47 protein-coding genes and 1 other annotated feature (1 of these 48 running past the window's edge) are annotated in these 57,671 nt (G+C 30.3%); of the genes, 14 read left to right on the top strand and 33 right to left on the bottom strand.

Annotated features, from left to right (window positions below; translation table 11 throughout):
* The 8 genes from PNO30_RS06365 to PNO30_RS06330 form a co-directional block, all read right to left on the bottom strand.
* A protein-coding gene (locus tag PNO30_RS06365; RefSeq protein WP_271965399.1) for an MFS transporter crosses the window boundary here: on the bottom strand, positions 1 to 1,113 show its 5' portion. 213 nt of this gene lie to the left of the window's left edge; the window shows 1,113 of its 1,326 coding nt (coding positions 1–1,113); its start codon is at positions 1,111 to 1,113; its stop codon lies off the left edge, out of view.
* A 493-nt stretch (positions 1,114 to 1,606) separates the two neighbouring features.
* On the bottom strand, positions 1,607 to 2,269 hold the full coding sequence (locus tag PNO30_RS06360; RefSeq protein ID WP_003146643.1) for a methionine ABC transporter permease: 663 nt from the start codon (positions 2,267 to 2,269) through the stop codon (positions 1,607 to 1,609).
* Positions 2,269 to 3,282 (bottom strand): methionine ABC transporter ATP-binding protein, encoded by a 1,014-nt coding sequence (locus PNO30_RS06355; protein ID WP_003146644.1) that lies wholly within the window; start codon positions 3,280 to 3,282, stop codon positions 2,269 to 2,271. The genes PNO30_RS06360 and PNO30_RS06355 overlap by 1 nt, the downstream gene beginning before the upstream one ends.
* A 354-nt stretch (positions 3,283 to 3,636) precedes the next feature.
* The gene (locus tag PNO30_RS06350; protein ID WP_271965398.1) at positions 3,637 to 4,629 is read right to left on the bottom strand and encodes a DHH family phosphoesterase; all 993 of its coding nucleotides are present in this window, start codon (positions 4,627 to 4,629) and stop codon (positions 3,637 to 3,639) included.
* Positions 4,630 to 4,645: 16 nt separating this feature from the next.
* The gene (locus tag PNO30_RS06345) at positions 4,646 to 5,953 is read right to left on the bottom strand and encodes a DRTGG domain-containing protein (RefSeq protein ID WP_271965397.1); all 1,308 of its coding nucleotides are present in this window, start codon (positions 5,951 to 5,953) and stop codon (positions 4,646 to 4,648) included.
* 270 nt (positions 5,954 to 6,223) lie between these two features.
* Positions 6,224 to 7,606, bottom strand: a complete 1,383-nt coding sequence (gene glmU, locus PNO30_RS06340; RefSeq protein WP_003146649.1) for a bifunctional UDP-N-acetylglucosamine diphosphorylase/glucosamine-1-phosphate N-acetyltransferase GlmU — start codon at positions 7,604 to 7,606, stop codon at positions 6,224 to 6,226.
* A complete protein-coding gene (purR, locus tag PNO30_RS06335) occupies positions 7,599 to 8,453 on the bottom strand; it encodes a pur operon repressor (protein WP_271987578.1) in 855 nt (284 codons plus the stop codon). Before purR ends, glmU begins: the two co-directional genes overlap by 8 nt.
* 215 nt (positions 8,454 to 8,668) lie before the next feature.
* The gene (locus tag PNO30_RS06330; protein ID WP_271965394.1) at positions 8,669 to 9,970 is read right to left on the bottom strand and encodes a hemolysin family protein; all 1,302 of its coding nucleotides are present in this window, start codon (positions 9,968 to 9,970) and stop codon (positions 8,669 to 8,671) included.
* Positions 9,971 to 10,170: 200 nt separating this feature from the next.
* On the opposite strand from PNO30_RS06330, the gene PNO30_RS06325 reads away from it, so the two are divergent.
* On the top strand, positions 10,171 to 11,094 hold the full coding sequence (locus PNO30_RS06325) for an alpha/beta fold hydrolase (protein ID WP_271987577.1): 924 nt from the start codon (positions 10,171 to 10,173) through the stop codon (positions 11,092 to 11,094).
* 12 nt (positions 11,095 to 11,106) lie between these two features.
* Complete coding sequence (locus PNO30_RS06320; protein ID WP_271987576.1) at positions 11,107 to 11,934, top strand: acetylxylan esterase; 828 nt, start codon at positions 11,107 to 11,109, stop codon at positions 11,932 to 11,934.
* Between the two features lie 52 nt (positions 11,935 to 11,986).
* Here the strand turns inward: PNO30_RS06320 and PNO30_RS06315 are convergent, their stop codons facing one another.
* The 4 genes from PNO30_RS06315 to PNO30_RS06300 form a co-directional block, all read right to left on the bottom strand.
* Complete coding sequence (locus PNO30_RS06315) at positions 11,987 to 13,246, bottom strand: Glu/Leu/Phe/Val family dehydrogenase (protein WP_271987575.1); 1,260 nt, start codon at positions 13,244 to 13,246, stop codon at positions 11,987 to 11,989.
* A 262-nt stretch (positions 13,247 to 13,508) separates the two neighbouring features.
* Entirely contained in the window at positions 13,509 to 16,148 is a 2,640-nt protein-coding gene (gene polA / locus PNO30_RS06310; RefSeq protein WP_271987574.1) for a DNA polymerase I, read from the bottom strand.
* Between the two features lie 163 nt (positions 16,149 to 16,311).
* Positions 16,312 to 17,514 carry a glycosyltransferase family 4 protein gene (locus PNO30_RS06305; protein WP_271987573.1) on the bottom strand — a complete coding sequence of 401 codons (1,203 nt, stop codon included), beginning with the start codon at positions 17,512 to 17,514 and terminating at the stop codon, positions 16,312 to 16,314.
* A 213-nt stretch (positions 17,515 to 17,727) separates the two neighbouring features.
* Positions 17,728 to 18,456: a rhodanese-like domain-containing protein gene (locus tag PNO30_RS06300; RefSeq protein WP_271987572.1), complete on the bottom strand. Its 729-nt coding sequence runs from the start codon at positions 18,454 to 18,456 to the stop codon at positions 17,728 to 17,730.
* A 148-nt stretch (positions 18,457 to 18,604) separates the two neighbouring features.
* Between PNO30_RS06300 and PNO30_RS06295 the strand changes: the two genes are divergently transcribed.
* On the top strand, positions 18,605 to 20,128 hold the full coding sequence (locus PNO30_RS06295; RefSeq protein WP_271964592.1) for a ClC family H(+)/Cl(-) exchange transporter: 1,524 nt from the start codon (positions 18,605 to 18,607) through the stop codon (positions 20,126 to 20,128).
* Positions 20,129 to 20,270: 142 nt separating this feature from the next.
* Here PNO30_RS06295 and PNO30_RS06290 read toward each other — a convergent pair whose 3' ends face one another.
* Together PNO30_RS06290 and PNO30_RS06285 are read right to left on the bottom strand one after the other, a co-directional pair.
* Complete coding sequence (locus PNO30_RS06290; protein WP_271987571.1) at positions 20,271 to 21,068, bottom strand: Cof-type HAD-IIB family hydrolase; 798 nt, start codon at positions 21,066 to 21,068, stop codon at positions 20,271 to 20,273.
* Positions 21,069 to 21,070: 2 nt separating this feature from the next.
* Positions 21,071 to 22,075: a LacI family DNA-binding transcriptional regulator gene (locus PNO30_RS06285; protein ID WP_271987570.1), complete on the bottom strand. Its 1,005-nt coding sequence runs from the start codon at positions 22,073 to 22,075 to the stop codon at positions 21,071 to 21,073.
* Positions 22,076 to 22,505: 430 nt separating this feature from the next.
* Between PNO30_RS06285 and PNO30_RS06280 the strand changes: the two genes are divergently transcribed.
* From PNO30_RS06280 to PNO30_RS06265, 4 genes are all read left to right on the top strand, one after another.
* Positions 22,506 to 23,240 carry an ATP-binding cassette domain-containing protein gene (locus PNO30_RS06280; RefSeq protein ID WP_271987569.1) on the top strand — a complete coding sequence of 245 codons (735 nt, stop codon included), beginning with the start codon at positions 22,506 to 22,508 and terminating at the stop codon, positions 23,238 to 23,240.
* Positions 23,233 to 23,904: a methionine ABC transporter permease gene (locus PNO30_RS06275; protein ID WP_271964588.1), complete on the top strand. Its 672-nt coding sequence runs from the start codon at positions 23,233 to 23,235 to the stop codon at positions 23,902 to 23,904. The genes PNO30_RS06280 and PNO30_RS06275 overlap by 8 nt, the downstream gene beginning before the upstream one ends.
* Positions 23,905 to 23,908: 4 nt before the next feature.
* Positions 23,909 to 24,733, top strand: coding sequence for a MetQ/NlpA family ABC transporter substrate-binding protein (locus PNO30_RS06270; RefSeq protein WP_271964587.1), 825 nt, complete (start codon positions 23,909 to 23,911; stop codon positions 24,731 to 24,733).
* A gap of 90 nt (positions 24,734 to 24,823) precedes the next feature.
* Positions 24,824 to 25,654, top strand: coding sequence for a MetQ/NlpA family ABC transporter substrate-binding protein (locus PNO30_RS06265; protein WP_271987568.1), 831 nt, complete (start codon positions 24,824 to 24,826; stop codon positions 25,652 to 25,654).
* A gap of 450 nt (positions 25,655 to 26,104) precedes the next feature.
* Here PNO30_RS06265 and PNO30_RS06260 read toward each other — a convergent pair whose 3' ends face one another.
* Genes PNO30_RS06260 through malQ form a run of 4 tightly spaced genes read right to left on the bottom strand, consistent with a single transcriptional unit; the run spans position 26,105 to position 32,280 of the window.
* On the bottom strand, positions 26,105 to 27,691 hold the full coding sequence (locus tag PNO30_RS06260; RefSeq protein ID WP_271987567.1) for an alpha-glucoside-specific PTS transporter subunit IIBC: 1,587 nt from the start codon (positions 27,689 to 27,691) through the stop codon (positions 26,105 to 26,107).
* An 18-nt stretch (positions 27,692 to 27,709) separates the two neighbouring features.
* On the bottom strand, positions 27,710 to 28,504 hold the full coding sequence (locus PNO30_RS06255; protein WP_271964584.1) for an endonuclease/exonuclease/phosphatase family protein: 795 nt from the start codon (positions 28,502 to 28,504) through the stop codon (positions 27,710 to 27,712).
* Positions 28,505 to 28,529: 25 nt separating this feature from the next.
* On the bottom strand, positions 28,530 to 30,788 hold the full coding sequence (gene glgP / locus PNO30_RS06250) for a glycogen/starch/alpha-glucan family phosphorylase (RefSeq protein ID WP_271987566.1): 2,259 nt from the start codon (positions 30,786 to 30,788) through the stop codon (positions 28,530 to 28,532).
* 1 nt (position 30,789) lies between these two features.
* Positions 30,790 to 32,280 carry a 4-alpha-glucanotransferase gene (gene malQ / locus PNO30_RS06245; RefSeq protein ID WP_271964582.1) on the bottom strand — a complete coding sequence of 497 codons (1,491 nt, stop codon included), beginning with the start codon at positions 32,278 to 32,280 and terminating at the stop codon, positions 30,790 to 30,792.
* A gap of 251 nt (positions 32,281 to 32,531) precedes the next feature.
* Between malQ and PNO30_RS06240 the strand changes: the two genes are divergently transcribed.
* Positions 32,532 to 33,239, top strand: coding sequence for a UTRA domain-containing protein (locus PNO30_RS06240; RefSeq protein WP_271964581.1), 708 nt, complete (start codon positions 32,532 to 32,534; stop codon positions 33,237 to 33,239).
* A 204-nt stretch (positions 33,240 to 33,443) separates the two neighbouring features.
* On the opposite strand, the gene PNO30_RS06235 is transcribed toward PNO30_RS06240, so the two are convergent.
* From PNO30_RS06235 to PNO30_RS06205, 7 genes are all read right to left on the bottom strand, one after another.
* Positions 33,444 to 34,793 (bottom strand): glucose-6-phosphate isomerase, encoded by a 1,350-nt coding sequence (locus tag PNO30_RS06235; RefSeq protein ID WP_271964580.1) that lies wholly within the window; start codon positions 34,791 to 34,793, stop codon positions 33,444 to 33,446.
* 22 nt (positions 34,794 to 34,815) lie between these two features.
* Positions 34,816 to 35,799 (bottom strand): gluconeogenesis factor YvcK family protein, encoded by a 984-nt coding sequence (locus PNO30_RS06230; protein WP_271987565.1) that lies wholly within the window; start codon positions 35,797 to 35,799, stop codon positions 34,816 to 34,818.
* Between the two features lie 4 nt (positions 35,800 to 35,803).
* Entirely contained in the window at positions 35,804 to 36,664 is an 861-nt protein-coding gene (gene rapZ, locus PNO30_RS06225; protein ID WP_271987563.1) for an RNase adapter RapZ, read from the bottom strand.
* A 183-nt stretch (positions 36,665 to 36,847) separates the two neighbouring features.
* Positions 36,848 to 39,406: a transglycosylase domain-containing protein gene (locus PNO30_RS06220; RefSeq protein WP_271987562.1), complete on the bottom strand. Its 2,559-nt coding sequence runs from the start codon at positions 39,404 to 39,406 to the stop codon at positions 36,848 to 36,850.
* A gap of 367 nt (positions 39,407 to 39,773) precedes the next feature.
* A complete protein-coding gene (gene ppdK, locus PNO30_RS06215) occupies positions 39,774 to 42,410 on the bottom strand; it encodes a pyruvate, phosphate dikinase (RefSeq protein WP_271987561.1) in 2,637 nt (878 codons plus the stop codon).
* Between the two features lie 53 nt (positions 42,411 to 42,463).
* Positions 42,464 to 43,273: a pyruvate, water dikinase regulatory protein gene (locus PNO30_RS06210; protein WP_003146682.1), complete on the bottom strand. Its 810-nt coding sequence runs from the start codon at positions 43,271 to 43,273 to the stop codon at positions 42,464 to 42,466.
* Between the two features lies 1 nt (position 43,274).
* Positions 43,275 to 43,892, bottom strand: coding sequence for a CBS domain-containing protein (locus tag PNO30_RS06205; protein WP_003146683.1), 618 nt, complete (start codon positions 43,890 to 43,892; stop codon positions 43,275 to 43,277).
* 251 nt (positions 43,893 to 44,143) lie between these two features.
* On the opposite strand from PNO30_RS06205, the gene PNO30_RS06200 reads away from it, so the two are divergent.
* Both PNO30_RS06200 and PNO30_RS06195 read left to right on the top strand, forming a co-directional pair.
* Complete coding sequence (locus PNO30_RS06200) at positions 44,144 to 44,743, top strand: hypothetical protein (RefSeq protein ID WP_271987560.1); 600 nt, start codon at positions 44,144 to 44,146, stop codon at positions 44,741 to 44,743.
* A 17-nt stretch (positions 44,744 to 44,760) separates the two neighbouring features.
* Positions 44,761 to 44,898 carry an LPXTG cell wall anchor domain-containing protein gene (locus PNO30_RS06195; RefSeq protein ID WP_271987558.1) on the top strand — a complete coding sequence of 46 codons (138 nt, stop codon included), beginning with the start codon at positions 44,761 to 44,763 and terminating at the stop codon, positions 44,896 to 44,898.
* Between the two features lie 133 nt (positions 44,899 to 45,031).
* Here the strand turns inward: PNO30_RS06195 and PNO30_RS06190 are convergent, their stop codons facing one another.
* Positions 45,032 to 47,674 (bottom strand): valine--tRNA ligase, encoded by a 2,643-nt coding sequence (locus PNO30_RS06190; RefSeq protein ID WP_271987557.1) that lies wholly within the window; start codon positions 47,672 to 47,674, stop codon positions 45,032 to 45,034.
* Between the two features lie 101 nt (positions 47,675 to 47,775).
* Positions 47,776 to 47,994: a binding site (T-box leader), on the bottom strand.
* A 178-nt stretch (positions 47,995 to 48,172) separates the two neighbouring features.
* Between PNO30_RS06190 and PNO30_RS06185 the strand changes: the two genes are divergently transcribed.
* Positions 48,173 to 48,445, top strand: coding sequence for a type II toxin-antitoxin system Phd/YefM family antitoxin (locus PNO30_RS06185; protein ID WP_271987556.1), 273 nt, complete (start codon positions 48,173 to 48,175; stop codon positions 48,443 to 48,445).
* Positions 48,432 to 48,746: a type II toxin-antitoxin system RelE/ParE family toxin gene (locus PNO30_RS06180; RefSeq protein WP_271987555.1), complete on the top strand. Its 315-nt coding sequence runs from the start codon at positions 48,432 to 48,434 to the stop codon at positions 48,744 to 48,746. Before PNO30_RS06185 ends, PNO30_RS06180 begins: the two co-directional genes overlap by 14 nt.
* 78 nt (positions 48,747 to 48,824) lie before the next feature.
* Here the strand turns inward: PNO30_RS06180 and PNO30_RS06175 are convergent, their stop codons facing one another.
* The 6 genes from PNO30_RS06175 to PNO30_RS06150 all read right to left on the bottom strand — a co-directional run bounded on the left by PNO30_RS06175 (position 48,825) and on the right by PNO30_RS06150 (position 54,547).
* Entirely contained in the window at positions 48,825 to 50,255 is a 1,431-nt protein-coding gene (locus PNO30_RS06175; RefSeq protein ID WP_271987553.1) for an alanine/glycine:cation symporter family protein, read from the bottom strand.
* Between the two features lie 217 nt (positions 50,256 to 50,472).
* A complete protein-coding gene (locus PNO30_RS06170; RefSeq protein ID WP_271987552.1) occupies positions 50,473 to 51,300 on the bottom strand; it encodes a hypothetical protein in 828 nt (275 codons plus the stop codon).
* 13 nt (positions 51,301 to 51,313) lie between these two features.
* Complete coding sequence (locus tag PNO30_RS06165) at positions 51,314 to 52,087, bottom strand: hypothetical protein (protein WP_271964568.1); 774 nt, start codon at positions 52,085 to 52,087, stop codon at positions 51,314 to 51,316.
* A gap of 22 nt (positions 52,088 to 52,109) precedes the next feature.
* A complete protein-coding gene (locus PNO30_RS06160; RefSeq protein WP_271987551.1) occupies positions 52,110 to 52,988 on the bottom strand; it encodes a restriction endonuclease in 879 nt (292 codons plus the stop codon).
* Positions 52,989 to 53,241: 253 nt separating this feature from the next.
* Complete coding sequence (gene rlmH / locus PNO30_RS06155) at positions 53,242 to 53,718, bottom strand: 23S rRNA (pseudouridine(1915)-N(3))-methyltransferase RlmH (protein WP_048803186.1); 477 nt, start codon at positions 53,716 to 53,718, stop codon at positions 53,242 to 53,244.
* A 16-nt stretch (positions 53,719 to 53,734) separates the two neighbouring features.
* A complete protein-coding gene (locus tag PNO30_RS06150) occupies positions 53,735 to 54,547 on the bottom strand; it encodes a Cof-type HAD-IIB family hydrolase (protein WP_271987550.1) in 813 nt (270 codons plus the stop codon).
* 509 nt (positions 54,548 to 55,056) lie between these two features.
* Between PNO30_RS06150 and PNO30_RS06145 the strand changes: the two genes are divergently transcribed.
* Positions 55,057 to 55,200, top strand: a complete 144-nt coding sequence (locus PNO30_RS06145) for a hypothetical protein (protein ID WP_161800971.1) — start codon at positions 55,057 to 55,059, stop codon at positions 55,198 to 55,200.
* 777 nt (positions 55,201 to 55,977) lie between these two features.
* On the opposite strand, the gene PNO30_RS06140 is transcribed toward PNO30_RS06145, so the two are convergent.
* The gene (locus tag PNO30_RS06140) at positions 55,978 to 56,223 is read right to left on the bottom strand and encodes a hypothetical protein (RefSeq protein WP_271987549.1); all 246 of its coding nucleotides are present in this window, start codon (positions 56,221 to 56,223) and stop codon (positions 55,978 to 55,980) included.
* Between the two features lie 455 nt (positions 56,224 to 56,678).
* Between PNO30_RS06140 and yidC the strand changes: the two genes are divergently transcribed.
* Entirely contained in the window at positions 56,679 to 57,554 is an 876-nt protein-coding gene (gene yidC, locus PNO30_RS06135; RefSeq protein ID WP_271987548.1) for a membrane protein insertase YidC, read from the top strand.
* The last annotated feature ends 117 nt before the right edge of the window (positions 57,555 to 57,671 follow it).

Genomic DNA, 57,671 nt, shown 5'->3' with positions numbered 1-57,671 from the left:
CATTATAGTTAATCTTTGCGAATTCATTTTAGGTAATTCGTATGGTATGTTTAAGTATATTGGATATTGAGAATACATGAAGAAACCTGATAATGCAAACATTAAATATGAGATGATAGCACTGCTAGAAACACATAAAAGTCCAATCGCCATAAATCCTATCATTAATACTCCATGAATCATTAAAAATGGTTTTCTTCGAAAATCTAATCGTCTTGTAACTAACAGACTAAATAGTGTTCCAAACAATCCTCCTATTGTAACAGTTAGTATCATTACTTCTGGTTTAAAATGAGTATTGTTCGCATGTTCTGCTATTACTCTAGGTAGAGATACAAGTGGCATAACATATAAGAATAAGAAGCCACCAAATCCTAACGAGAATACATAAATAAATTTATCTTTAAAACCATCAGCATAAGTATATTTTTTCTCTTCAACTTGGTGTATAGCTTCTTTTGATCTCATCAAAGATTCGTAGACAAAATGATTCGGATGCTTCCAAGTAATTGTTGGCTCAAAATCACGAGATATTAATAACCATAACACTAGAAGTATTATACTGAAAATACTAAATCCTATCATCGTGTATCTCCAGTCTACTATAAAATACTTCTTAAATAAAAGAAATAAAATTGCAACTAAAGCAGCTCCGATATTATAAGATGCTGTAATAATTGTACTAGTAATAATTTTTTTATCATTTGGAATAAATTTTGCAACAAATGAGTTTATAAAAACGATTATCATAGAACCACCGAATCCCATTATCATTCTTGATATTGTATATAACCAATAACTATGTGTAAATATTGCAAAAAATGAAAAGCATAGACAAAATAATGCGATTAAAGCAGCCTTTTTAGGATGTAATTTAATCAATATAAATGCAGCTAATAAATTAGCAACAATTCTTGAAATAGTAATAGTATAGTTTACAACCTCAGATATTATAGGAGATACCTTCTCACCATTAAAATAATAATCTGTAATCTGTTTTGATAAAGTAGAACCCGCCACCCAGTTAGTAGCAAATACTACATAAGCTGTAATAAGAATCGAAAACATAATAATTCCTTGTTTTCTAGTAGGGGAGTTAGATATTGTTTGCATAATATTGTACCTCTTTCTTTATTAAAAATATTACAGGTCGACCTTGTTGTATAACTGTTTTTTAATGTAACCTTAGTTTATTACAAAAAGAGAAAAAAATCAAGAAAACCTTTTCTTTTACATAGATTTATCATAGAATATTTTCATATTTTCAATGGTGAAAGCATGAAAATGAACCTTCTTAATTACTGAAAGTTATTGCATTCTAATTAATTAAATTAAAACAATAAAAATACAAACAAATATATAATCGAAAATAAAATTATAATAATTTTTTATAAAAAACACTTTTAAAATCCCCTAAGTGTCTTTAACCTCTAAATATATACTTTTCAAATAACTAATCATTTAGAAACATATCATTAATTAACAATTTCTTAGCTCTTATATTTATAATTTAAATAAACAAAACACCCATTTTACTAGATAATAATTTATCCAATAAAATGGGTATTCATAATTTTTATAAACTTCTATTGTAAACTGTAAACTCTTATCTTTTATCTACTTTCTTAACAATAGTATCACCAAGAATTTGAAGTGCAAATACTATTATTAATATTAACACTGTTGCAACAAATGTTAAAGTACTGTTATTTCGTTGGAAACCATCTAAGTAAGCTAAGTTACCTAGTCCACCAGCACCGATAACTCCTGCCATCGCTGTTGATCCAACTAATGCTATCGCCGTAACAGTTAATCCTGAAATTATTGCAGGTAAACTCTCAGGAATTAAAACTTTCAGAATAATAGTAGTTTTTTTAGCTCCCATTGCACGAGCTGCTTCGATTACTCCTTTATCTACTTCACGTAATCCGATTTCTACTAAACGAGCATAGAATGGTGCAGCTGAAATAATAAGTGCTGGAATTGCAGCTTGAACACCTATAATTGTACCGATTAACGCCTTAGTGAAAGGAATTAATAATACAATTAAGATAATAAACGGAATCGCTCTAAAGATATTAACAATTGCTGTAACAACTGTGTAAAATCCACGTCCAAATGTACTCTTACTATTAGATGTTAAGTATAGCAGTAATCCTAAAAATAAACCAATGATAAACACTGCGATTAATGACTCAAAAGTCATAATTAGTGTTTCAATTGTTTTGTCTTGTACTTTATCCCAATTAACTCTTGAAAAATCAAACATTATAACACCTCCGTTAAAATACCTAGTTCATTTAATCTAGCTATTACTTTATCTGTATTTTCTTTAGAACCAATTAATTGAACGAACAGCGTACCTATATTCGCATTTGCTGTCTTATCAATGTGACCATTAATAATATTAAAATCAAAATCAATTTCTTTTATTAATGTACTAAGAATAGGTTTTTTCGAAGTATTATTGTCAAAAGTAAATTTAATAATAATACCATCTGTGAATACCTTCTTCCACTCTTCGATATTTTCTCTCTCTTCAAATTCCGAAGCAAATGAAGTTTGAGCTAAGAATTTCTTCGTAACTTCTTGTGTTGGGTGATAGAAGACTTCAGACACAAGTCCATTTTCAGCAATTGTACCACCATCTATAACAGCAACTTTTGTACAAATAGTTTTTATTACATTCATTTCATGAGTAATTAAAACAACAGTTATGTTAGTTTTGTTGTGAATTTCTTTAATAAGATTTAATACTTCAGCAGTTGTCTCAGGGTCAAGCGCACTTGTCGCTTCGTCACAAAGTAAAATTGAAGGATTACCTGCTAATGCACGTGCAATACCTACCCTTTGCTTTTGACCACCTGATAATTGAGAAGGATAGGCATTTAATCTGTCTTCTAATCCAACTAACTTAGCCAATTCCTCTACTCTTTCTTTAATTTCAGTTTTTGATTTTCCTAAAATTTCTAATGGAAATGCAATATTTTCAGCAACAGTTCTACTCCATAATAGATTGAAGTGTTGGAAAATCATTCCGATTCTTTGACGTTTTAATCTACGTTGTTCTTCAGTAATTTTATTGAAATCATCCCCATCAATAATTACCTCTCCATCTGTTGCCACTTCAAGTCCGTTTAACAGCCTCACTAACGTACTTTTTCCAGCACCAGAATAACCAATTATACCGTAAATATCACCTTTTTCAACTTTTAAATTAATATCCTTTAGCGCATGAACTTTATTATTATAAATCTTATTTACTTTTTTTAATTCAATCATGTCTAGCTCCTTTCTCTTTTTAAAAAATAAAAAACACCCTTACTCCATCACGGAATAAGGGCGTTATACGCGGTACCACCTTATGTTTTACTTATTACAACTACTAACATAGTCTATCCTATAACGTGGATCGCCGAACAAAGTTTACAATTCTGTTTACCTTATTAACCACTCGAACCATTTTCACATATTTCATATTATACCTTTTCAGCTTACGGTACTCTCTTTAAATATTACATATATTACTTATACGAGTATTGGTTTTTATTAATTTCTATTAAGTATATCATTATACTTTTATAGTGTCAAGTATAATTTTTGAAATTATACTTTGAAAATTCTGAAAATATCACACTAATTTTCCAATTTAATATTATTCTCAACAAGGTAATCTCTAACTACTCTTGCCATATCATCTAATAGATCATCTAATTCTTCCCAGTTTTTGACTGTTGCACCACTTGCTAATGGATGTCCACCACCAGCATATTTTTCTGCTAGACTATTTATAACTGGACCTTTAGAACGAAGACGAACACGTACTTTATTTCCTTCATCTATTGCAAAGCACCATGCATATAAACCTTTCAAGCTTCTAAGTAAGTTTACTCCTGTTGAAACTTCACCTGGATCAACACCGTATTTATCCATATCTTCTTTTGTAATTTTTAAATACGCAACTCCGTCTTGATAAACATCATAATTTTCAAAAATAAATGCTCTAAAGCGCATAATATTTTCACTGATAATTTCCATTTTATCTAATAATGCGCTCATATTGAAATCATACTTTATAAGTTCTGAAGCAACTTTTAGAGTATTATTTGAAGTATTCGGGAATAAAAATCTACCAGTATCTCCCACGATACCAAGATATAATAATTTTGCCGCTTCATCATTCAATTTTACATTATATTTTTCATTTAAATATGTATAAAAATTATATATTAATTCACTACAAGATGATACCTCTGTATCAACTAAATTAATACTTCCATAATTATCTAATGGTGGATGATGGTCAATTTTAATTAAGAAGTTATTTTTAGTAAATAACTTCCCATCAATTCTTGGAAAATTAGCCGTATCTGTTACAATAACTAAAGCATCTTTATAGTCTTCTTCTGTTACTTCTGAGTTTTTGAACAAGAAGTCTAATGAAGGAGAATCCTTACCTACAGTTATTAGAGTTTTTTCTGGAAAGTTTTCTTTAATAATTTGATACATCGCCCCTTGAGAGCCATATGCATCTGGATCTGGTCTCTCATGTCTATGAATTATAATTTTATCATTTTCTTTAATCTTTTGAAAAATTTCCTCATATAAATTTTCGTAGTTTGTAGTCATTTAATTTCTTCTTTCTCTAATTTCTTTGGAATACTTGACAAGTTACCATAGCTTTTGCTACTAATTCTGTCTTATCATAAACTTCAACATCAAATTTAGCTGTTTTACGACCTATATCCAAAATGTTTACTTTTGTTGTTATTGTTCTATCTAATGGCACAGATTTTAAGAAATAAAGTGTAGTATTTTGCATAAGAACTTCACTTCTATTGTAGTTGTAACTTGTAATATGAATAGATTCATCAATAATACTTAGTAAAGCTGAACTAGAGAATGTACCAAATTGATCTAACATTTGTGGAATAACTTTAACCTGTAGTCCATCCGCTCTAGGAACAATTCCTTTACGCATAATTTCATCAAATGTATCATTGTTATGACCTTCTTGGAATCTATTATTTGTTAATAATGAGTTTATAACTATTTTTCTAGTAACCACACCAAGTAGCGTATTTTTCGCATCAATAACAGGCATTAATTCATAACCTTCTGATAACATAGTATTAGCTACAGAAGAAATAGGTGTTTCTAAAGTTGTAGTTGCTACTTTTCTTTCCATTACTTCTTTTATAAGCGAATCTTTTTCTTGTAAGAAAACGTCACGAGCTGTAACAATACCAACTAATTTACCATATTCATTTATTACTGGGTATCTAGTATGACCTACTTTTAATTGTAAATCATACCAATCTTTTACAGTATCATTTAGATTTATTGTATATAGATTTTCTACTTTCATATAAATACTTTCAACAGTAATTATATCTCTCTTAATTATTTGGTCATTAGTTACACGGTTTATTAAATGAGTTACTGAAAAAGTATCATGTGGAGTAATAATTAAAGGTAAATTTTTACTATCAGCAAGTGCTTTAATAGAATCGTTTGGCACATATCCACCTGTTACTAAAATAGCACAACCTTTCTCCAGTGACATTTCAATAATTTTTGGACGATTTCCTATTATTAACAATGTTCCTTTGCGTATGTGTTGTCCTACTTGTTCAGAATCCATTGCCCCAATTGCGAAGTCTTGCACTATTTCATGAACTCCACCACGTCCTGCGATTAATTGTCCACTTACTATATTTACAATCTCTGAATATGATAATTTTTCTACATTATCACGTTCTTTTTTCTGAATTCTCACTGTACCGACACGTTCTATCGATGATACAAAACCACGATTTTCAGATTCTTTTATAGCTCGATATGCTGTTCCTTCACTAACTTTCAGTTCTTTAGCTACTTGACGTACAGAAATCTTGCTACCAATTGGTAAGCTCTTTATATATTCTAATATTTTTTGGTGTTTTGATTTCATAATGATTCCTCCTTATATTTTTATTATAATACAAATATTTTATTTGTAACACATTCTATACATATGTAATTATATACTTTTTATAGAACTATTTCAAGATGAAAGAGGACGAAAAATAACTAATTTTACTTATTTCTCATCCTCTTTTATATTATTTACGTATATTTTCAACTTTGAAAAATATATTGAATATTTTTGAAAAATTTAGTGATACAGTTTATTTTCCATATTTTTACTATAACACCATTTAAATTGTATCATATTAATATTTTACGATTTTCTACCCGCAGGCATTTTTTTAGCATAACCTTCTTTGTTCTCTTGTTTCACTCGAGCAATTACTAAAGCATCCGAAGGTGCATTCTCTGTAACAGTAGTTCCTGCAGCAACCACAGCACCATCACCTATTTCTAAAGGAGCTATTAAGTTTGAGTTACACCCTATAAATGCATCGCTTCCTATTTTTGTTCTATATTTATTTTTACCATCGTAGTTTACAGTAATTGTTCCACAACCAATGTTTGTATTGCTTCCTACTTCAGTATCACCTAAGTAACTTAAATGAGCTGTTTTAGATCCATCACCATAAGTAGTATTTTTTAACTCTACAAAGTTACCAACTCTTACGTGTTGACCTAATTCGCAATTATTTCTAATGTGAGAATATGGACCAACGCTAGTATAATCTCCAATTTTTGAATCACTAATAGTTGAAGATAAAACTTTTACTCCATTTCCTATCTGTGCGTTTTCTAAGTATGAATTAGGTTTGATTTGACAGTCTTCTCCAATTACAGTATTAGATTTAATTGTAACGTTTGGATAAATTGTTGTATCACGACCAATTACAGCATTAGGTGCAATATATGTATTTGTAGGATCTACTAGAGTAACTCCCGCTAACATATGTTTAGTATTAATTCTATTTCTCATAACATTTTCAGCATAAGCTAACGCTACTCTATCGTTTACACCAAATGTTTCATCGAAATCGTCACATAAATATGTTTCAATAATTTCTTTTTGTTCACGGATTAATGCTAGTACATCAGGAAGATAATACTCACCTTGATTATTATCATTCTTAACTTTTTCTAACATTTCAAATAATAATTTATTATCAAAGCAATAAATTCCTGAGTTAATTTCTTTTATTTTTTTCTCTTGTTCTGTTGCATCTTTTTCTTCAACAATTTTCACTAATTTCCCATTCACATCACGAATAATACGACCATAAGCAAATGGATCATCAGCTATTGCTGTTAATACAGTTGCTTTTGCATTTGTATTTTCATGGTGATCTAGCATACTATTAATAGTCTCTGGACGAATTAGAGGAGTATCTCCGTACATTACAATAGTTGTACCCTCTTTATCTTTTAATTCATCTTTGGCTACTTTTACAGCATGAGCAGTTCCTAATTGTTCTGCTTGTAAAACAAATTTTGTTCTATCTCCTAGCACCTCTTTAACTCGTTCCGCACCATGACCAACTACAGTTATCACCTCTTGCATTTCTAAATCATTAAGACTATCCAATACAAGTTCTACCATAGTTCTATCACAAACTTTATGCAATACTTTATATAGTTTTGATTGCATTCTAGTTCCTTTTCCAGCTGCAAGAATTACTGCATATCTATTATTACTCATTTTCAACATCCTCTTTTTCTACTTGTCTTAATTTTTCAATAACATTCCCTAATTTCACATCGAAAGTTCCATTAAATTCGTCAATATTTTCAATTTTTGAAAGGTATAAGTAATCATCTTCATGTTCTCTTGGCGAATCAAAACACTGTGTGATTATTACTTTACCAACAACATTAACATCAAACTCATTCATAAGACTTTCCATACCTGTAAGGACTCCTCCTCCACGCATAAAGTCATCAACTAATAGCACTTTTGATCCAGTATTTAAACTTCGTTTAGATAAAATCATTGTTTCTATTTTCTTGGTAGATCCTGAAACATAATTTATCGCAACAGTAGTTCCTTCTGTAACCTTATTATCTCTTCTTATGATAATTACAGGTTTATTTAATATTGAAGCTATGGCATAAGCTACTGGAATACCTTTTGTCGCAACAGTTACCACTGCGTCCACTTCTTTATTTTTATAGACAGTAGCGACTACTCGTCCTAACTTATTCATCAGACTAGGATCACCTATTATGTCCGACATAAAAATATATCCACCTGCTAATAAACGATTTCCATCATTAATCTTATCAAGAAAACTATTTAGAATTTCTTTAGCATCTTCTTCTACTAAAGTCGGTGTAAAGATAACACCTCCACTTACTCCTGCTAAAGTTTTAACTTCTCCAATATTTTCTTCTTTGAAACCATTTTTTATTATATGTATATCCTCACTTATTGAAGATTTGGCTTGATTAAACTTTGAAACGAAATACGTTAATGGAATTAATTTATTTGGATTATTTAATAAATACTCCGTCATCACTACTATTCTTTCACTTCTCTTTAACTTCATCTTATACTCCTTACATTGTATAAACGGCAACTTTACCATAGATTATACAATCAATATATTTTATTCGTATATTATATGTATATAATACCACTATTGTTCGGAATAGTAAAGGGTATACAAGAATTTTTAAGTTGATTTTAATAAACTAAACTTTTTATCACATCACCAATAATAAAGAGAAGATAGCTTTATTAAACTATCTTCTCTTTTTCTATTTATTTTTCTTTCCAAACTTCTAAAGTTCGTATTTGATTTTCTTCTACTTTTCTTACAACAAAAGTCAATTTATCAATAGAATACACAGCTCCTACTTTTGCTTCATATTTTTCTAAATAAATATACGCACCTATTGTATCAACTTCCTCATGTGGTAGGTGAGCATGGAATAATGCATTGACATCTTGGATTGGTACCCATCCATCAATTAAATAATGTCCATTTTTTAATTTTTTAACTAAACTTTGCTCATCTTCATCGAATTCATCTCGAATTTCACCAGTAATTTCTTCTACTATATCCTCTAGTGTAACTACTCCACTAGTTCCACCATATTCATCAGTAATAACAATCATATGCTCTCTATTTTGCTTAATAGTTGCTAATACTTGAGAAATCGGTGTATGTTCAAATATTTTAATTGCTGGTGTTATATACTCTTCTAAATCTTTAGTGTTCACTAGCGGTTTATCAGCAAATAACAGCTTTTTAACATTTAAAATACCAAGAATTTTGTCTTTATCCCCATCTTCAATTACTGGATATCTAGTGTATTCTTCTTGTTTTAATTGTCTCATGATAATTCCTAGAGAGTCACTCATATCTATTGCTTCAACCTCTGTTCTAGGTGTCATAATTTCCTTAGCAATTTTATTATCAAATTCAAACACTCTTTCTACATAACGATACTCTACATCATTTATCTGTCCATGAGCTCTTGAAGATTTCATTATCGTTCTCAATTCTTGTTCACTGTGAATATCATCGTGTTCAGATGCTGGTTCATATCCAAACATTTTTGCTATAACATTCGCTAATGAATTAAGTAGCCATACTAACGGACGCATTACTTTATCAAACATATACATTGGCCAAGCAACTCGCAGACAAGTTGTTTCTGCAGATTGAATTGCTATAGTTTTAGGAACCAATTCCCCTAAAACTACGTGTAATAACGTCATAAATCCAAATGACACTACTAACGATATTGTATGTGTTAGCGCCTCATTCAAATGTAGCAACTCAAATATAGGATTGAATAATGAGTGGAAAGTCGCTTCCCCTATCCAACCTAGTCCTAAAGAAACGATTGTTATACCTAGTTGTGTGGCAGATAAATAATGATCCAATTGCTCAACCATTACTGCCAAAATTTTTGCTGTTTTATTTCCAGATTCAACTAATTCATTTACCCTTGTAGGTCTAAGCTTAACAAGTGCAAATTCAAACATTACAAATATTGCCGAAGCAATAAGTAATAATATAATTATTAATATTTTAATTAAGATACTGAGATCCATATGGTTTTAATTTAACCTCTTTCCTTATTTTTTAATCATTAATAAATAATTTTACTACATATAAACTTTTTTTTCAATTATTATACTACCCATAAGTTCTATCACTATTTCTAATTTATAAATAATTCTTATTAATGGATATTTCATCTTTCAGGTGATACTATATTAAGTAATTGAGAACGCTAAAACGGGAGATTACTATGAGCAATGAGATAGAATTCAAAAACTTTTGGTCTAAAAAAATAAACTACATAAATAATATTCAAATTTATTATAATATAGAGCAGACCAAGTTTTCGAAATTTGAAAATATAGAATTTTATAACTTAACTTTTAATAGCTACGATAATTCAAAAATCTATGCTAAATACATAAAAAATATTAAATATAGAACTAAATATCCAGATAAACCCATCCCTATTCTATTTTATTTCCACGGATATCCCGCTTCGAGTAGAAACTGGTTAGAAAAATCTGCTTTCTCCTCTTTAGGGTATGATGTGGTTGCTATAGATTTTAGAAATCAAGGTGGTTTAAGTAAAGATAATGGAAGCTCCTCGCCTTCAGTGTTTGGTCACCTTACAGTAGGAATCGATGAGAGTATTGAAAATATGATATTTTATAAAAACATTTTAGATACTTTGTTACTTTCTAGAATTATTACATCTTTCGAAGGAGTTGATTCTAATAGTATTGTTACCTACGGTGCTTCTCAGGGTGGAGCATTTTCTATAATATTTGCTGCTTTAAATAAAAATGTAAAAAAATGTATAAGTCTATATCCTTTCCTTTCGAACTTCAAAGCTATCTATGAACTCGACAATAGAAATAATGCTTATGCAGAATTTACTCATCATGCACGCTGGTTTAACACAAAAGGAAGAAATACTAAAAACTTTTTAAATAATCTTTATTACATCGATACTATAAATTTTGCAAAACTTCTGAAATGTAATATATTATTCGGAATTTCTAATCTCGATGCTGATTGCCCTAGAGAAACTCAACAAAATATTTTTAATAATATAAAAAGTAATAAAAAAGTCTTAGTTTATAAAAAGTACTATCACGAGAATATTCCAAGCTTCAATAATGAAGTAGTTAACTTCTTACTAAATAAATAATGGGAGTATATAATGAAATTAGAAAAATATAGAAAACTAAATTATACAGAACAGTTATTGCATATTAATCATCCATTTGTTCAATATAAAACAATTAATTTTAAAGGAATAGACAGCTCTTATATTGAATTAGATATAGTCACTCCAAATACCAATATCAAGGGAGTGATTATCGACTTTCCTGAATTTAAAGTGAAAAATAAAGATTATTTAACATTAACTAAATATAGTATGTTAGACTATGCTATAGTATCTTTACATATTAGAGGCCAAGCTGGAAATAGTGAAAATAATATTCCTTGCTCTCATTTTCCATTTTTAGACAATAGTTCTGAATTTTCCTATTATAATTTAGTATTTCAGGATGCTCTTGATACTCTACAAATTATTGAATTATTATTTCCAAATAAAGATATATATGCGACTGGTGTTGGGCAAGGTGCTGCTATTTCCCTAGTATGTGCTAGTTATTACAATTCAATTAAGGAACTATTTATTTCTGATTGTTCTCTCTGTGATATAAAAAATACTTACATTAAAAATAAGAAAAATCCAATCTTTAGAAAAATATATAATTTTGAAATTGATTTCCCAGATAAAATAGACTATCTATATAAAACATTAGACTCAATCGACATACTTAATATTAGTATCTCTATCTCACAAAAAGTACATTATGGACTTTCATATCTAAGTCCTAAAACACCACATTGTGCACAATTAAAATTAATTGAATCACTAAAAAATATTGACATCCAGCATTACAAATTTCTAGATTATAAAAAAATATTCCAACATCAATTCGATGATTATATACTTGAAACACTCTCGAATAAATAAAAGATGAATCGACAGAAAACAGAATTCTGTCGATTCATTATTTTTAATACAATTAGCTTAATCTACCTTTTAACTTCATGTTTTTAACAATTTTCTCAATAGAATTTACATAAGCAGCTTTTCTCATTGGGATATCAAATCTTTCTTTCACTTCCCAAATGTCATTAAATGCTTTTGTCATAACTCTTGCTTGTTTTTCTACTACTTCTTCTTCAGTCCAGTAGTAACCTTGTAAATTTTGTACCCATTCAAAGTAAGATACAGTAACACCACCACTATTTGCAAGAATATCAGGAATTACAACCACACCTTTTTCTCGTAATACTTTATCACCTTCTAATGTAGCAGGACCATTAGCTCCTTCTGATATAATAGGCGCTTTAATTAAATCTGCTTCCTTAGCATCAATTGCATTTTCTAAAGCACATGGACAAAGAACATCTACATCTAAAGCCCAGAATTCGTCTAAAGTTAAACGTTTTGTATTTGGTAATTTATGGAATCTAACTTTATTATCTTTACACTCTTGAAGTTCAGCATATGATAAACCATCTTCACGATATACAGCATATTGAATTCCATCGTCATCACGTTCAGTTACAGCAACTACTTTAGCTCCAAAGTTTACAGCAGTTTTTACTGTATAGCTACCTACATTACCAAATCCTTGAACAGCGAACTTAGATCCTTGTGTAGATTTCCCTAGTTTTTCTAATGCTAATTTCGCAGCAAGAGCTACCCCATATCCAGTTGCTTGCGTTCTTCCTAATGATCCACCTAGTTCTAATGGTTTTCCTGTTAAAGTACCAATTCCTTGCTCACCGGTAAGAACGTTAAATTCATCAATCATCCAAGACATGATTTGACCATTTGTATTTACGTCTGGTGCTGGAACATCTTGTTTTTCACCTAAATATTTGTAAATTCCTCGAATATATCCTCTAGAAAGTCTTTCTAGTTCTCCTTTTGATAATTCTTTTGGATCTACAATAATACCACCTTTACCACCACCATATGGTAGATTAGCAACAGCACACTTGAACGTCATCCAAATAGACAACGCTTTAACTTCATCACCTGTTACAAGTGGGTGAAATCTTAAACCACCTTTTGTAGGTCCAATTGCATCGTTATGTTGTGAACGGAATCCTTTAAAGTATTTTACTTCACCGTTGTCCATTCTAACTGGAATAGATATTTCAAAGAATCTTTGTGGATCTTTTAGTGATTCATATACTTCTTCTTTGTACCCTAAAACTTCACAAGCACCTTTTATTTGTTCTCTTGCATTAACCAATGGATTGTTATTCATAATTACTACATCTCCTTAAATTGTTATTTTACACTTTTAATGTAATATCTTCTTAGTTAATTATATCAAATATAACATATTTTTGTAAACGTTTTTGTTCTCCGTTTTTCTTATTTATATCTTCAATTTCCAATGTGAATTTCTCATGAAAAAAACTAATGATAACAATATGTCTATCGTTATCACTAGCTTTTTATAACAATTTTTCTTTTTCAAAAAACTATATGGGGGAGCTTACTTTAAATTAATATAGTCTATCACTCTATTTCGCATCATACCATGAAGACCCACTACTCGCTTCTGCTTTAAGCTGAACATCTAAATTAGCCGCTTCTTCCATAATTTTAATCATTTCTTTTGTAAACTCTTCTTCTATATCTTTATTTACATCGAAGATCAATTCATCATGTACTTGTAATAATAATTTTGCATCTACATTTGTTTTTTCTAGATACTTAAATACATTAACCATAGCTATCTTGATAATATCTGCAGCAGTACCTTGAATCGGTGAATTCATCGCAATACGTGCATTTAGATTAGCTACAATCTTATTTTTGGCATTAATATCCGGTAATGCTCTTCTTCTATTAAATAATGTTTCTACATAACCGTGTTCTTTTGCAAAATCTACAATATCACTCATATATTTATCAACACCTTTAAATGTTTCTAAATATTTATCGATAAATTCTTTAGCGCGTTTTCTAGTAATGCCTAGATTATTAGATAAACCAAAATCAGAAATTCCATAAACAATACCAAAGTTAACAGCTTTAGCTTCTCGACGCATTGAAGATGTTACTTCATCAAGGCTTACTCCATTAACATCACTAGCTGTTTTAGTATGAATATCCACATCATGCTTAAATGCATCTATCATTCCTGCATCTTGAGCAATATGAGCTAATACTCGAAGCTCTATTTGAGAATAGTCAATAGATAATATTACTCTATCATCAGAAGCTGGAACAAATGCTTTTCTAATTTTTTTACCTTCTTCGATTCTTGTAGGAATATTTTGAAGATTTGGATTAACTGAAGATAAGCGTCCTGTTTGAGCTAATGTTTGCTCATAACGTGTATGGATTTTCCCTTCACGAGTAATATCTTTCACTAACCCTTTTGCATAAGTTGAGTTCAGCTTTGTAATGGTTCTATATTCCATAATTAATGGAATAATCTCATGACTATGTTGAAGTTGTTCTAACACTTCTACAGCTGTAGAATATCCAGTCTTTGTTTTCTTAATTGGTGGTAAACCTAAATCTTCAAATAACACAACACCTAGCTGTTTAGGTGAAGCAATATTAAATTCAGAACCAGCTAAAGTATAAATACTAGATTCCAATGATTTAATTCTCTCGTCAAACTCAGCACTCATTTCCTCAAGAGCTTTCTTACTAACATGTATTCCTTCAAATTCCATATTAGCTAATACTTTAGCAACTTTAATCTCTATGTCTTTATATAAATCCATCATATTCTCTTCAGCGAGTTTTTCTTCCAGCAATGATTTCATAAGTGAAATACTCTCTGCAATTTCTGCAATATACGGATTAATAACTTCTTGAGGTGGTAAAGTGCGTTTAGTCCCCTTACCATAAATTTCTTCATCACTACTTATTATTTTTCCTAGATAGTTAAAGACGATTTTATCAATTTCAGTTTTTGCATTCACATCGATCAGATAAGATACAATTTTCACATCGAAAACTTCTCCGTTAATATCCACACCGTTTCTCTTCGCTATAAATAAAATCTTTTTGAAGTCATATACTGTTTTAAGCAATTCACTTTGAAGATATTCTACTACAAATTCATTAGTGAAAAATTGTTCTTCGCTAAATATATAAGCATCTCCTTCTCTATAAACTACTATTCCTACTACATCTGAATTATGATAGTCCTCTGTATAACACTCTACATGTAGAGCACTATCGGTAAAATCTATTTTCGTATTTTTATCTGCTAAAATAATATTAATTTCTTTTTTAGGAGTAACTGTTTCTTCATTAGTTACCTCTACATCTTCAGTAGAATTTTCTTGTGATAATTTTCTTAAAAATGAAACAAATTCAAGTTTTTCAAACAACTCTCTTTTAAGCTCTATATTCTCACTATAAGTTAAATCTTCTAACTTATTGTCAACTTGAACTTCTGTATAAATAGTTGCTAATTTTTTGCTTAACAGGGCATCTTCTCGACCTTCTGTTAGACGTTCTTTAAGTTTTTTACCACTAATATTATCAATATTTTCTAATACATTCTCTACAGTTTTATATTCGGTTAATAATTTTATGGCAGTTTTTTCACCTACTCCAGCAATCCCTGGGATATTATCGCTCTTATCTCCCATAAGACCTTTCATGTCAACGATCTGTTCAGGGGTTAATCCGTATTTTTCAGCAATAAATTCTGGCGTGTAATAATCTATATCAGTAACTCCACGTTTAGTATAATAGATTGTTATATTCTTACTAGCAAGTTGAGTTAAGTCCTTATCTCCAGTTACTATTATAACTTCCAAGCCTTCTTTTTCGGCAATTTTAGCGTAACTACCGATAATATCATCCGCTTCATAATCAAAGTGTTCTTCATACTTTATTCCATATGAATCCAGAAGTTCTCTAACATAACCGAATTGCTCTACTAACTCACTAGGAGTTTTATCCCTAGTACCTTTGTACGCTTCATAACTTTGGTGTCTGAAAGTTTGTTTTCCTTTATCAAAGGCAACTAATGCATACTTTGGATTAGTATCCGCTAATATTTTTTCTAACATCAATGTAAATCCATAAACACTATTAGTATATAGCCCTTTTTTATTTTTTAAAGCTGGCATAGCATAAAAAGCACGATAACTTAAGCTATTCCCATCTATTAACATTATCTTATCCATTTAAATCTCCTAATTTTAATTCTAGAAATTATAAAGAGGTACGAAACAAAAATCACATTTTTTAAAAAGTGATATTTGAGTCGCCCTCGTACTATACTTTATATATCACTATTTTTTATAAATTTCTCTTTGTACTTCTACATATATCTTCTAATTATTGATTTTACAACAATTTATAAATTGTTTCTATCTTTTTCTTCCAAGAATGTCGCTCAATTTCTTCAAGTAAATAAGCTGGAATCTCGCGCTCCTCTCTCGTTCTTTCTATCATAACTTCTAAAGATTCAACTAGTCTATTTATAAAAGCTGGCTTTTCTTCTTCGACCGCTTTATCAGTATCATAAATAGTCGGCATTTTCACATACTCAATTATCTCAGAATTATTTATTTTTTCTCCAAGAAATTCTATAAGCCCTTCTATCTCAGTAGCGACTACTCTAAGTCCGCTTCCTAAGGCTTCAACCGCGATTAATCCCAATCCTTCAAAATAAGAAGGTAATACAAATATATCTTTATGACGCATAATCTCACCTAGATGAACTTGATCAACCGCATTATAAATTCTTATTCTCTTAGAATCACCAACTAGAGACTCAACTCTAGGTCTATCTTCATCTTTCAAATTCCCTATTAATTCTAATTCTACTTTAGTGTCTTTTTTCTCTAATAATCTAAAAGCTTTAATTAATTCATAAAAACCTTTTGACTCATCAAATTTTCCTGCATATAAAATTTTCACATTATCATGTTTTTCATATTTTTCTGCAGGATAAAAGATTTTTTCATTATATCCCGCACCAATATTCACAATTTTTTCTACAGGATAATTATAAATATTAGCTATTCCATCTATAACACCACTGCTTAATGCCAATATCTTATCTAACTTCCCAAGACTTTTTACATACTTGTCTTTCATTACATGATTTTTCTCAGCTTGTCTTATATCTGTATTGTGACATATTCCTATAATTTTTTCATTTTCAAAAACATCACAAACCATAGAACTCAAAATCCATAAATGATGTGTGATTACAACATCTGGTTTAAATGTTTCTTTAGCTTGAATCAATTTTTTACGAAAAGCCTTTTGCCAAGATTCAATCATTTCATCTGTCATATTTTTATATAGTGTATTATCATACGGCATAATATCACTCATTCCAACAATCGGAAAACTGATATCTTTCCCTTGAAATTCAACTTCAAATTTTTCGTCTACAAAGTTAAAATTATACTCTGGTGTCGTAGCATAAATAGCAGCTTGCTCTACGTTAAATCCCTTTAATCCATCTATAACATTAGTAAAATATACACCACTTCCTGTTTTTATCGGAAGTTGAGCTAACACATGTAAAATCCTCATATTTTTATCCTCTATTTCATATTTTCCATCATCTCTATTATAACCTAATTTGTGTATTTTTTATAGTAAACGCATTAAATTAATATAATAGAACACAAAAATAAAGAGTAACTCATAAAATAAGATTATTTAAAAATCTATTTTATCTAGTTACTCTCAAATTTGATTGAAAATCATTATAAACGATAACCTATCGTTTTTAAAATTCTATCCTCAAGCACTGCAAGTCGCAGCTTCTTTTTCATCTTGACTTTCGATATAATCATTTTTGTTATAAAATGCATTTCTATAACTAGCAGTACTAAACGGTTCAACTAAATTAATAATTGTATATCCATCTAAACCAAGTTTCTTACATACCGCTTTACTTGACTCAGGTTTTTCACTATAAACAAAAATTTCTGAAGATTTATCTAATCTATCTAATACACTATCTATTTCCTCAGGTGAAACTTTAATTTCTTCATCACTTAACACTTCAGAACCAAGGTTTAATAATTGTTTATTTTTACTTACTGAGATTCGATATTTGAATTCTGATAATAAAGCATTGCTATAGATAGCTTTTCCATAGTCATATTGTTTTATACCATCACCAATATGAAGTTTTGTGAATCCACGTTCTCTAAGCAACTTCTCAGTAGCACGTGATGTTACATCGACTACACAATATAAAATTATATCTTTATCCTTGTAGTCATCAAGCACATCGCTACCGTTTTTAAAAAGTTTAATCGGAAGATTCACGGCATTTATAGCGTGACCTCTTGCATATTCTTTTCGCCAACGAACGTCAACAACTAAAGCTTCTTCAAATGTTTTCTTCTCAACATCTGCTCCAGCAATTCTTCCTGGTTTTCCTTTTAGTAATTTAAGCCAAAATGCATATAATCCAGCTACAATAATTAATAATACAATTACTATAATTAAGAATATTTTCATTGCGTTTACTCCTTTCATCATATAATTATATTTTAGCATACATTTTGTATTTTTAATAATAAATTGTATAAATAAAATATTTTTTTGATTTTTTTAAAATTTAGGAGTAAAATGTTATTATACACCATTTTTAAGAAAGGAGATCTGGATGAAAATATCAAAAATTAGTAAAATTGAAAATAAAAATTTAAAAATTGAATCCTCTTTATTAATTGATGGAATTTTAGTAGGTTTAGCTGCTGGAATTGTCGGTGCTAGTTACAGACTTCTTATTGGTTATAGTGAAAAACTTGTTCACTATATGGCCGATTTCATTAAAACTGGGCTTATTTATAAAATAGGTCTTTTACTAATTCTAATCTTACTAGCCTTGTTTTCTGGTTTTCTATTAAAACGTGAACCGATGGCTAGTGGAAGTGGAATTCCTCAAGTCTCTGCTGAAATTACCGGTAGATTAAATTCAAATCCATTACGAGTTCTAATTTATAAAATAACTGGTGGATTAACGGCAAGTCTCGGTGGTTTATCACTTGGACGCGAAGGTCCCTCTATTCAACTAGGTGCAATGAGTGGAAAACTTGTCTCTAGAATACTAAAAAAGGATAGCGTAAAAGAAAAGTATCTTATTACTTGTGGTGCTAGTGCAGGTCTATCCATCGCCTTTGGAGCTCCACTTGCTGGTGTTTTATTTTCTATAGAAGAAGTACATAAGCAAATAACTAAAAAAATCGTTATCTGTTGTTTCAGTGCTGCTGTAATAGCAAATATAGTTGGTCAGTATATTTTTGGACTTACTGCTATTTTCAAATTTCCTGAAATCCCCTATGTTGAAGTAAGTATTTATCCTTGGGTTGTTTTATTAGGAATTCTATTAGGAATATTTGGGACATTTTATAATGTTACTATAAAAATACTTTTTAAAATTTATGAATATTTTAGATTAAATATAGTATTTAGACCTCAAGTAGCATTTATAATTTCATTCGGATTATTTATTTTTTATCCAATAGTGCTTGGTAGCGGTCATAGTTTAGTAGAATTTCTGATAGAGAATAAATTTAGCTTTATGTTTTTATTAACCTTATACTTCATAAAAACTTTATTTTCACTTATTTCTTTCACATCAGGAGTCGCAGGCGGTATATTCTTACCTATCTTAATACAAGGTGCTGTACTCGGAACATTGTTTAGCAACTTTTTTGATGCTAAATATACTGCATTATTTGTAATACTATCTATGTCAGGTTACTTAACTGCAATTGTACGAAGTCCTATTACTTCAATAATTTTATTATTTGAAATGACACAAAAACTAAATTATTTCCTGCCGATCGCACTATGCTGCTTATTTGCATATATCACTGCAAATATACTTGGAACAAAACCGGTTTACGAATATTTACTTGATCGAATTTTAACTAGTAATAAACTAGGAGACAATGAACTTGAAATGGAAGTAGAAATTCTAACTACTATATCAAATGATAGTACATTAATAGGAAAAGAAATTCGTGAAATCGATTGGACAAAAGGAGTACTTGTTTCTCATATCGAACGTTCTGGTCGAGAAATAGTACCAAAAGGAAGTACAATTCTAGAAGCAAATGATAAACTTACCGTCATTATGCCAAAAGAATGTGTCAATCTATTTTTAAAACAATTTGGTGAATAAAAAACAGGCTCACTAAAAATCCCAAAATTCAAAATAATTTTTATGATAACTCATAAATGCAGTGGTTTATCAATATCTAATAAACTTTAAGGGAGTGACTCGATAAAATAACAATTTTGCCGAGTCACTCCCGTTTTTATCCTTATAATACATTAAAATGTTTTAGAGCATGAGTAATTCCATCATCATCTACACTAGTTGTAATGTAATCCGCTATTTCTTTAACATTATCACCTGCATTTTCCATTGCTACACCAATTCCAGCATGTTTTAACATATCTATATCATTTCCACCATCACCAAAAGCCATAGTTTCTTCTAATTTAATACCGAAATGAGAAATAATCGCATCAATCCCAGTATTTTTTCCACCATCTTTTGGAATAACATCTGTAAAATGAGTTGTCCAACGGGCTGCTTTTGAATTAGGCATATAAGCTAAGAATCCTGCTTCTTCCTCTTCAGAGACAAATACATTAAGTTGATATATTTTTTCACTAACAGCCTTATCGTAAGCTGATGGATCTTCTTTAAATCTTTCTGGATCACCTAATTCATCTTCCAACCATTTAACCCTCGGGTTTTTCAGATTCATGAAAGCTCCATCTAATAATGCAAAATCACAAGCTATATTATTCTCTTTAAAATAAGGAAGAACATTTTTTATATCATCTTTTGATAAAATCTTATCATTTAAAACTTCTCCAGATTCTAAATAGCAATACTGTCCATTTATTGTAATATACCCATCAAACTTAAAATCTAACAAATCATTTAAAAATGTCGTATGAAATGGTGCTCTTCCTGTAGCTATAAAAATTTTAATTCCTTTTTCTTTTAGCTTTCTTAAAGTATTTGCAGTGTTTTCCGGAATAGTTTTAGTTTTAAAACTTCTTATCGTTCCATCAATATCAAAAAAAATCGCTTTTATATTCATCATTCTTATTCTCCATATTTATTTAAATCAACTACACTATTTCTTGTTTTTAAATCATAACCTATTAATAGTTTCATAGCTGTCTCTTCTTTTTTTATAACATTAAGTAACATGCTGACTGTTTGCTTCGCTGCATCTTTTAAATCAAATTTTATAGTTGTTAATGGGGATTTTAATAAAGCAGATGAAGTATAATCTCCAAACGCAGCAACTGAATAATTTTCACCAACACTTAAACCTTCTTCTTCAAGAGCCTTCATGGCACCATAAGCTAGATTGTCAGTGGCACAAATTAAACAACTGTCATCTTTCAACTTTTCTATATTTTCTTTTACAACATCATATGCTTCTTTCATACCAAAACTACTAATAAGTATATTTTTAGGACTTAAACCATACTTTTCTAAAGTTCTTACTACTCCTAATTTCCTATAGTATCCTACAGCAATATCTTCCTCACTTACCCCTAAGTAAGCAATTTTCTTATGTCCATTAGCTAGAACATAATTGGTTAAATCCCTAGCAGCATTAAAATCATTATACTCAACACTATAAGTATATTCTCCTTCTTGCCCTAGCACTACAACAGGAACATCTACAGATTTTATTGTATCTTCATACGTTTTACTCATAGTTGTCGGTAATAAAATTATCCCATCTACGTTCATTCTTGCTAATTTCTTAATATATTCTAATTGTTTATTTTCATCAAAATTAGCATTCATTATTAATGTCTCATAATTATTTTCTTTTAATTCTTTATCTAGATATTTTAAAGTATTTCCACTTACAAAAGAGTGTAAACATGGTACTATTACACCAATAATTTTGCTATCCGTACTTTTTAATGCCTTAGCAAAAGTATTCGGTGTATAATTGTATTTATCAACTATTTCTTTAATTCTCTCATAAGTTTCTTTTTTTAAATTTCCACCATTAAAATATCTAGAGACAGTAGTAGTACCTACTCCAGCCATTTTTGCTATATCTACTATTGTCAATTTCCTCATAGATTACCTCCTTAAGTCACAACTTTAATTATATACGATTAGAGTAAATAAATAAAGAATTATATAAGAACAATTTCAGAAAATATGTTCTATTAATTTTTATTATTTCACTGAATACTACTACATAAAAAAATACACTCAAAAATACAATAATCAAATTATTCTAATACAATTTCACTAGAAGAAAACTTTATATTTCTTATAAGCATTGCTATGATAATAGTTATTTTTTCTAAAAATAATCTCCTAATTTCTACCATCGCATCTACAATGTTAAACTGTATCATTACAGAGTTGGAGGTTTTTGTTAACAGATCCACAAACACTATCAAACAAGCACTGAACAATACAAACATTTTTTTGAAAAATATTAAACAAAGCTCTTGAAATCCTTTTCCGAAAGTGGTATAGTGTACTTTGGAGGTATATTATGATAGTTCAATTAAAAAACGTATCAAAACAATATAAAGACGCTAACTTCAAACTAGAAAATATATCATTTGATATTAATAAAAAAGAAGTTATTGGAATTATCGGTAGAAATGGTACAGGTAAAAGTACAATTCTTAAAATGATTAATGGTATTGTTTCATATGATAGCGGAGATATTCTTTATAAAAACTCTTCTATTAAAAATATGGATGCAAGTACCCTTAGAAATACAAGAAAAAATCTAGCCTATATATTCCAACACTCTAATCTTATTGATAACAAAAGCGTATATTATCATTTGAGTTTAGTGTACAAATTAAATAAGGTTTCTGTTGATAAAAAGAAAATAGATGATATTCTTGAATTCATGAATATCACAAGACTTAAAAATAGTCTTTGTGGGAGCCTAAGTGGTGGAGAACAACAAAAAGTTGCTATCGCTATGGCACTGTTACAAGAACCAGAAGTTCTACTTTGTGATGAAATCAGTTCAGCATTAGATACTAATAGTGAAAAAGAAATATTTGCACTATTAAATAAATTGCGTACAACAACTGACATTTCAATAGTTATGATTTCTCACAGTTTATCATTACTTAAGAACTTTTGTGATCGTGTAGTAGTTATTGATGATTCTACAATTAAAGATATTGTCGTACCTAATAAAAATGCAAAAGACGATTACGACAGTAATTACTATAACTACGTAAAGGAGTTTTTATTAAATGATTGATTTATTTAAAGCCAATTACGATGGTATTATGAAAGCATTTTGGGAAACAAACTATATGATGCTTTACTCAATGTTAACAGTATTTTTCATTTCCCTACCATTAGGTATTATGCTTTTTGCTTTCAGTCGTGATTATTTATTAAAAAATAGAGCAGTTTATGAAGGACTTAGCATTTCTCTTAATGCCCTACGTAGTGTTCCATTTCTAATTTTTGTGTTCATATTAATCCCTGTAAATAGATTTCTATTTAAAACATCTTTTGGAAATATTGCAGCAATCTTGCCTCTTACACTAGTTGGTGTAAGTATTTATGCTCGATTTGTTGAACAAGCATTAATTAATGTTCCTAAAAAAATTGTAGATAGAGCTATAAGTATGGGAGCTACTAAAATTCAAATTATTAGATACTTCTTATTACCTGCTACAATGGATAACTTAATCTTATCATTCACCTATACTACTATTAGTTTACTAGCTTATACTACTGTAATGGGTGTAATTGGAGCTGGTGGTCTTGGAGAATTTGCCTTTAGATATGGGTATCAGGAATACAATTATGATCTAATGTATTTAATAGTAATAATATTTATTATATATGTATTTATTATTCAATCTATAGGTTATGGATTAGCTAAACGTTTTACAAACAAGAAGGAGAAATAGATTAATGAAGAAAGTATTATCTATTGTTGCTAGCCTACTAGCGCTTGTGCTTGTGTTAACAGCATGTTCAAGTAAAACTAGCGATAAAAAAGAAGAAAAAAAAGAAGACAAGACTATTAAAGTTGCTGCTCATGTCCCACCATTTACTGATATGTTAGAATTAGTTAAAGAAGATTTACAAAAAGAAGGATACACTCTTGAAATTGTAAAAGTATCTGATAATGTTCAAGCTAACGTTGCTTTAGCAAACAAAGAAGTCGATGCTAACTTCTTTCAACACGAACCATTCATGAAACAATACAATGAAAAAAATAAAACTAACTTAGTTGCTGTGGCGAAAGTTTATAATTCTATTCCAGCATTCTACTCAAAAACTGTCAAAAACATAAAAGATCTTAAAGATGGTGCTGATGTAGCTATTCCATCTGATGCATCAAACATGGCTCGTGCATTAAGATTATTAGCTCACGGTGGATTAATTACATTAAATGATCCAAACAGCTATAACGTTACTGTAAAAGACATTAAAGATAATCCAAAACATCTTAAATTTACAGAAGTTGGGCTTTTAAACTTAAGTGATGCATATGCAGAAAAAGATTTAGTTTTCAACTACCCAACTTATATTGCTAAATTAAACCTTACACCAATGAAAGATGGACTTCTAATGGAAGACAAAGCTGACTTTACATACGCTGGTGTACTTGCAGCTCGTGAAGATAACAAAGACGACGCTAAAATTCAAGCAGTTAAAAAAGCTTTAACTAGTCAAAAAGTTAAAGACTTCCTACAAAAGAATTTCGAAGGTAAAGCTACTGCAGCTTTCTAATAAATATATATTATTACTAATCCAAAATCTATAAATACAATCAACAACCTTACCTCTAAATAAAAAATATACTTAATAGGAGATAAAATAATGAAGAAAATAATTTCATTTATTGCTAGCTTAACAGCATTATTATTAGTTTTAACAGCTTGTTCAAGCAAAACTGAAACTAAAAAAGAAGAGAAGAAAGAACCTGTTACTGTAAAAGTAGCTTCTCACACTTCTCCAATGACAGACATGTTAGAAATGATCAAAGATGATCTTAAAAAAGAAGGTTACAACTTAGAAATCGTTAAAGTTTCTGATAACGTTCAAGCTAACGTTGCATTAAACAATAAAGAAGTTGATGCTAACTTCTTCCAACACAGACCATTCATGGAACAATTTAACAAAAAAAATAATGCTCATCTTGTAGCTATTCAACCAATTTACAACGCGACTGTATCATTCTACTCAAAAACTCTTAAAGATATCAAAGATCTTAAAGATGGTGCTGATGTAGCTATCCCTTCAGATCCAACAAACTTAGCTCGTGCTTTACGTTTATTAGATCACGCTAAAGTTATTACTCTTAAAGATCCAAATAGCTTTACAGTAACAGAAGCAGATATCAAAGATAATCCAAAACACCTTAAATTTACTAAAGTAAGCTTACTAAACCTTAACGAAGCATACAATGAAAAAGATTTAGTATTTAACTACCCAACTTACATCTCTAAATTAGGATTAACTCCTGACAAAAATGGTCTAGCTTTTGAAAAAGAAGGAGACTCAACATTCGCTGTCTCACTTGTTGCTCGTGAAGATAACAAAGACGATGCTAAAGTTCAAGCAGTTAAAAAAGCATTAGCAAGTGAAAAAATTAAAGATTACATCAACAAAGAACTTAAACCAAAAGGACACGCTACTCCAGCGTTCTAATATATAGTGAAAATACTTGGTAGACATTGTTTACCAAGTATTTTTTTATCTCAATTATTATTACCAGCTTCTTTTAAATAATATAACTATTAGTCTTAAAACACATACATCACTATTTAACTAGTAACTACTTATACCTAAAATATGGGAGTGACTCAAAATCGTGATTTCGAAGAAGTCGATTTTGTAGAGTCGCCTCCACACAGTTTATTAGATATCAAAAAAGCTTTTATAAAGCAAATTTAGATATTAATAAACCACTGCATCTTTAAATTTTCATATAAACCTTGTTAAAATTTAGGACTTTTGGATCATCCCCGATTAGTAAATTTAGATTTTAAACTTATTGAACTAATACTATTTAGTTTATAGTTCTCTAAAATCTAAATATTAATATACAAAAAAAGAAACTGACTTTTACGTCAATTTCTTTTTTCTGTCATAATAGGCTTATTTGTGTAATTCTTTTTCGAAAGCTTCTCTAACTTGTCCTACAGAGAATCCGATGATTACTTGAATAGCTTTACCGTTACGAGCAACTCCAAGAGCTCCAGAACGTTTTAAGAATTCATCACCTTTAACTAGGCTTTCGTCTTTAACGTTAACACGTAGTCTTGTTACACAGTTAGTAACGTCTACGATGTTGTCTTTACCACCTAAACCTTCAAGAATGATAAGAGCTTGATCATCGTGAGTAGCTGCATCATCTTTAACTTCTGGTTTAGCTGCTTCTTTACCTTTTTCACGGTACTCTTGTTTAGAGTAAAGTTTAGTTTCAGCATCATCTGCTTCACGTCCAGGTGTGTTTAATTGGAATTTAAGGATTAAGAATCTAAATACTAAGAAGTAGATTACAGAGAATACTAATCCAATTCCGATTTGAATGAACATTTGTGAAGAGTGGTTTTTGAACATTGGTAACCAGTTAAGAGCTAAGAAGTCGATTAATCCACTTCCGAAGTTACCTACAACTCCAAATTGATACATAGTTGCTGACATTAATGCACCTAATACTGCGTGAGTAGCGAATAATACTGGTGCTGCGAATAAGAATGTGAACTCGATTGGTTCAGTGATCCCTGTTAAGAAACCAGTAAGTGCTGCTGGGATTAATAACCCTGCTACAACTTTTTTCTTGCTGTCTTTAGCTGTTACATACATAGCTAAAGCTGCTGCTGGTAATCCAAATACTTTTGAGTTACCGTGCAATGAGAATCCACCTTGAGGGAATAACTCTTTTAATGGAGTTGAGCTTTGAGAGAACTCGTGAATGTGTTGTACCCAGTAAGCTGTGATTCCATTTTCTACTACTGCTGGTCCAAACATGAATGGCCCATAGATGAAGTGGTGTAATCCTGTTGGGATTAAAATTCTTTCTAGGAATGTGTAAGTGAATACTCCCGCAACTCCTGATACTTTTAAGAATCCTTGTAAAGCAGCAATTCCTAATTGAACTTTTGGCCATAATAGAGCTGTTAAGAAAGCAGCTGGAATCATGATAAGGAATCCTACTAAGATTACGAATGTTGATCCTTGGAAAATTCCTAATAATTCAGGAAGTTTTTTATCGAAGTATTTGTTGTGAATCCATACTGAGATAGATGCAATAACGATAGATCCAATGATTGAAGTATCTAAAGTAATTGCTCCAGCGATTCTTGTAATACCTGTAGGTAATTTAAGGGCAGGCGTTACATCTACACCAAAGAATTTGAATTGAGTTAAGAATCCGTTGATGAAGTAGTTATAAACCATGTAGATTAAGAACGCTTCTAATGCTGCACGACCATTTGCTTTTTTAGCAAGACCGATTGGAATACCAAGTGCGAATACTACTGGCATTTGGTTAAAGATAGTCCATCCTCCTTGCTCTACTACGAACCAGAAGTTGTACCAAAGAGTACCTTCTGTCGCGATGCTCCCTACTAGGTTAGGGTTTTTTAAGATTGAAGTTAATCCAACTACTAATCCGAAGAATGCGAATAAAATAGATGGCATTAACATCGCGCCTCCAAAGCGCTGAATTTTTTGTAACATAACATTTTTCCTCCTTTTTTATTTTTCTGCTAATGTTACTTCTAAGCCATTATGATCAGAAATAATTGGATAATTTTCATCATTAAATATAACAAAACTTTCTTTTACATCTAATTTTCTATTAATAAATACATAATCCAATTTTTTCTGACACATAGAATCTTCCCAACCACTTATATTTTTATATACGGTAACTCCCCCGTCTTTTTTCTCGGCTAATTCATAAGTATCATATAACCCTTTATCAAGTATTCTCTTATAATCGTCTACTTGATGGAAATAATCTGTATTGAAATCTCCCATGAAAACTTTAAGATTATTGTTATCTGTATAATTAATTAGGTTGCTAAGATTTTGATCTATGTCTTCCCCTTTACAAGTTGGCAAATTCATATGACAACTGTAAAATTCTACGATCTCATCATTTATTTTAAGATCGACTTTTAAAATTTTTCTTGATTCGATAGAAGTTACGGTTTGTTGTGCCGTACAGTAAAAATCCTCTACGGCAACAACTTCACCTTTAGCGAGTATTGCTAAACCTTCTTCGAATTTATCAAATCCTATGTGAGAATAAGTCCAGTAGTAACTGTATCCTTCTTCTCCATATTCTCTAATTTTATCTAGTAATAATTTTCCGAAGTTATCTTCTTTTATTCCTTGGTAAACATCTGCACTATTAATCAATTGATTTACTTCTTGCATGGCAACAACATCGTATTTTTTCTCCACAATAGTTTTTGCCAAGATATTTAATTTTTCAAGTTGATTTTCTTCTAACCAACTATGTACATTAATCGTTAATAGTTTCATGCTATGTTCCCCACTTCTTTATTTATTATTTTTTGTTCCAAATATCTTCGTTGTATTGAGCTATAGTACGGTCAGATGAGAAGAATCCAGCTTTTGCAATATTCGCAATAACTTTTTTCAGCCATAATTCACGGTTTTCGTAATCTGCTAACATTTCTTCTTTCTTAGCGTAATATTCTTCAAAGTCAATAAGTGTCATGAACCAGTCTTTGTTAAGTAGTTCATTGTATAATCTTTCTAATCTTTCTTTATTTCCTAGTTTAACTAAGTCTTTAGAAACGATGAAGTCTACAACTTCTTTAACACCATCTTTTTCATAGTATTCTTTAGACACATATCCTGCAGTTTCGTAAAGTTTGATAATTTCATCACTTTCTTTACCGAAGATGTAGATATTTTCACGTCCAACTAACTCATCGATTTCCACGTTTGCTCCATCTAGAGTTCCTAATGTTAGAGCTCCGTTTAACATGAATTTCATGTTACCAGTTCCACTTGCTTCTTTAGAAGCTAATGAGATTTGTTCAGAGATATCAGTTGCTGGAATTAATTTTTCTGCAACACTTACATTATAGTTTTCAACTAAGAATACGTTTAAGTATTTGTTAACTTCTGGATCATTGTTAATTAATTCTGATAGACATAGAATTAAGTGAATGATATCTTGAGCTATAATATATGCTGGTGCTGCTTTACCACCGAAGAATACTGTAATTTTTCTTTCAGGTAATTTACCATTTTTGATATCTAAGTATTTTTTGATTACATATAAAGCGTTCATTTGTTGACGTTTATATTCGTGGAATCTCTTGATTTGAGTATCAATAATACTATTTTCGTCTAATTCAATACCTTGAGTTTCTTTTAGGTATTCTTTAAGAACTAGTTTGTTCTCGTGTTTAATTTCTTCTAATTTCGCTGCTACTTCTTTACTATCAACAAATGCTAGTAATTTTTCTAATTTAGTTGCATCAGTTAAGTACTCATCACCAATTAGTTCTTTTAAGTAGGCTGCTAATGGTCTGTTAGAAAATTCTAACCAACGTCTGAATGTAATACCATTAGTTTTGTTATTAAATTTCTCTGGATATAATTCATAGAAGTGTTTTAATTCAGAGTTTTTAAGAATTTCAGTGTGTAAGTATGCAACCCCGTTTACACTGTTAGAGAAGTGAATATCCATGTTTGCCATGTGTACTCTATCGTCTTTATCGATGATTTGAATATCTTCACCTTCATATTTTTCTCTAATAACAGCATCTAATTGTTTGATGATTGTTACTAAGTGTGGCACTACTTCTTCTAAGTATGCTAATGGCCATTTTTCTAATGCCTCAGCTAAGATAGTGTGGTTAGTGTAACCAGTCATTTTTTGAACAATTGTGTATGCTTCTTCAAATTCAATTCCGTGTTTTTCAGTTAGTAAACGAATTAATTCAGGAATTACCATACTTGGGTGAGTATCGTTAATTTGAACATATGCATATTCGTATAAGTCGTGAACATTACTTCCTTTAGCAATTGCTTCATCTAAAATCAGTTGAGCAGCATTTGATACCATGAAGTATTGTTGGTAAATACGTAGTAATTCACCATTTTTATCACTATCATCTGGATACAAGAATAATGTTAAGTTTTTCGCAATTTCAGTTTTATCAAATGAAATTCCTTTTTCAATGATACTGCTATCAATTGAATCAATATCGAATAGGTTTAGATAGTTTTTAGTATCTTTTTTGTATCCTAATACATCAATTCTTTTTAATGTTGAAGTTAGGTTGAAGTTTTTGAAAGGTACTGTATATTTAACATCAGTATCTCTTAGCCATGAATCATCTTCAATCCAGAAGTTTGGCTCAGCATGTTGTTCATTTTTAACAAACACTTGTCTGAATAAACCACAGTGGTAGTTTAATCCAACTCCATCACCAGTGATTCCTAATGATGAAATTGAGTCGATGAAGCATGATGCTAAACGTCCAAGACCACCGTTACCTAATGAAGGTTCTAATTCAGCTTCTTCTACATCACTAAGACGTTTGTTAGCAGCTTTTAATTCTTTTTCAATTTCTTCATAAATACCTAAGTTGATTAAGTTGTTTGATAAAAGTTTACCAATTAAAAATTCAGCTGAAATATAGTAAACTTTTTTCTTATCACTATTTAAAGCTTTTTTGTCAGCTTCATCTTTAACATAGTTTAATAATTGTTTATAAATTTCTTTGTTTTCTAATGTACTAAGTTCTTTATTTGTTTTATCCAATACATATTTAGTGAATGTCATTTTATGCCCTCTCTCTTGAATATCTTACTGTAATATTTTTTAAAAATTCTTTTCTCTCTTCTGTTAAATCTTCTGCAAGCATTCTCCACTCCCAGTTTCCTCCAACTGTTGATGGAACATTCATTCTGCTTGTTGCATCTTTATCTAATAAATCTTGCATTGTTACGATTGCATAATCACTTACTGAAGAGTATATTCCTCTAATCATCGCTTCAGTAATTGTTTCATCATTACGGCGATTTAAGTATTCAGAAACTAGTTCTTGTTCTGACTCACTCAATTTCTCATACCATCCATTAACTACATCATTATCATGTGTTCCTGTGTAAGCAACACTATTTTGAGTATAGTGATGTGGACGATCTAGATTATCATCACCTGGGAAAGCAAATTGAAGAATCTTCATTCCAGGATATCCAGAATCATCTAATAATTTTTCTGCTTTCTCATCAATAAATCCAAGATTTTCTGCGATAATTGGTAAATCACCTAATTGTTCTTTAATTTTTTGGAATAATTCAATTCCTGGACCAGCTTCCCAAGTACCATTTACTGCATTTTCAGCATCTTTATCAATTTGCCAAAAATCAGAGAATCCTTTGAAGTGATCTATACGAAGTACATCATAGATTTTAAAACTTTCTTGTACTCGATAAATCCACCATGAGAAACCTTGTTCTTTGTGTTTTTCCCAATCGTAAATTGGATTACCCCAAAGTTGTCCAGTTGGACTGAAGTCATCTGCAGGACATCCAGCTACATAAAGTGGTTCATTGTTATCATCAACTTTAAATAATTCTGGCATTGTCCACATTTCAACACTATCAGCACTTACATAGATTGGCATGTCACCAATGATTTTAACTCCTTTACCATTAGCATATTCTTTTAATGCTAACCATTGTTTAAAGAAAAAGTATTGTGTAACTGTGTAGTATCTTATGCTATCTTGAAGCTCCGTACGATATTTTTCTCGTGCGGCTTTTTCACCTTTTTTAATATCTTCATCCCAGTGAATAAAACTTTGATATCCGAAACTTTCTTTAATTGCCATATATTCAGCATAATCAGCTAACCAACTTGAGTTGTCTTTTTCGAATTCTTCTATCTCAGCTAATACATTGCTATATTTTGCAGTGTTAGCAACAGCTTTTTCTAAAATTGGTCTTCTAACTTCAAATAATAAAGCATAATCTATTTTTTCAGGATTTTCTCCAAAGTTAACATTTGAGTAATCACTTTCTTCTAATAATCCTTCTTCTTTTAATAAAGAAAAATCGATTAGGTTTAAATTCCCTGCTACAGCTGAGAAACTTTGATAAGGTGAATCCCCATAACTTGTAGTTGTTAATGGTAAAATTTGCCAATATGTTTGTTTTGTTTCTTCTAAGAAATCAACGAAATCATATGCGCTTTTACCAAAAGTTCCTATACCAAACTCACCTGGTAATGATGTGATATGCATCAATACACCACTTGAACGTTTTGTCATTCTATTTCCCTCCGTCATACTTTTAACTTGTATTTACAAAATAAGTTTTTATAACTTAACAATAATTATTATAATAAAACACTTTCATTTTGTCAATGACATTTATGTAATTCTTTTTATTTTTTTCTACAACATATACGTAAATGTTACAATATGTATGTAAGATGTACTTAACCCTTGCAATTCTTATCAACTACATTTATAATTAAATAGGTAATTTTTAAAAGGAGAACAGTAAAGGTAAATCATATATGAGTAAATACAAAAAGGTCTATAATGATCTCAAGGAAAAAATAGATACTCGTTTTTATAAGCGTAATACAGAACTACCAAGTGAAAATGAGTTAGTAAAAGAATACGGTTATTCAAAAGATACTATTAGAAAAGCTTTGTCTTTATTAGAAATTAATGGTTATATCCAAAAGATTAAAGGTAAAAATTCTTTAATTCTTGGACACGGAAGAATAAAAAATAATTATTTAGGAAATATTAAAACTTCTTCTGAATTAAACATCGACGGAAAGTACGAAATTAAGACTACACTAGAGTCACTTTATATTATTCAAGGCGAAAAGAAAATAATGGATATTTTTAGTGCAGATGAGAATAATGATTTTTATAGAGTTAGTCGTAGTAGAACGATCAACGGCGAAAAATTAGAGTATGAGGTATCATATTTCGATAGAAGTCTTGTTCCATTTATTAATAAAGAAATTGCAGAATCATCTATTTACAAATACTTAGAAAAAGAATTAGGATTAAATATAACGCACTCACGACGTCAAATATCATTTAGATACGCTACAGATGAAGAAAAACAATATATGGACCTTGGTGAATACAATATGGTAGCTGTTGTTGAAAGTATCACTTATTTGTCCAATGGAAACATACTACAATATGGAATACTTTCATATAGACCAGATAAGTTCACATTTGTAACAATGGCCAAAAGATAAAGAAGACTCATAAATTACGATTTTATTTGAATCTAATTTATAGAGTCGTTTTCTTTTTGTTTTTAATTTTAAACTTACTGTTTTAGTTGTAGCTTGCGACACCTCCATACTTAAAATATTTGATAGTAAAATTTAATTATTAAACATTAACAAAAAACTGATAAAGGAAAATTATTCCTCTATCAGTTTTTAATTTATTCAAGATTATTTTAATCTTTCTTCTAATTCTGCTTTTAATTCTTCGAATCCAGGTTTTCCAAGAAGTGCGAACATATTTTTCTTATATGCTTCTACTCCTGGTTGGTCAAATGGATTTAATCCTTGCATGTATCCAGAAATACCTACAGCTTTTTCGAAGAAGTATACTAAGTATCCGAATGTGAACTCACTCATATCAGGAAGTTCTACTACAAAGTTAGGTACCCCTCCATCTGTGTGAGCAAGAAGTGTTCCTTCAAATGCTTTAGTGTTTACGAAATCCATAGTTTTTCCAGCTAAATAGTTTAATCCATCAAGATTGTTATCAGCTTCTTTAAGCTCGATATCTTTGTTTGGAGATTTAACTTTTAAGATAGTTTCTAATAGAACACGACGTCCTTCTTGAACATATTGTCCCATAGAGTGAAGGTCTGTTGAGAAGCAAACACTTGATGGATATAATGCTTTTCCATCTTTACCTTCAGATTCACCGTAAAGTTGTTTCCACCATTCGTTGAAGTAAACCATTGATGGTTCGTAAGATACAAGAATCTCAATTAATTTACCTTTTTGTTGTAAGATATTACGCATTACAGCATATTGGTAAGCAATATTTTTGCTTAAATCTGGTGTTGATAATTCATCTTGAGCTAATTTGGCACCAGCCATCATTTTATCAATATCAACTCCACTTACAGCAATTGGAAGTAATCCTACAGCAGTAAGAACTGTGAAACGTCCACCTACATCATCAGGTACTACAAATGTTTCATATCCTTCATCATCTGCTAATGATTTTAATGCTCCACGAGCTCTGTCAGTTGTAGCGAAGATTCTTTCTTTAGCTCCTTCTTTACCATATTTTTCTTCAAGTAATTCTTTGAAAATACGGAATGCAATAGCAGGCTCTGTAGTTGTTCCTGATTTAGAGATTACATTTACAGAGAAATCTTTTCCTGTAGTTTTTAAGTAATTTACTAATTCTTGAGTATAAGTTGATGAAATTGTGTGACCTACGAAGAAGATTTTTGGAGTTTTTCTTCCTTCTTCATAGAAGTTATAGAAACTATCATTTAGCATTTCAATCGCTGCACGAGCTCCAAGGTATGAACCTCCAATACCGATAACAACTAGTACATCTGAATTGCTTTGAATTTTTTTACTAGCTTCTTTAATTCTAGCAAACTCTTCTTTATCGTAGTTAGTTGGTAATTCTAACCATCCTAGGAAATCATTTCCTATTCCAGTTTTATTGTGTAATTGATCATGTGCAACTTTCACATAACCTTCCATATTTTTTACTTCTTGTTCGTTAAAGAAGTTTAGTGCTTTCGAATAATCAAAATTTAAGTGCATTTTTGTTCTCCTTTTTTTATTTTCATCTTTTATTATAAATCATTGTTGGCTTGTCGTCTATAATATAATCGTAAATTAATTCAGAAACTTTTTCTGCATTATGTCTAATCGTGTTATTATCAACGATTCCGATGTCATTATTTTTTATCAATTTAATTCCAAGTTCTTCTATTTTTTCTTGATCGATTTTGACCGGTTCTTGTTTTTCTTTGTGATATTTCGATAAAATACTATCACCAAACTCACGAGAATTAGCAATAACCAAATCAAAAATATTCTCTCCAACATGTTTATTGATAGCTGTAATGTGTTCAGAAACTGTATAATTATCAGTCTCTCCATGCTGAGTCATGACATTACAAACATATATTTTCTTAGCTTTACTTTCTCTAATCTTATCAGAAACCTGAGAAATTACTAAATTGGGAATAATCGATGTATACAAACTACCTGGCCCCATTATAATATAATCCGCCTCTTCGATAGCTCTTAACACATCTTCATTAGGTTTTACCCTAGAAGGTGTAATATAAACATGATCTATCTCTCCACCAGCTTCAGTAATTGAAGATTCTCCTCTTATAATTTCACCTGTAGAAAGTACAGCGTTTAAAGTCGCTATATCATTGGTTGTCGGTAATACCGTTCCACGAACATTTAAAATTCTACTCATAACTTTTACTGCAGTTGAAAAATCTCCATGAATATCTGTCATTGCAGCAATCATTAAATTACCTACCGGATGACCCTTAACTTCACCACTATCAAATCGATATTGGAACATTTTTTCTAGATACGGCTCTACATCAGATAATGCAGCAATAACATTTCTAATATCTCCTGGTGATGGAATATTCATATCACTTCTTATCTTCCCTGAACTACCACCATCGTCAGCTACCGTTACTACCGCAGTTATATCAAGAGGATATTTTTTCAACCCTCTTAAAAGAACAGATAACCCTGTTCCTCCACCTATAGTGACTACTCTAATTTTAGTTCTCATCTTTCTACCTACCCTTGTTAATGTCGCGATGTTCTAGATAAACTCTATAGCCAAGTTTCGAGATATCTTCATGTAATTTCCTCGCTATACTCACCGAGCGATGTTTACCACCAGTGCATCCAACAGCAATTGCGACCTTGTCCCTTCCTTCATATTGATACTTATCTACCATGTAAGTCATTAATTCTAGATATTTATCATAAAATTCCTTAGTGACTTCATCATCAAAAACATAATCAAATACTTCACTATCTTGTCCAGTTTTTTCCCTAAGTTCATTTATATAAAATGGATTCCTTAAAAATCGTACATCTACAATGTTATCCGCATCTATAGGTATACCATATTTATATCCAAAACTAGAAATTGTAATATGATAACTATCTTTTTTCTCAATACCAAAATCTTCTAAAATTTTCTTTTTAAGGTCTTTAACGGTTGTATTTGTAGTATCATAAATATAATTCGCTATACCTTTAATAGCATCCATATCTTTTCTTTCTTGAGTAATTCCTTCTAGAAGACTAAATTCACTAGACAAAGGATGATTTTTTCTAGTTTCTTTATATCTATTTACTAATACTTGATCTTCACTATCTAAAAATATTATACGAACATCAAAATATTCATTTTGTTGTATTTTTTTTAATACTTCTTTTAAATCAACAAACAAAAGCTTGCTTCTAATATCTATGCTTATAGCTGTTTTATCTATTTCTTTTTCTTCAATAATTCTTAGAAAATCTTCTACAACAAGTCCCGGTAAATTATCTGTACAAAAATATCCTTGATTTTCAAAGACCTCTAACGCTGTATTTTTTCCTGCTCCACTTATTCCTGTAATTATAACTAATTTTTTCTTCATAGCTTCACATCCGTCTTTATAATAATATAAGTTTTATGGAATGATTTTTTTCAGTTTAACAAAGAATAAATAAACTGCTCCATTTCTATATTGTACACCATTTCTAAATATTTGTGTAGTATTTTAAAATTATAAAAAATAAACCTACCGTACAGATTTCCTGTACAGTAGATTTATTACTAATTATCTATTGCCTCTACTAGCGTTGTTATTATTGTTAGCTCCTGAATTCCTTACACCAGGTTGTACTCCATTAGAGTTGCCTCCTCGTGATTGGGAATTACCGTTGTTACCATTCTGTTGACCATTTTGATTTGATAAATTACTATTGTTATCTTCAGAATTATTTCCATTACGATTATTATCATCGTTGCTGTTATTACCGTTGTTATTATTGTTATTTCTATCTTTATCTTTATCTTTTTCTTCTTGATTACGTTTATTTTGTTCTTCAATTTCTCGACGTTCACTATCAGAAATAACTTTAACTCCACCGTTTATAGATCCAACGTTTTCTGGGACTTTAAATCCTTTAGGTGGGTGAATACGCACTATATTTTGCATATTAATTCTATATAATGCTTGAGTTTTCTGCGTATCTTCTTGAGTCATATACTTCGTCGGCCCATCAATTGCATCAAATCCTTGCCATACAGCCATCGTGTAATTACTAGTATATCCAATTGTCCAAGAATCTTTAGAATAATTATCTATATCAAAATTATACTTTTGAGCTTCTCCTTCACCGAATGTAGTTGTACCTGTCTTAACAGCCATATCAGCTCCACTAATACGAGCAAACGAAGCCGTACCATTTACTACATTTCTTAACATTGAAGTCATAATGTACGCAGTTGATTCTTTAATAACACGTTTTCTGTCATCTTTACTGAAGCTCTTCACTTCAGAACCTTCACTATCATAAACTTTTTTGATAGCTTTTGGTGTTGCATAATATCCACCATTACTAAACGGAACATATGCTCCTGCCATTTGTAATGGCGAGAATCCATCTCCACTTCCTCCAATTGGAGTAGTAATAGAATTATCCTTGATATCCATACCCACATTATTTGCATATTGTTTTACTCTATCGAAACCAACTTCTTGATATGTTTTAATAGCTGGAATATTATATGACCAAACTAATGCGTTATTTATTGTAATATTACCGTGGAATTGTCTATCCCAGTTTTGAATTTGAGATCCCTGAATTTTCGAGTCATTAACCGTATGATCAGAACCCCAATTTAGATATTCTACAGCAGGTCCATAAGCTAGTATTGGTTTAATTGATGAACCGGGTTGTAACTTAGCTTGCGTTGCAATATTAAATCCATGGAAGGTCTGTTTTTTACCTCCATAAAGAGCGGCTATACCACTATTTTCGTTATTCAGTACAACCATAGCCACATTACTTGCTTGTTTTATTCCTGCATAGTTAGCATTTACACTTTCTGTTAAAGTATCTTGAATTTTTGAATCAAAGTTAGTATAAATTTTAAGACCTAAGTTTAATACGTCACCTTCATAATCTTTAAATTCTTTACTATTTTTTAATTCATTTACAATTTGATTCATATATGAAGTATATTTTGAATCAAATTCACTTGATAATAATACACGTTCACTTTCGTCACGTTCTATTAATCCATCTAATACATTAGTTTTTTGAGCTGCTGTTGATTCTGCTTCTGAGATTTTCCCATGGTATTGCATTAAATACAATACAGTGTCACGACGAGCTTTAGCCGCTTCAGGATTATCATATGGATTATATGTATTAGGATGCTGAGGTAACCCCGCTAAAAGCGCCATCTGCGAAAGAGTTAATTGATTTAACTCTTTTCCAAAATAGTACTTAGAAGCTGTTTTTAATCCATATACTCCATCTGAATAATAGATTCTATTTACATACATAGTAAATATAGATTCTTTATCGTAGTTTTGTTCAAGTTTATATGCAAGATATGCTTCTTGAACTTTACGCTTCATACTCTTATTATCGTCTAAGAATGTTCTCTTAATTAACTGTTGAGAAATTGTTGACGCACCTTGAGATCCAAACCCACTTGTAAGGTTTGAAAATACCGCTCCTACTAAACGTCTAAAATCGACTGCTCCATGTTCGAAAAATCTATTATCCTCTGTCGCTAAGATTGCATCTTGCATTTTTGTCGGGATGTCTGATGTATTTAAATTTTCACCAATCTGGTTCCCTAATTTTGCCACCTCATTATTATTAACATCATAAACGATTGTTCTTGAGTTATTATCTAGTATCTTAGAGTCAAATGCAGGTGCTTGATAAATCCAGAATACACATAGTAAGAATAGTGATATAATAGCAACACTTGCTGCATATAACCCATATCTCAATATTTTCATCCATAAAGTTTTATTGGATTTTTTAGAATTTGGATTACTAATTCTATTTGGACCTAATGGCCGTCTAGGCCCTCCTGGTTTACCAGTTCTTGCTGATTGTTGAGCATTTCTCGGTCTAACAGGTGGTACTCCTTGTCCTTGATTAGCATTACCTGCTCTTTGTTGTTGATTGGAAGGTCCTGCGTTCTGTGCATTTCTTCTCATTACTTCTTCATTTGTTAATGGTCTTCTTTGTTGCCCATTATTTGTTGGATTATTATTCCCTCTAGATATATATCCACCTGGCATAACACTCTTTCTTTCCTGAGAGTGTCTATCTCTTCTCGATAACCGACTATTATTATTTTCTGCCATAGTATATCCTCTCTTTTTCAATATTTAAACTTTCATTTAACTTTCATTTTGATTTGAACCCTTTTTTCGATATAAAATGGTACAATATACTACATTAATTTTAATGTATAATGAAAAAAAAATCAATTTACTTTGTATAATATTAACTATTATTTAATATTTTTGTAATATTTACAAAGACTTTATAATTATAATTCAGTTAATTAAGACATAATTTAAATCTTTAACCCACATATTTTCTTATACTAAAAAAATAAAGGGTAATTCATTAAGAATCACCCTCATATTCTGCTAATATAATCATTAATTATTATAGCAAAGTCTTAGTAGATAAATTACTAAAAACCTCTATTTCTTCTTTAACATTTTACTTAGTTAACGCTACTTCTATATCGCTAATGGCTACTTTAGCGGCTGCAATTCTTGCGATAATAACTCGATATGGTGAACAAGAAACATAACCTAAACCAATTTTTGAACAAAGTAGAATTGATTTTTCATCTCCCCCATGTTCACCACAAATTCCTAGTTTAATATTTGGTTTTACAGCTTTTGCTTTATTGACAGCAATCTTCATTAACTCTAGTACTCCACTCTCATCTAAATGAACAAATGGATCTGACTCTAAGATATTTTTTTTCTTATAGATATCGATAAATTTCTCAGCGTCGTCTCTTGAATAACCAAATGTTAATTGTGTTAAGTCATTTGTTCCGAAACTGAAGAAATCTGCATGTTCAGCAATCTTATCAGCTACTACACAAGCTCGTGGTATTTCAATCATAGTTCCTACTTTATAATTAAAGTCCGCATTGTATAACTGTATTTCTTTTTCAACTAATTCAACTATTTGCTCACGTAGAACTACAAGTTCTTTTTCTAAACCTACTAACGGAATCATAATTTCTACATTAACTTCAATTCCTTCTTTACGTGCTCTAATCGCTGCTGAACTGATCGCTTTTGCCTGCATTAAATAAATTTCTGGAAATGTTATTCCTAGACGGCAACCACGGTGTCCCATCATAGGGTTGAACTCAGCAATACTAGCAATTTTTGCTTCTAATTGACTAACACTTACACCTATTTCCTCAGCAATAACTTTTACAGTTTTTTCATCTTTCGGTAAGAATTCATGAAGTGGTGGATCTAGTAATCTTATGTTAACAGATTTACCTTTCGCTTCTTTAAAAATTTTATAGAAATCATCACTTTGAATTGGTTGTAATCTATCTAAGAATCTAATTCTTTCATTTGTATCTGATGCTAGTATCATTTTTCTAACTAAACTAATTCTATCTTCTTCAAAGAACATATGTTCTGTTCTACATAATCCAATTCCTTCAGCTCCAAACTCGAAAGCAACTTTTGCATCAACTTCATTATCAGCATTTGCTAATACTTTTAGACTTCTAATTTCATCCGCCCATCCTAAGAGCTTATTGAATCTATCGCTGAATCTAGCATCTATTTTATCAACTTCACCCAGATAAACCTTACCACTGCTTCCATCAACAGAGATTACATCTCCTTCTTTTAATGTAATTCCAGCAATTTTTAAAGTTTTTTCGTCATAATTAATAATCATGTTTTGGCAACCACATACGCAGCATTTACCCATTCCACGTGCAACTACCGCAGCATGTGATGTCATACCTCCACGTAGAGTTACAATGGCTTCTGAGCTAACCATTCCTTCAATATCTTCAGGTGATGTTTCTTCTCTTACTAATACAACCGGTTTTGTTTTAGCCGCTTCAACCGCTTCATGAGCAGTAAAATAAATTGCTCCCACTGCCGCTCCTGGTGAGGCCGCTAATCCTTGAGTTAATTGTTGTGCTTGTTTCAATGATTTTTCTTCAAATGTAGAATGAAGAAGTTTGTTAATTTCTTCTGTACCTACTCTTAAAATAGCCTCTTCCTTACTAATAACACCTTCTTCTACTAATGAAACTGCAACTTCGACAACAGCATTTGGAGTTCTCTTAGCATTTCTTGTTTGAAGAATATATAATTTACCATCTTCAATAGTAAACTCAATATCTTGCATATCTTTATAGTGTCCTTCTAATTTTTTAGAAAGTTCCACAAATTCTTTATATAAATGTGGCATATCTTCAGCTAGCACACTAATATTTTTCGGAGTTCTAATTCCCGCAACTACATCTTCCCCTTGTGCATTAATTAAATATTCTCCGAATAGTTCATCTTCACCAGTTACAGGGTTTCTACTAAATGATACTCCAGTACCACAATTGTCTCCCATATTCCCGAAAACCATGGCTTGGATATTTACAGCAGTCCCTAGTTTATCACTAATATTATGAAGTCTTCTATATACTTTAGCACGATTATTATTCCAAGATTTAAATACCGCTTCGATAGCTAGCATAAGTTGTTCCTTCACACTCATCGGAAATTCACGTCCTACTTCTTTTTTGTAGATTTCTTTGAACTCTTCAACAACTTTAAATAAATCTTTTTCATTCATATCGCTATCTTGTTCATAGCCATTTTCATTTTTTACTCGTGTTAATACTTCTTCAAATTTATATTTCTCTACATCCATTACTACATCAGAGAACATTTGAATAAATCTTCTATAACTATCATAAGCAAAACGATAATTATTATTTTTCTTAGCTAAGGCAATAGTTGTTTCATCATTCAATCCTAAATTTAAAATTGTATCCATCATTCCAGGCATTGAAAATACAGCACCACTTCGTACAGAAACTAATAACGGATTTTCTATACTTCCCAACTCTTTACCTATATTTTTTTCTAATATTTCTAATTGTTCATTAATTTGTTTTAAAATCTCAGGTTTAATTCGTTCCCCATTTTCATAATAACTATTACAGCTTTCTGTAGTAATAGTAAAACCAGGTGGTACATTAATCCCTAATCCCTTCATTTCTGCAAGATTTGCACCTTTACCCCCAAGTAAAGATCTCATATCTTTATTTCCTTCACTGAAATTATAAACATATTTTTTTGTCATTTTAAAATTCCCCCATCACATTTTTGTTACAGTATATAATTATTTATTAAATGTTAAACTTCTAAGCCGCGTTCTCTCATTATCCCAATTATCAACTCTGCAGTTTCCTCAATAGCTTTATTTTGAACATCTATTATCGGACAACCAATTTTCCCCATAATTTCTAACGCGTACTCTAATTCTTCAAATATTTGGATTTCATCTGTATAATCAGTATTTCCATCCACTCCTAAAGTTTTTAATCTTTCTTCCCTCAACTTATTAAGTTGTTCTACTGAATTTGTTAAACCAATAATCTTTCTTTTTACTTCATATAATTGCTCTGGTAGTATTAAATCTTGAACAATAGGGACATTCATAACTTTAATGTTTCTATTTGCTAGATATAAACTTAATGGTGTTTTAGACGTTCTTGATACCCCCAAAATAACAATATCCGCCTCTTTAAGACCATTAATATCTTTTCCATCATCATACTTCACAGCAAATTCCAATGCATCAACCCTTTTGAAGTACTCAGTTCCCATTTTTCTGTTTAAACCTGGATTCCCTTCAGATTTTATTCCAAGTTTATCTTCAAAAGTGTTTAGCATTTCACTTAACAGATCTATAACTTTTATATTTTTTTCTAACCCTTTTTTCTTTACGTATTCAGCTAAGGTACTATCTACCAATGTTTGAACTATTACATCCCCATCATTTACATTCGACATAATACAATCTATTTTTTCTATCGTACAAACATTGGAATTCTTCAATACCTTATAATCAGCTTTCCCATAAGAGAACTGCACTAACGCTGCATCTACAACATCTTTTGCGGTATTTCCTATCGAATCTGAAATTATATGTACAGTTAACATATTATCCCTCCAGTATTTCCAATAATAATTTAATTAATGTAGTTTTTGAAATTTTTCCAACGATCACCTTGCCGCCATCCTCATCTCTTACAACAGGCAAGCAGTCAATTTCATGTAAAATTAACTTCCTTAAGGCATCACTAACTAATTCATCTTCATATATGTATATTACATTTGGTACACGTGTCATCGCTAGTACTATTGGAAGATTTTGACCATCAGCATTTCTTGATAATTTCAACATATCTTTTCTAGATGTTACACCTGCGAGGTGATTATTCTCATCGACAATAAAGATTGTTCCTACATCATATATAAATAATTTAGATAATACATCTGAGAAATTCGCTGTACTTTTAGCCGTTATTGCTATCCCCATAACATCTTTAACTAATTTATTTTTTATTTCTTCACGTTGTTCTCCTGGTGAAAAGTTATAATTGTAATAGTATCCTACATTAGGCTTTGCTTCTAAGATTTCTAGCATTCCTAATACTGCCAAATCATTTCTTAAAGTAGATTTCCCCAAAGATAACTTCTCTGCTATCTCATCACTTGTAATTGGCTCATAATTTTTTACTATTTCAATTATAGCTTTATGTCTCTCAGTAAGTTTCATTGTTCCTCCTTCTTGTATTATATTTTTTATTATACAATATATTACACACTAATTCAATAGTTATATCATATTAATGTGTAATAATAAAATCTATTATGTATGATTATTTCATTTTAAATGATATTACAGCTACATTCCTATCCTATTTTATTACCAATATATTAAAATAGAGTTACTCATTGTCTATTTTATTTAAATTTAAATGTTTATATGATATAATTAATCTAATAATATATCGAGGTGAAAATTGTATGTCAAAATTATCAAAATTATTTGCAATCGGTACAGGTATAGCCGTTGCTAACTATTACTCAAAAAATCCAAACAAAGTTGAAGAACACACTGAATACGTTAAGAAAAAATCTAAAGATTACTATGGTTATACACGTTGTATGATTCGCTATACTAAGAAAAATGGTGTTGAAGAAGCGGCAATCTACCTATACAACGACTTAGTGAAAAATCTTAAAAAAGCTAAAAATGCTTTAGAAAACAAATACAATAATGCTGTTGATTATGGTAAAGAACTATCTAGCAATGTAAAAGACATTAAAGGGCACGTATCTAGTGTAAAAGAATATACTTCAGAAGTTAAAGAAAACTTAGGAGATGCAAAAAAAATCGTTGAAGAATTCAAACCTTCAGTAGAAGCTTATAAAGAAAAAGCACTTTCTTCATTCGAAAAAATTAAAGATCAAGTATCAAATATTAAAAAAGACGTTGACGAAGCAAAAGTTCAAGAAAAAGTTGAAGATTTCACTAACAAATCAACTGAAACACTAGATTCAGTTAAAGAACGCGTTGAAACTGAAGTTCTAAAAAATACTCCTGAACAAAAAGAAGAAAAATAATATAATGAGGATTTAAGATGAATCTACTATCACTAAGTACTCTTCCTAATACAGGGGAAGCAGTGAAAAATTATGGTGCATACATTGGTATAATCATAATAATTGCAATAATTTTCTTCCTAATTTGGAGAAAAAAGAATAATAAAGATGATTAAAAAACTCTAAGCTAGGTAAAACTAGCTAGAGTTTTTTTATTACAATTAATCTACAGCTATTTACTACATAATGAATAAGAGAGTGATTCGATAAAATCTAAACGATTTTCGAATCACTCTCTTTCATTCTATACTATTTTAAATTATCTAATGCAGCTATTCTTTCTTTAACACTATCATATTGTTCTTGATATGTTGCTTGTTTTTCTTTTTCTTTAGCTACAACCGCTTCTGGAGCAGAACCAACAAATTTTTCATTAGAAAGTTTTTTATTTACTCTATCTAATTCTTGTTGTAATTTTTCTAATTCTTTTCCTAGACGTTCTTTTTCTTTGTCTACATCGATTAAATCGCTTAATGAAACGTAGATCTCAGCACCTGGTAAGATACGACTGATGTCAGTTTCGCTTGCTTCTACTTCGCGTTCAATAATAAGTTCGCTAGGACGAGCAAATTTCTCTAAGTACGCACTACCACTTAATAGCACTTCTTTTACGCTATCTTGTGAGTATTTAATTTTAATAGGAATCTCACGAGACATAGGAGCGTTCACTTCACTACGGATGTTACGTACTGCTGTGATTACATCTTGGATGAATTGCATATCTTCAGTTTCTTTTTCGAATACTAGACTTGCATCAACTTTAGCAAATTCACTAGTTACAATACTATCTCCAGTGTGAGGAATGTGTTGCCAGATTTCTTCAGTTACGAATGGCATAAACGGATGTAACATTTTTAGAGAAGCATCAAGTACATATACTAAAATAGATTTAGTAGTTTTCTTCGCAACTTCATCTTCACCATTTAATGAAATCTTAGCAATCTCGATATACCATGAGCAGAATTCTTCCCATACAAAGTTGTATAGAATACGGCTTGCTTCACCAAATTCATATTTTTCGAATAATCTTTCGAAATCTTCAATAGTTTTAGCAAGTTTTGTTAAGATATATTTATCAGCTAATGTTTTTTCTCCAGTTAAATCAATATCACTGTATTCGAAACCTTCAAGGTTCATAATTACGAAACGAGAAGCGTTCCAAATTTTATTGATATAGTTCCAACTTGCTTCAATTTTCTCAGTTGAGTAACGTAAGTCTTGACCTGGTGTTGAGTTAGTAGCTAAGAAGTAACGTAAGCTATCAGCCCCGTATTGTTCGATTACTTCCATTGGATCTACACCATTACCAAGTGATTTACTCATCTTACGACCTTGTTCATCACGAACTAAACCGTGGATTAAACAATCTTCAAATGGACGTGTTCCTGTAAATTCTAATCCTTGGAATACCATACGAGCAACCCAGAAGAAGATGATGTCATATCCAGTTACTAGACAGCTATTTGGATAGTAACGTTTGAAATCTTCACTTTCTAAATCTGGCCATCCTAATGTTGAGAATGGGAATAATGCTGAAGAGTACCAAGTATCAAGAACATCTTCATCTTGAACATAGTTTTCAATATCTTTTGGTGGGTTTACATCAACATAAACTTCACCAGTTTCTTTGTGATACCATGCTGGAATACGGTGTCCCCACCATAATTGACGAGAAATACACCAGTCTTGGATATTTTCCATCCAAGTATTTAACGTATTTTCAAAACGTGGTGGATAGAAGTTAACTTTTCTATCTGCATCTTTTTGATTTTCTAATACTTTATCAGCAAGAGGTTTCATGTCAACGAACCATTGTTTAGAAAGATATGGTTCAACAACCGCACCACTACGCTCAGAGTGACCTACTGAGTGAAGGTGTTTTTCAATCTTGAAGCATACTCCGCTTTCTTGTAAATCAGCGATAAGAGCCTTACGACATTCGAAACGATCCATACCGTTATATTTATCAGCATGTTCATTCATAACAGCACCTTCATCCATAACGATGATGCGTTCTAAGTTATGACGTTCTCCTACTTCAAAGTCATTTGGATCGTGGGCAGGAGTTATTTTAACTACTCCACTTCCGAAATCTTTTTCTACATATTCATCTGCAATAACAGGAATTTCTTTATTTGTTACTGGTAATAGAACTGTTTTACCAATATATTTTTGATATCTTTCATCTTCAGGGTGAACAGCAACCGCAGTATCTCCGAATAAAGTTTCAGGACGAGTAGTTGCTACTTCTAGATAGTCTCCACTTCCATCAGCTAAGAAATATTTAAGGTGATAGAATGCACCTTCTACGTCTTTGTGAATTACTTCGATATTAGATAATGCAGTTCTTTGAACTGGATCCCAGTTGATAATTTTCTCACCACGGTAGATTGTACCATTGTTGTAGTGATCTACGAAAATTTTCGTTACTGCTTTATTTAATCCTTCATCTAATGTAAATCTTTCTCTTGAGTAGTCTAAACCTAATCCAAGTTTAGCCCACTGTACACGAATATATCCAGCATATTCTTCTTTCCATTCCCATGCACGCTCTAAGAATTTTTCACGACCTAAATCATAACGACTTAATCCTTCTTCACGCATTTTAGCTTCTACTTTAGCTTGTGTAGAAATACCAGCGTGGTCCATTCCTGGAAGATAAAGCACATCAAATCCTTTAAGACGTTTGTAACGTGTTAACATATCTTGTAAAGTTGTATCCCAAGCATGTCCAATGTGTAATTTACCAGTTACGTTTGGTGGTGGAATTACGATTGTATATGGATTTTTTTTACTTTTATTATCAGCTTTAAAAACTTCTTTTTCCAACCACCAGTTGTAGCGATTATTTTCTACTTCGGTCGGATTATATTTTGTAGACATTTCAGTCATGACTGTTCCTCCTAAATTTTTATTTTATTATTAATTATTTTAAATTTCATAGTTATTTTTGTGGTATTTTTTTAGATAAAAAAAATAACCTCCATCCTTAACATAAGGACGAAAGTTTCCGTGGTACCACCTTTATTCTAATTATAACATTAGCACTTAATAAGATTAACGCTCTAACCACGTTTAAAGCTACTTACTTTCACTCTAAATGCTCACCGGCTACTTCAAAGTCCTGCCTAGGAGAAATCTCTCAACCACTGATTTCTTTTCTGTATCCTACGGTACGCAAGAACTTCTACTTATCGGCTCATCGCATATATTTTATAATTAAAATATGTTTAATATAATAACATACTTTTTTTTATAATGCAAGCAAAAGGAAAACTTTGTAAGTGTGGTGCGTAAGAATTTGTTAATTTCTAAGCCCTCTACCTTTTATATTTTTGACATTCTAAAGAAATAATAGTATAATATCTTTAGATTAGAGGAGGTGCTATTATGCCGAACATTAAATCAAGTACAGATTTACGTAATAATTACAATGAAATTTCTTCATTTTGCCATGAAACAGGTGAACCCATCTTTATTACCAAAAATGGGCGCGGTGACCTTGCCGTCATGAGTATTGATTTATTCAATAAATTCATGGGAAGATACGAACTATATCAACTTCTTGAGCAAAGTGAATCTGATTTTACAAACGGTCGTACCCTTACTTTTGATGATTCCATGAAAAGCTTAAGAGAGGATCTAAAAAATGGAACATTATAAAATACTTGTTTCTGAAACCTATCATAAAGACTTAAAAGATATTATCCATTATATTTATCATAATTTAGATGCACCACTTACTACATCTGCCTTACTTGACGAAATAGAATCCGCTGTTTCTGCTCTATCTGTCATGCCTTTTCGCTATGGATTAGTTGATGATGCCTATCTACACCGTAAAAAATTTAGAAAATGTCTTGTTAAGAATTACATCATTTTCTATAAAGTGAACAAAGAAAATAAAACTGTAATGATTCACCGAATTCTTCATGCAAGACAAAAATGGATTGATATCCTATAAAAAACATTCCAGATAAATATAAAAAAGTACTTCAACGATTAGAAATCTAATTCCATCATTGAAGTACTTTTTTAAATATTAATCTTCTTTTTTATTTTTCCATGCAGTTGCATTATCTAACTTAATTGGTAAGTTATCTAGGTAAAACTCTGGATCTTTTCCTTGTTTATGTTGTTTCACATAGTCTTTTAATACTACATAAACTACACCAGAAAGTCCGATAATCGCGATTAAGTTAAGTAAACTCATAATCCCCATTGTTACATCGGCAATTCCCCAAACTAAGTTTAAATCTAATACACTTCCTACATATACGAAGATACATACGATAACACGATAAACATTTACAGCCCATTTTTTAGGAAGTAAATATTGAATGTTTGTTTCTCCATAGTAGTAGTTACCAATTACAGAACTATATCCGAATAAGAAAATAGCCACGATTAAGAAAATTGTTCCGATACTTCCTACTTGTGAAGTTAAGGCAGCTTGTGTAAGTTGGATACCTTGTAACTTACCAGCTCCGTATTCAACACCAGGATATAGTAAGATTAAGAATGCTGTTGCTGTACATACTAAACATGTGTCGAAGTAAACTCCTAGAGTTTGGATAAATCCTTGCTTAGCTGGGTGAGTACTATCAGCTGTAGCCGCTGCGTTAGGAGTTGATCCTAAACCAGCTTCGTTAGTGAACATACCACGCTTAATTCCTAAAAGAATTGATGTCCCCATACCAATTACTCCACCACCTACTTGTTCAAGACCGAATGCTGATTTCACGATTTGAGCAAGAACACCAGGTAATTTGTCAATGTTAATAACCATTATAACTAATACGATAAATAAGTACGCCACTGCCATTACTGGTACTAACCATTGAGTAATTTTAACAACTTTTGTTACACCACCAAAAATTACGAAAATAGTAAGAATTAATAAAGCAATACCTGCAATATTTGCATTAATATCATATACTTGTAAAGCCTGAGCAATAGTGTTAGTTTGAACAGAGTTAAATGCTACACCATATGTTATAGAAATAACAATCGCGAAAAGCACACCCATCCATTTTTGGCCAAGACCTTTTTCCATATAGTAAGCAGGTCCCCCACGATAAACACCTTTTCTATCACGAACTTTATATACTTGGGCTAGCGTTGATTCGGCAAAAGATGAAGCTCCTCCAAAAAGCGCCATTACCCACATCCAGAATACTGAACCAGGTCCACCCATTGCAATCGCAATAGCAACCCCTGCAATTGTACCAGTACCTACTCTTGACGCAGCTGAGATTGTGAAGGCTTGGAAAGCAGAAACACCTTTTTGTTCGCCGTCTTTACCTACTTTAGGTTTTTCTGTAATAAGTCTGAACATTTCTTTAATGTAAGTAAATTGAACAAACTTAGTACTAAATGTAAAATAAATACCAGTTACCATTACCAACCCTATTAGGAAATAAGTCCACATAAAGTCATTAATGTTAGTCAATAATTCTAAAAATCTATCCATTAAGAGTCAACTCCTCGTTTTATTTGTTTTTTACGCTACCTATTATACTTTAAAAAACACTACAATTATAAATATACGTTAGAAAATCTAACATAAGACTATCTTAAATCAACTTTACTTTCAATATTTACTAAAAAACTATAGAAAATACTTGAAATCTCACATAAAAAATCCAGGAGCTTTAAACATTACATTCAAATCACCTGGATTTTTCTCATTAAACATATTCAATTCTATTTACTTCTTCATTGTTGTTCATTGGATAATTATTCACAGGATAAGGATAGTCACCCATTCGATAGTTATGCATTCCATTATTCATAACAGGAACAACTAATTTTCTATCGCGAGTCTTCAAAATAGAATCAATCTCATAACTATTTAGATTGTTATAATCTAATTTTTCTTGAAGAACATATTTACCACTTCTAACCCTAGCTCTAATATCTGTAGCAGCAACAAAGTAGACAACCATAAACACAATAGAGAATATGAATTGAGATACTGAGAAAATATTTCTTAATACAGGATCTCCTTGAAAAATAAATCCACTAAATAAAGATAAAATCGTTAATCCAGCTTGGATATATAATACTATTCTTCTACCTTTTGTATCGAATATTAGTAAATACGTAATAAATAACAGAATAAAATTAAATACTGAGATTACTATTCCACCAATTATCAATACGGCAAACCCTAAAATCAGCGTCGTTGCAAATTCTTCATAAAATCTATCACCTGTAATTATCGGTAAGTTAATTAATGCGAATACCAATCCTCCTATGACTGCCATAGGCAACGCAAAAGTTATTATATAGGCAACTCCCCAATTTCTCTTCCAAACGCGCCCTTTATATTCTTTATAAATTCTATAAGTATTATAAAATGGTATAAACGCAAGTCCTGGCCTAACTCCAAGTATATCAAACATAATTTTTGAAAATATCGCTGTAATAATATATCCAAAAAATACTACGATGAGCAACACAATTAAACCTATAGCCAATATCTGACTCATCAGATGTTCATCTATTTCAAACATAAAAATTCCTCCTTTATTTCATATCATTATTTTCTATTACATTATAATTAAGTTCATTAGAAATTATAGGCACTACTAACCTTCTCTTACGAGCTTTTAGGGTTTCATTTATTTCAAAACTATCCATAGTCTCGTAATCTAATTTCTCCTGAAGAACATATTCTCCACTTCTAATTCTAGCTCTAACTTCTCTTGCCGCTAAAAGATAAACAATAGTAAATACAACAGAAAAAATCATTTGTATCATCACTAACCTTACAGTATTAAAATTAGGATCTATTTCAATAAAAATACTAGTTCCAAATATAGTTAATAGTGTTAGTGCGGCTTGAATATTCAATACTACTTTTCTTACTTTTGTATCGAAAATTGGTAAATACATAATAAATAACATAATTACACCAAATACATTTATTATTAGAAAACATATAAAAACTATTATTATACTAACAAGAAAAAGAAGCATGAAATTAAACACAACTTCATTATTCACTTTATAACTCGTCAAATTTAATACTACACCTGTGATTATACCAGCCGGAAAAATAAAAGTTAGTATATACGCAACTCCCCAGTTTCTCTTCCAAACACGACCTTTATACTCTTTATAAATCCTATATGTATTATAAAATGGTACAAGTGCTAAAATCGGTTTAACCCCAAGTATATCAAACATAATTTTTGAAAAGATAACTGAAACAATATATCCAATACTAGCATATAGAGTAGCTATTCCTCCAAAGATATTAAATAATGATTCTAACATATGATTATTGAACCCAAACATAACTTTCCTCTTCTCTTCTATTCTATTCTACATCATAAAATTCGTCTAACACATAAGTTGTTACAGGTTTAACATATAATTCATATTTCGCTACTAAATCAGCTATAATATCACCATCAATTAAGGTTATTGTTCTAGTCCCTTGGCGAGAAGCTTCTATAGCTGATTTTGAAAATTTTGATGTTGTGATAAATATACCGAATTCAGCATTATATTTATCCATTGCACCTCTAAACTTATCTATTTCAGGAGAAGGCACATTCCCTTCCCATCTTTTAGCCTGAATAGCAACTCTAGCAGTTCGAAAATCATCACTTGTTATGTATCCAAATCCATCAAGACCACCATCGTTAGAAACTTGAATCCCTATTTTTTCATCCATCTCAACATTCATTTTTGAAACGAGTTTTCTAGCGAACATCTCAAATTTTGCTGGGCTGAATTTTTTTAATTTTCTAATTAGCTCATCTCTCCACTGATCTTCTACAATTTCTTTTTCATCTTCAGAAATTACTTCTTCAATATCTGTTATCTCTTTTTTTCGTTTAATCTTCTTATTAATTACTTTATATATAGCTGAAAAATCTAAAGAATCAAGGTTAGCTTCTCGCCCTTTACTTGTCAAAGTATAAACTTTACCATCTTTTTTTAAAAATTCCGCTTTTTCTAAATAACTCAAAGTAAAATTAAAGAAAAACTTGAATGGAGAATACTCTCTATTACTTTTTTTAGAGATACGACGAGAATCAATATATTCTTCAGTTATAACTTCAGAATTTTTTCTAAAATACTCTGCTATCGCTCTTTTTGTGTCACTTCCCCCTTTTTTTCTAAGTGCAATGATTATTTCTTTGGAAATAACATTCTCTTTCTGACTATTTGTCATTTTAAATATATCCACAAACTCCCCTCCTTTCTTATATCTGTTCTTTTCTTTATTATACTAAAAATCTTTATAAATTAATAGTAAAAAAGGGAGTGACTCAAAAATCGTGATTTCGTAGAAATCGATTTTGTCGAGTCACCCCCGCACAGGCTATTAGATATCTAAAAAGCTTTTATAAAGTGAATTTAGATATCAATAGGCCACTGCGTCTATGATTTTTTATATAAACTTTGTAAAAATTAAGACTTTAGTGTCAGCATCTGTTATATTATTTATGATAACTTGCTCCTGTTATTATACGGTAAGCTCTGTACACCTGTTCAAGTAAGACAACACGCATCATCTGGTGTGGAAACGTCATTCTACTAAACGATAATGCAAAATCACTACGTTTTTTCACACTATCAGAAAGACCATAACTTCCACCAATTACCAATGCAACATCACTCTTACCAGTAAGCATTAAATTATCAATTTTTGATGCAAATTCCTCACTTGATAAATTCTTACCTAAAATTTCCAAAGTAATAACATACTGATTATCTTTAATTTTTGATAATATGTTATTTCCTTCTTTTTCCATCGCAAGAGCTATTTCTGAATCATTCTCTACCTTTACTTTTTCATCTGAAATTTCAATAGTATTTAACTTAATATATGCTCCAAGACGTTTTTCATATTCTTTTATAGCATCTCTATAAAATTTTTCCTTAACTTTACCTACACAAATCAAAGTTACTTTCATCAGAACCTCTTTCTATCTACACATCTTTACCAAGGACAAATTTTTCAATAGCATAAGCGAAACCATCTTCATCATTTGACTTAGAAATAAAATTCGCCGCTTCTTTTAAAGTAGGATTAGCATTATCTACCGCAACTCCCATACCAGCGAACTCAATCATACTTAAATCATTAAGTCCATCACCTAATGCCATTACATTTTCATTTGTTAAACCAAGATTTTTACATAATGAATCTAAAGATACTCCTTTAGAAATACCCTTATCGTTAATTTCGATAAAGAACGGTTTAGACATAGCTACCTCATACTCATCACCTAATTCAAGCGCTAGTTTATCTTTCACTACGACAGCTTCATCAGGATGTTTAAGAATTATTACCTTAGCCGCACCTTCTTTAATATCATCTTTCATATTTTCACTAATTACTAATTCTGCACTTACTAAACCAGACTCAATTCGTGCATATTCATTATCACGATTGGTAAGAACTTTCCCACCTTGATAAGTAAGAATATCACAATCATTCTCCAAAGCAACATCTATTAAGAACTTAATTCTCTCAGGAGATAAAAACTTCTCATAGATTACTTCATTCGTTTTAAGATTGGCGATTCTAGCTCCATTAAATGAAAGTAAGTAGTTATCATAACTATCAAGTTGTAAATCTTCTACTATACTCATCATTCCAAAATCGGGTCTACCCGATGCTAAAATAACTTTAATATCTTGTTTCTTACACTCTTCAATTACTTCTCTATTTTTCTTAGAAATCTCACGATCACTATTTAATAGCGTATCATCAATATCTGTAACAACTAATTTTATCATACAAAAGCTCCTTTAGTAGATTTCATTAAATCTATAATCTTATCAATTTATATATTTCACTTCTTTACATTATATCAGATTACACTACTCTCTCATAGTGAAAAAGTTAGAATCATATCAGATTGATATATAATATGCGTTTTATTGTCTTTTATTGACTTTAACACAAAAACACGTTACAATGAAAGCGTTAATAATAGAAATATGATTTAATCTATATGTAATTACAAACATATATTATATTTTACATTCATAAGCGGAGGTATATTTCATAAATAAAAATTCTAAATTTGTACATACTATTCTTTCTACTAGTCTTTTAGTCAGCCCTGTATCTTATATAATTAAAGTATAGTTAAATCTACAAATTCATAGCATAATAAATCTAAAACATCTATTTAGGTAACAATAGATGCTAAATTATATAATGAAGTTATTGTTTAATTTATCTTAGGTAAATATTATCCGTCTCAAATAAAACAATAATGAAGTATGTAGGAGGTAACAAAATGAATACTGAAAAATATATAGAAATAGCAATATTCGCTGTAATAACAGGCCTGTTATCAGGAACAGGTTCATATTTCGTCAATAAAAAAATAGAAAAATTAAAACAAAAAAGAAAAAAGAAAAAAGATAAGCAATTAACTTAATCAATATTGCGATCCACTTTAAAAAATTAATTTCAATGAAATCATTATTTTAAAGTCACATTGATATATACCTAAATAAAAATGGAGATAAAAATGACGCAAAACATATTAACTTGTTTTAAATTTATTATAATTATCAATATAATAAATTATGTAATAATAAAGAACACATTCATAATAAATTATTTACTTATATGTACACTTTTCGGAATATTCTACATAGTAATAGATTCAAATAAAAATAAATTAAATATATTAACTGATAAAATCGATATAATTTTATTACTAATTTTTACAAGTATAATAAATATCCTTTACATAATTAATATAAAAATAACAAATTTAAAATATATTATTTTTATATCGCTATCTTATATAATCATTAAATACATAAATAAGAAAAAGACTAGTTAACCAGAGTAATAGCCCTCAAAATTTAGACAAATTTTGGGGGCTATTAACGATGCTTAATTTGATTTATTTTAGTGATTTACTGATAAATAATTCTTTTGTGATAGCTATACCTAATTCAGACTGTATAAAAAAGAGCCTTTCTTTTTAGAGTCGAGACTCCTACGACTACATCAACTTGAGAGTATTTTCTTTTTAGAGTCGGTATTTCCCTCCGACTTTTTCTACACTTATTATAATGAAAAAATTAATCTACGTCAAATTTATATATAGTAAAGATATAGTAAAATTATTACAGGAAAAGAATAAATTTCTTTTAAAAATTAAATAAGTATTGCTCTCCATTTTTTTTAAAATTATGTAACTTTATTTTATAGAATTTTTCTTCTCATTGCAATAATCTATAATATATAAAATAATCTCAACCGATAAAAAAATTATAGCAATTTTGATCACCTTTGGAAAGAAAATACAAAATATAACTGTCGGTATCAATTCCACCAGTAATTGTCGTTTATTCTTTTTAAAAATAGGGAGAGATTTTCTTCTAAGCATAAAATATAGAAAAGCAATAGTTATAGTTGCAACTAGAGATCCTAATATACTGTCCATTATAAATACCTCCTATTATGTATGTGGAAAATTTCATATTCTGTATAATTTTATTTTTATAGTGTTATTAGACTTTACACCATTATTTTAATATGAAAATACAATGATATCAATACGAAAATCTCAATAATACATTTTCTAATTTTTCTTTTTCCACAAATAATAAAAATCATATACGCTCTCTATAAATATTTACCTTCCATTTTCTATACTTTAATTAAACCTACTAACACTATTTCCACATTATTTTCTATCTTACTTATATACTTAGAAAAAATAAATTATATTAATATTTTCATCCTTTATTATATTTTAAACTATAATTTTCTTTATTTACAATTGACTTTAACATAATAATCCTTTTAAATAATATTATTATATTTAAAAATATTTACATGATACCCCTTTCATTTTATGAATGTGTATGCTAATATATATGTAAGGAGGAGCAATAAATGAAAAAATATCTATTCTGTATTTATACTCTAATATTAGTCATATTTTTAACTGGATGTTCTTCAAATGATACCGATGGTTTCTTTTATAATACTTTCACCAAAAATATGGATATGTTTTTATCGAATATTAATATCTACGTTAAAAGTTGGGGTATTTCTATAATTATTATTACACTTATTGTAAAAGGTATTATACTTCCTTTTATGTTGAAAAATTATAAAAAACAACGTACATCATCTATCAATATGGAAAAAGCAAAACCTGAATTAGATCTCGTACAAAGTAAAATTAAAAAGCTTAGTGAAGATCAAAAGAGAGCTCTTAATAATGATGAACGAATGAAAATAAGGATTGAACAAACTGAACTTCAAAAAGAACTCTTTAAAATATATAAAAAGTATGATTGTTCACCAGCAATTTTCGGTAATTTAATACCTATTCTAATTCAAGCACCGTTTATTTCTGGTTTATACTTTACTCTACAGAATCCAATCTATTCAAAAGATATTCTTGATTCAAGCTTTTTATCTATTTCACTTGGAGAAAAATCTTACATACTATTAGTTCTTGTTTTTGTAATATATATGATTGTTGGTAAAATTTCTCAAAGTATGATGCAAAGCAATCCTATGTCACAAAGCACACCAGAGGCTGAACGTATACAAAATGTTTCTAAAAATATGGTTTGGATTACTCCTATAATGTTAACATTTTTAACATATACGAGTATCGCTGCTATAGGAATTTACTTTGTAGTCAGTGGTATCCTTGTAGCGTTCCAAATATTATTAGGACGTAAACTTTATCCACCTTATGTACCTAAGCCTGTAAAAACATCAAATAAACAAAAAACAAAATTAGTAAAAAGATAAAACAAATGTACACTTAGTCATCTGATCTGACCCCAAAAAGTTAGACTTAGGATAGCGTAGTAGTTATAATGACTGCTACGCTATCTTTTTTATATTTATACAGTCATATGTTCTATT

This window comes from Gemella haemolysans, from assembly GCF_028308085.1.
Lineage (GTDB): Bacteria > Bacillota > Bacilli > Staphylococcales > Gemellaceae > Gemella > Gemella haemolysans_D.
This window is presented reverse-complemented; position numbering and strand designations above follow the sequence as displayed.

Bases quoted from the DNA above. Each gene is read 5' to 3' on its own strand.
- PNO30_RS06360 (WP_003146643.1), bottom strand. From the start codon at position 2,269: ATGTTTGATTTTTCAAGAGTTAATTGGGATAAAGTACAAGACAAAACA.
- PNO30_RS06355 (WP_003146644.1), bottom strand. From the start codon at position 3,282: ATGATTGAATTAAAAAAAGTAAATAAGATTTATAATAATAAAGTTCAT.
- PNO30_RS06350 (WP_271965398.1), bottom strand. From the start codon at position 4,629: ATGACTACAAACTACGAAAATTTATATGAGGAAATTTTTCAAAAGATT.
- PNO30_RS06345 (WP_271965397.1), bottom strand. From the start codon at position 5,953: ATGAAATCAAAACACCAAAAAATATTAGAATATATAAAGAGCTTACCA.
- glmU (WP_003146649.1), bottom strand. From the start codon at position 7,606: ATGAGTAATAATAGATATGCAGTAATTCTTGCAGCTGGAAAAGGAACT.
- purR (WP_271987578.1), bottom strand. From the start codon at position 8,453: ATGAAGTTAAAGAGAAGTGAAAGAATAGTAGTGATGACGGAGTATTTA.
- PNO30_RS06330 (WP_271965394.1), bottom strand. From the start codon at position 9,970: ATGGATCTCAGTATCTTAATTAAAATATTAATAATTATATTATTACTT.
- PNO30_RS06325 (WP_271987577.1), top strand. From the start codon at position 10,171: ATGAGCAATGAGATAGAATTCAAAAACTTTTGGTCTAAAAAAATAAAC.
- PNO30_RS06320 (WP_271987576.1), top strand. From the start codon at position 11,107: ATGAAATTAGAAAAATATAGAAAACTAAATTATACAGAACAGTTATTG.
- PNO30_RS06315 (WP_271987575.1), bottom strand. From the start codon at position 13,246: ATGAATAACAATCCATTGGTTAATGCAAGAGAACAAATAAAAGGTGCT.
- polA (WP_271987574.1), bottom strand. From the start codon at position 16,148: ATGGATAAGATAATGTTAATAGATGGGAATAGCTTAAGTTATCGTGCT.
- PNO30_RS06305 (WP_271987573.1), bottom strand. From the start codon at position 17,514: ATGAGGATTTTACATGTGTTAGCTCAACTTCCGATAAAAACAGGAAGT.
- PNO30_RS06300 (WP_271987572.1), bottom strand. From the start codon at position 18,456: ATGAAAATATTCTTAATTATAGTAATTGTATTATTAATTATTGTAGCT.
- PNO30_RS06295 (WP_271964592.1), top strand. From the start codon at position 18,605: ATGAAAATATCAAAAATTAGTAAAATTGAAAATAAAAATTTAAAAATT.
- PNO30_RS06290 (WP_271987571.1), bottom strand. From the start codon at position 21,068: ATGATGAATATAAAAGCGATTTTTTTTGATATTGATGGAACGATAAGA.
- PNO30_RS06285 (WP_271987570.1), bottom strand. From the start codon at position 22,075: ATGAGGAAATTGACAATAGTAGATATAGCAAAAATGGCTGGAGTAGGT.
- PNO30_RS06280 (WP_271987569.1), top strand. From the start codon at position 22,506: ATGATAGTTCAATTAAAAAACGTATCAAAACAATATAAAGACGCTAAC.
- PNO30_RS06275 (WP_271964588.1), top strand. From the start codon at position 23,233: ATGATTGATTTATTTAAAGCCAATTACGATGGTATTATGAAAGCATTT.
- PNO30_RS06270 (WP_271964587.1), top strand. From the start codon at position 23,909: ATGAAGAAAGTATTATCTATTGTTGCTAGCCTACTAGCGCTTGTGCTT.
- PNO30_RS06265 (WP_271987568.1), top strand. From the start codon at position 24,824: ATGAAGAAAATAATTTCATTTATTGCTAGCTTAACAGCATTATTATTA.
- PNO30_RS06260 (WP_271987567.1), bottom strand. From the start codon at position 27,691: ATGTTACAAAAAATTCAGCGCTTTGGAGGCGCGATGTTAATGCCATCT.
- PNO30_RS06255 (WP_271964584.1), bottom strand. From the start codon at position 28,504: ATGAAACTATTAACGATTAATGTACATAGTTGGTTAGAAGAAAATCAA.
- glgP (WP_271987566.1), bottom strand. From the start codon at position 30,788: ATGACATTCACTAAATATGTATTGGATAAAACAAATAAAGAACTTAGT.
- malQ (WP_271964582.1), bottom strand. From the start codon at position 32,280: ATGACAAAACGTTCAAGTGGTGTATTGATGCATATCACATCATTACCA.
- PNO30_RS06240 (WP_271964581.1), top strand. From the start codon at position 32,532: ATGAGTAAATACAAAAAGGTCTATAATGATCTCAAGGAAAAAATAGAT.
- PNO30_RS06235 (WP_271964580.1), bottom strand. From the start codon at position 34,793: ATGCACTTAAATTTTGATTATTCGAAAGCACTAAACTTCTTTAACGAA.
- PNO30_RS06230 (WP_271987565.1), bottom strand. From the start codon at position 35,799: ATGAGAACTAAAATTAGAGTAGTCACTATAGGTGGAGGAACAGGGTTA.
- rapZ (WP_271987563.1), bottom strand. From the start codon at position 36,664: ATGAAGAAAAAATTAGTTATAATTACAGGAATAAGTGGAGCAGGAAAA.
- PNO30_RS06220 (WP_271987562.1), bottom strand. From the start codon at position 39,406: ATGGCAGAAAATAATAATAGTCGGTTATCGAGAAGAGATAGACACTCT.
- ppdK (WP_271987561.1), bottom strand. From the start codon at position 42,410: ATGACAAAAAAATATGTTTATAATTTCAGTGAAGGAAATAAAGATATG.
- PNO30_RS06210 (WP_003146682.1), bottom strand. From the start codon at position 43,273: ATGTTAACTGTACATATAATTTCAGATTCGATAGGAAATACCGCAAAA.
- PNO30_RS06205 (WP_003146683.1), bottom strand. From the start codon at position 43,892: ATGAAACTTACTGAGAGACATAAAGCTATAATTGAAATAGTAAAAAAT.
- PNO30_RS06200 (WP_271987560.1), top strand. From the start codon at position 44,144: ATGTCAAAATTATCAAAATTATTTGCAATCGGTACAGGTATAGCCGTT.
- PNO30_RS06195 (WP_271987558.1), top strand. From the start codon at position 44,761: ATGAATCTACTATCACTAAGTACTCTTCCTAATACAGGGGAAGCAGTG.
- PNO30_RS06190 (WP_271987557.1), bottom strand. From the start codon at position 47,674: ATGACTGAAATGTCTACAAAATATAATCCGACCGAAGTAGAAAATAAT.
- PNO30_RS06185 (WP_271987556.1), top strand. From the start codon at position 48,173: ATGCCGAACATTAAATCAAGTACAGATTTACGTAATAATTACAATGAA.
- PNO30_RS06180 (WP_271987555.1), top strand. From the start codon at position 48,432: ATGGAACATTATAAAATACTTGTTTCTGAAACCTATCATAAAGACTTA.
- PNO30_RS06175 (WP_271987553.1), bottom strand. From the start codon at position 50,255: ATGGATAGATTTTTAGAATTATTGACTAACATTAATGACTTTATGTGG.
- PNO30_RS06170 (WP_271987552.1), bottom strand. From the start codon at position 51,300: ATGTTTGAAATAGATGAACATCTGATGAGTCAGATATTGGCTATAGGT.
- PNO30_RS06165 (WP_271964568.1), bottom strand. From the start codon at position 52,087: ATGTTTGGGTTCAATAATCATATGTTAGAATCATTATTTAATATCTTT.
- rlmH (WP_048803186.1), bottom strand. From the start codon at position 53,718: ATGAAAGTAACTTTGATTTGTGTAGGTAAAGTTAAGGAAAAATTTTAT.
- PNO30_RS06150 (WP_271987550.1), bottom strand. From the start codon at position 54,547: ATGATAAAATTAGTTGTTACAGATATTGATGATACGCTATTAAATAGT.
- PNO30_RS06145 (WP_161800971.1), top strand. From the start codon at position 55,057: ATGAATACTGAAAAATATATAGAAATAGCAATATTCGCTGTAATAACA.
- PNO30_RS06140 (WP_271987549.1), bottom strand. From the start codon at position 56,223: ATGGACAGTATATTAGGATCTCTAGTTGCAACTATAACTATTGCTTTT.
- yidC (WP_271987548.1), top strand. From the start codon at position 56,679: ATGAAAAAATATCTATTCTGTATTTATACTCTAATATTAGTCATATTT.